The organism is Oceanibacterium hippocampi (genome assembly GCF_900172325.1).
In the GTDB taxonomy this organism is placed as follows: Bacteria; Pseudomonadota; Alphaproteobacteria; order Sneathiellales; family Sneathiellaceae; genus Oceanibacterium; species Oceanibacterium hippocampi.
In genome coordinates, this window is record NZ_FWFR01000005.1 from 1 (window position 1) to 57,532 (window position 57,532).

Annotated in this window: 46 protein-coding genes, 2 pseudogenes and 1 riboswitch; of the genes and pseudogenes, 20 read left to right on the forward strand and 28 right to left on the reverse strand. The window is 65.3% G+C overall.

Annotation, left to right across the window (positions count from 1 at the left end; translation table 11 throughout):
- Positions 1–308: 308 nt before the first annotated feature.
- Both OCH7691_RS20410 and OCH7691_RS20415 read right to left on the reverse strand, forming a co-directional pair.
- The gene (locus OCH7691_RS20410) at positions 309–1,931 is read right to left on the reverse strand and encodes a class I adenylate-forming enzyme family protein (protein ID WP_217808174.1); all 1,623 of its coding nucleotides are present in this window, start codon (positions 1,929–1,931) and stop codon (positions 309–311) included.
- A gap of 31 nt (positions 1,932–1,962) precedes the next feature.
- Positions 1,963–2,676 carry a GntR family transcriptional regulator gene (locus tag OCH7691_RS20415; RefSeq protein ID WP_085885470.1) on the reverse strand — a complete coding sequence of 238 codons (714 nt, stop codon included), beginning with the start codon at positions 2,674–2,676 and terminating at the stop codon, positions 1,963–1,965.
- Positions 2,677–2,839: 163 nt separating this feature from the next.
- On the opposite strand from OCH7691_RS20415, the gene OCH7691_RS20420 reads away from it, so the two are divergent.
- The 6 genes from OCH7691_RS20420 (at position 2,840) to OCH7691_RS20445 (ending at position 11,105) form a co-directional block, all read left to right on the forward strand.
- The gene (locus OCH7691_RS20420) at positions 2,840–3,838 is read left to right on the forward strand and encodes an ABC transporter permease (protein WP_085885471.1); all 999 of its coding nucleotides are present in this window, start codon (positions 2,840–2,842) and stop codon (positions 3,836–3,838) included.
- A gap of 106 nt (positions 3,839–3,944) precedes the next feature.
- Positions 3,945–4,928, forward strand: a complete 984-nt coding sequence (locus tag OCH7691_RS20425) for a sugar ABC transporter substrate-binding protein (protein WP_217808175.1) — start codon at positions 3,945–3,947, stop codon at positions 4,926–4,928.
- An 87-nt stretch (positions 4,929–5,015) separates the two neighbouring features.
- Positions 5,016–7,193 (forward strand): ABC transporter permease, encoded by a 2,178-nt coding sequence (locus OCH7691_RS20430; RefSeq protein WP_085885473.1) that lies wholly within the window; start codon positions 5,016–5,018, stop codon positions 7,191–7,193.
- Entirely contained in the window at positions 7,177–8,298 is a 1,122-nt protein-coding gene (locus OCH7691_RS20435; RefSeq protein ID WP_085885474.1) for an NHL repeat-containing protein, read from the forward strand. The genes OCH7691_RS20430 and OCH7691_RS20435 overlap by 17 nt, the downstream gene beginning before the upstream one ends.
- Positions 8,295–9,827 (forward strand): sugar ABC transporter ATP-binding protein, encoded by a 1,533-nt coding sequence (locus OCH7691_RS20440; RefSeq protein WP_085885475.1) that lies wholly within the window; start codon positions 8,295–8,297, stop codon positions 9,825–9,827. Before OCH7691_RS20435 ends, OCH7691_RS20440 begins: the two co-directional genes overlap by 4 nt.
- Positions 9,828–9,872: 45 nt before the next feature.
- Complete coding sequence (locus OCH7691_RS20445) at positions 9,873–11,105, forward strand: acyl-CoA dehydrogenase family protein (RefSeq protein ID WP_085885476.1); 1,233 nt, start codon at positions 9,873–9,875, stop codon at positions 11,103–11,105.
- Between the two features lie 163 nt (positions 11,106–11,268).
- Here OCH7691_RS20445 and OCH7691_RS20450 read toward each other — a convergent pair.
- From OCH7691_RS20450 to OCH7691_RS20490, 9 genes and pseudogenes are all read right to left on the reverse strand, one after another.
- Positions 11,269–11,505: pseudogene (locus OCH7691_RS20450) on the reverse strand (transposase); the annotation flags it as partial.
- Positions 11,506–11,858: 353 nt separating this feature from the next.
- Positions 11,859–13,520, reverse strand: a complete 1,662-nt coding sequence (locus tag OCH7691_RS20455; RefSeq protein ID WP_085885584.1) for a sulfatase-like hydrolase/transferase — start codon at positions 13,518–13,520, stop codon at positions 11,859–11,861.
- Between the two features lie 39 nt (positions 13,521–13,559).
- A complete protein-coding gene (locus OCH7691_RS20460) occupies positions 13,560–14,393 on the reverse strand; it encodes an alpha/beta fold hydrolase (protein WP_085885478.1) in 834 nt (277 codons plus the stop codon).
- Between the two features lie 15 nt (positions 14,394–14,408).
- Positions 14,409–15,164 carry an SDR family NAD(P)-dependent oxidoreductase gene (locus OCH7691_RS20465; RefSeq protein WP_085885479.1) on the reverse strand — a complete coding sequence of 252 codons (756 nt, stop codon included), beginning with the start codon at positions 15,162–15,164 and terminating at the stop codon, positions 14,409–14,411.
- Positions 15,157–16,389 (reverse strand): dienelactone hydrolase family protein, encoded by a 1,233-nt coding sequence (locus OCH7691_RS20470; protein WP_085885480.1) that lies wholly within the window; start codon positions 16,387–16,389, stop codon positions 15,157–15,159. The genes OCH7691_RS20465 and OCH7691_RS20470 overlap by 8 nt, the downstream gene beginning before the upstream one ends.
- 23 nt (positions 16,390–16,412) lie before the next feature.
- Positions 16,413–17,705 (reverse strand): TRAP transporter large permease, encoded by a 1,293-nt coding sequence (locus OCH7691_RS20475; RefSeq protein ID WP_085885481.1) that lies wholly within the window; start codon positions 17,703–17,705, stop codon positions 16,413–16,415.
- Positions 17,702–18,223: a TRAP transporter small permease gene (locus tag OCH7691_RS20480; protein ID WP_085885482.1), complete on the reverse strand. Its 522-nt coding sequence runs from the start codon at positions 18,221–18,223 to the stop codon at positions 17,702–17,704. Before OCH7691_RS20480 ends, OCH7691_RS20475 begins: the two co-directional genes overlap by 4 nt.
- Positions 18,224–18,227: 4 nt before the next feature.
- A complete protein-coding gene (dctP, locus tag OCH7691_RS20485; RefSeq protein ID WP_085885483.1) occupies positions 18,228–19,262 on the reverse strand; it encodes a TRAP transporter substrate-binding protein DctP in 1,035 nt (344 codons plus the stop codon).
- 100 nt (positions 19,263–19,362) lie between these two features.
- A complete protein-coding gene (locus OCH7691_RS20490) occupies positions 19,363–20,343 on the reverse strand; it encodes a LysR substrate-binding domain-containing protein (protein WP_139839827.1) in 981 nt (326 codons plus the stop codon).
- A gap of 72 nt (positions 20,344–20,415) precedes the next feature.
- On the opposite strand from OCH7691_RS20490, the gene OCH7691_RS20495 reads away from it, so the two are divergent.
- The 4 genes from OCH7691_RS20495 to OCH7691_RS20510 are packed head-to-tail and all read left to right on the forward strand — an operon-like array spanning position 20,416 to position 24,286.
- Positions 20,416–21,459 (forward strand): carbon-nitrogen hydrolase family protein, encoded by a 1,044-nt coding sequence (locus tag OCH7691_RS20495; protein ID WP_085885485.1) that lies wholly within the window; start codon positions 20,416–20,418, stop codon positions 21,457–21,459.
- Positions 21,460–21,473: 14 nt separating this feature from the next.
- Positions 21,474–22,616, forward strand: coding sequence for a cupin domain-containing protein (locus tag OCH7691_RS20500; protein WP_085885486.1), 1,143 nt, complete (start codon positions 21,474–21,476; stop codon positions 22,614–22,616).
- A complete protein-coding gene (locus tag OCH7691_RS20505) occupies positions 22,613–23,530 on the forward strand; it encodes a fumarylacetoacetate hydrolase family protein (protein ID WP_085885487.1) in 918 nt (305 codons plus the stop codon). The genes OCH7691_RS20500 and OCH7691_RS20505 overlap by 4 nt, the downstream gene beginning before the upstream one ends.
- Positions 23,531–23,533: 3 nt before the next feature.
- Entirely contained in the window at positions 23,534–24,286 is a 753-nt protein-coding gene (locus tag OCH7691_RS20510) for a maleate cis-trans isomerase family protein (protein WP_085885488.1), read from the forward strand.
- 252 nt (positions 24,287–24,538) lie between these two features.
- Here OCH7691_RS20510 and OCH7691_RS23835 read toward each other — a convergent pair.
- The 10 genes and pseudogenes from OCH7691_RS23835 to OCH7691_RS20560 form a co-directional block, all read right to left on the reverse strand.
- Positions 24,539–24,739, reverse strand: a pseudogene (locus OCH7691_RS23835) (hypothetical protein); the annotation flags it as partial.
- A gap of 597 nt (positions 24,740–25,336) precedes the next feature.
- Positions 25,337–26,107, reverse strand: coding sequence for an ion transporter (locus OCH7691_RS20520; RefSeq protein WP_085885489.1), 771 nt, complete (start codon positions 26,105–26,107; stop codon positions 25,337–25,339).
- Positions 26,108–26,116: 9 nt separating this feature from the next.
- A complete protein-coding gene (locus OCH7691_RS20525; RefSeq protein WP_085885490.1) occupies positions 26,117–26,329 on the reverse strand; it encodes a hypothetical protein in 213 nt (70 codons plus the stop codon).
- Positions 26,330–26,730: 401 nt separating this feature from the next.
- On the reverse strand, positions 26,731–29,175 hold the full coding sequence (gene secD, locus OCH7691_RS20530; protein ID WP_085885491.1) for a protein translocase subunit SecD: 2,445 nt from the start codon (positions 29,173–29,175) through the stop codon (positions 26,731–26,733).
- Positions 29,176–29,214: 39 nt separating this feature from the next.
- Positions 29,215–29,601, reverse strand: coding sequence for a hypothetical protein (locus OCH7691_RS20535; RefSeq protein WP_085885492.1), 387 nt, complete (start codon positions 29,599–29,601; stop codon positions 29,215–29,217).
- Positions 29,598–30,509, reverse strand: coding sequence for a calcium/sodium antiporter (locus tag OCH7691_RS20540; protein WP_085885493.1), 912 nt, complete (start codon positions 30,507–30,509; stop codon positions 29,598–29,600). Before OCH7691_RS20540 ends, OCH7691_RS20535 begins: the two co-directional genes overlap by 4 nt.
- A gap of 45 nt (positions 30,510–30,554) precedes the next feature.
- The gene (locus tag OCH7691_RS20545; RefSeq protein ID WP_085885494.1) at positions 30,555–30,863 is read right to left on the reverse strand and encodes a hypothetical protein; all 309 of its coding nucleotides are present in this window, start codon (positions 30,861–30,863) and stop codon (positions 30,555–30,557) included.
- Between the two features lie 274 nt (positions 30,864–31,137).
- Positions 31,138–32,640 carry a MocR-like pyridoxine biosynthesis transcription factor PdxR gene (pdxR, locus tag OCH7691_RS20550; protein ID WP_085885495.1) on the reverse strand — a complete coding sequence of 501 codons (1,503 nt, stop codon included), beginning with the start codon at positions 32,638–32,640 and terminating at the stop codon, positions 31,138–31,140.
- Positions 32,641–32,724: 84 nt separating this feature from the next.
- Entirely contained in the window at positions 32,725–33,744 is a 1,020-nt protein-coding gene (gene haoB, locus OCH7691_RS20555) for a hydroxylamine oxidation protein HaoB (RefSeq protein ID WP_085885496.1), read from the reverse strand.
- Positions 33,745–33,747: 3 nt separating this feature from the next.
- Complete coding sequence (locus OCH7691_RS20560; RefSeq protein ID WP_085885497.1) at positions 33,748–35,454, reverse strand: multiheme c-type cytochrome; 1,707 nt, start codon at positions 35,452–35,454, stop codon at positions 33,748–33,750.
- Positions 35,455–35,690: 236 nt separating this feature from the next.
- Between OCH7691_RS20560 and OCH7691_RS20565 the strand changes: the two genes are divergently transcribed.
- From OCH7691_RS20565 to OCH7691_RS20600, 8 genes are all read left to right on the forward strand, one after another.
- Entirely contained in the window at positions 35,691–38,354 is a 2,664-nt protein-coding gene (locus OCH7691_RS20565) for a winged helix-turn-helix domain-containing protein (protein WP_085885498.1), read from the forward strand.
- Positions 38,355–38,493: 139 nt separating this feature from the next.
- Positions 38,494–40,050 (forward strand): class I adenylate-forming enzyme family protein, encoded by a 1,557-nt coding sequence (locus tag OCH7691_RS20570; protein WP_085885499.1) that lies wholly within the window; start codon positions 38,494–38,496, stop codon positions 40,048–40,050.
- Positions 40,051–40,064: 14 nt separating this feature from the next.
- Positions 40,065–41,279 (forward strand): ABC transporter substrate-binding protein, encoded by a 1,215-nt coding sequence (locus OCH7691_RS20575; protein WP_085885500.1) that lies wholly within the window; start codon positions 40,065–40,067, stop codon positions 41,277–41,279.
- 61 nt (positions 41,280–41,340) lie between these two features.
- A complete protein-coding gene (locus OCH7691_RS20580; RefSeq protein ID WP_085885501.1) occupies positions 41,341–42,141 on the forward strand; it encodes an SDR family NAD(P)-dependent oxidoreductase in 801 nt (266 codons plus the stop codon).
- A gap of 82 nt (positions 42,142–42,223) precedes the next feature.
- Positions 42,224–42,982 (forward strand): ABC transporter ATP-binding protein, encoded by a 759-nt coding sequence (locus OCH7691_RS20585; RefSeq protein ID WP_085885502.1) that lies wholly within the window; start codon positions 42,224–42,226, stop codon positions 42,980–42,982.
- On the forward strand, positions 42,975–43,676 hold the full coding sequence (locus OCH7691_RS20590) for an ABC transporter ATP-binding protein (protein ID WP_085885503.1): 702 nt from the start codon (positions 42,975–42,977) through the stop codon (positions 43,674–43,676). Before OCH7691_RS20585 ends, OCH7691_RS20590 begins: the two co-directional genes overlap by 8 nt.
- A gap of 5 nt (positions 43,677–43,681) precedes the next feature.
- Positions 43,682–44,569 (forward strand): branched-chain amino acid ABC transporter permease, encoded by an 888-nt coding sequence (locus tag OCH7691_RS20595; protein WP_085885585.1) that lies wholly within the window; start codon positions 43,682–43,684, stop codon positions 44,567–44,569.
- Entirely contained in the window at positions 44,569–45,564 is a 996-nt protein-coding gene (locus OCH7691_RS20600; RefSeq protein WP_085885504.1) for a branched-chain amino acid ABC transporter permease, read from the forward strand. The genes OCH7691_RS20595 and OCH7691_RS20600 overlap by 1 nt, the downstream gene beginning before the upstream one ends.
- A gap of 25 nt (positions 45,565–45,589) precedes the next feature.
- Here OCH7691_RS20600 and OCH7691_RS20605 read toward each other — a convergent pair whose 3' ends face one another.
- Entirely contained in the window at positions 45,590–47,116 is a 1,527-nt protein-coding gene (locus OCH7691_RS20605) for a malonate--CoA ligase (RefSeq protein WP_085885505.1), read from the reverse strand.
- 3 nt (positions 47,117–47,119) lie between these two features.
- Positions 47,120–47,932 (reverse strand): enoyl-CoA hydratase, encoded by an 813-nt coding sequence (locus OCH7691_RS20610; RefSeq protein ID WP_085885506.1) that lies wholly within the window; start codon positions 47,930–47,932, stop codon positions 47,120–47,122.
- A gap of 380 nt (positions 47,933–48,312) precedes the next feature.
- Here OCH7691_RS20610 and OCH7691_RS20615 point away from each other — a divergent pair, with 380 nt between their 5' ends.
- Complete coding sequence (locus tag OCH7691_RS20615; RefSeq protein WP_085885507.1) at positions 48,313–49,491, forward strand: CaiB/BaiF CoA transferase family protein; 1,179 nt, start codon at positions 48,313–48,315, stop codon at positions 49,489–49,491.
- Positions 49,492–49,548: 57 nt separating this feature from the next.
- Positions 49,549–50,709 carry an acyl-CoA dehydrogenase family protein gene (locus OCH7691_RS20620; RefSeq protein WP_085885586.1) on the forward strand — a complete coding sequence of 387 codons (1,161 nt, stop codon included), beginning with the start codon at positions 49,549–49,551 and terminating at the stop codon, positions 50,707–50,709.
- Between the two features lie 10 nt (positions 50,710–50,719).
- Here the strand turns inward: OCH7691_RS20620 and OCH7691_RS20625 are convergent, their stop codons facing one another.
- From OCH7691_RS20625 to OCH7691_RS20645, 5 genes are all read right to left on the reverse strand, one after another.
- Positions 50,720–51,811, reverse strand: a complete 1,092-nt coding sequence (locus tag OCH7691_RS20625) for an energy transducer TonB (protein WP_085885508.1) — start codon at positions 51,809–51,811, stop codon at positions 50,720–50,722.
- Positions 51,812–53,770, reverse strand: coding sequence for a TonB-dependent receptor plug domain-containing protein (locus OCH7691_RS20630; protein ID WP_176245189.1), 1,959 nt, complete (start codon positions 53,768–53,770; stop codon positions 51,812–51,814).
- Positions 53,771–53,855: 85 nt separating this feature from the next.
- A riboswitch (cobalamin riboswitch) is annotated at positions 53,856–54,067 on the reverse strand.
- A gap of 44 nt (positions 54,068–54,111) precedes the next feature.
- Positions 54,112–54,924, reverse strand: coding sequence for an IclR family transcriptional regulator (locus OCH7691_RS20635; protein ID WP_085885510.1), 813 nt, complete (start codon positions 54,922–54,924; stop codon positions 54,112–54,114).
- 10 nt (positions 54,925–54,934) lie between these two features.
- The gene (locus OCH7691_RS20640) at positions 54,935–55,792 is read right to left on the reverse strand and encodes a hypothetical protein (protein ID WP_217808177.1); all 858 of its coding nucleotides are present in this window, start codon (positions 55,790–55,792) and stop codon (positions 54,935–54,937) included.
- Positions 55,785–57,500, reverse strand: a complete 1,716-nt coding sequence (locus OCH7691_RS20645) for a thiamine pyrophosphate-binding protein (RefSeq protein WP_139839831.1) — start codon at positions 57,498–57,500, stop codon at positions 55,785–55,787. The genes OCH7691_RS20640 and OCH7691_RS20645 overlap by 8 nt, the downstream gene beginning before the upstream one ends.
- Positions 57,501–57,532 lie beyond the last annotated feature (32 nt).

A 57,532-nucleotide genomic window follows, 5' to 3' on the forward strand; every position in this document is an offset into this window, starting at 1 on the left:
GCTGGTATAATCCCGCCAGGCGCCATTCCGCCCTCGGCTATCAGTCACCCATCAACTACGAAAGGAGCGCCCAAACGAGACTGGAATCCCCAAGCCCTTAACTGTCCACGAAACCGGGGGAACTCCAACTCCAACTCCAACTCCAGCCCTGCGCCAGCAGGGCGGCTTCGGGATGGTCCTGCTGGTGGCAGCGCAGTAGGTGGCGGCACCCTTATGTCCAGATGACACTGCCTTGTAGTTCTCGCCCTGAGCTCTCGATCCGTCATCGGGGTGACTTGCGCCACGGTGGGCGAGGCGTCACCATGTTGTCATGTCGTCAACGCGGCTCGCAGGAGAGCTTTCTGGATCTTGCCGTTGGCGTTCTTAGGCAAGGCCTCGCGGGTAATTGTCACTGATTCCGGCTGCTTGTAATCGGCCAACTGTTCGGCGCAGTATCGCTGAATATTTGCCACAGTGAGCGTCGATTGGTCGGTAATAACGACCACTGCATGGACCCGTTCACCGAGTACCGGGTCCGGGCGGCCGATAATGGCGCATTCGACGACGCCGTCCAGGCCATTCAGGACGTTTTCGACCTCGGCGCTGAAAATCTTGAAACCTCCGCGATTGATCATGTCCTTGCGGCGATCGTAGACGCGGACGAAGCCTTGGGCGTCGATCGACCCAATGTCGCCGGATCTCCAGTATCCGTCGACGAATTCCCTGTTGTTGGCGTCGGGGCGTCTCCAGTAGCCGGGCACCACCATCGGCCCGGCGATCCAGAGCTCGCCCGCGGTCCCGGGCGACACCTCCCGATTGTTCTCGTCCATCACCTTGACGTTGCCGCACGGCACAACCTGGCCCACGCTGTCGCGATGATCGCGCCATGTCTCGATGGGCATGATGGTCGTCGGCGACGTGGTTTCGGTCGCACCGTAGGCATTGGTGAGTTCCAGGTGCGGGAGCTTGCGTATCAGCGCCTCGATCGTCGCGACGGGCATCGGCGCGCCGCCGAAACAACCGATCCGCCAGGCTGAAAGATCGTAGCGATCGATTTCCGGGTTCATGGCGCAAAGGGTGTAGATGGTCGGCACCACGATCGTGTAGCTGATCCGCTCCTGGCTCATGAGTGCGAGGAAAGCAGGGGTCTTGTAGGCTGCTCGCATCAGTACGACGCAACCCCCGGCGGCCATTGTCGTAAGGGCAACACCGACCAGTCCGGTGACGTGGGAGAGCGGCACGGCGACAAGTGCGCGGTCCGTTTCTGACAACCCGAAACAGCGGGCAAAGGTGATGCTCGAATGGATGATCCCGAGATGGGTCAAGGTGGCCCCTTTGGGTTGCCCCGTGGTCCCGGAGGTATAGAGGATGACCGCGATATCTTCCTCGCCGAGTTGAGCAGGGGCGGGTGCCGTGTTGCCATTCATCAGGTCGTCAAAGGATAATGCACCCTCGACCATGCCGCCCGTGGCGTACAGGCCGATTACCGTCGGCACGGCCGAACGATCCGGCAGGGAGGTGGCAAGCTCTGCCTCGAATATGAGCAGTGTCGCGGCGCAGTCGTTGATCAGGAATTCGAGTTCCGCCGCTTGCTGGCGGGTCCCGATCGGCACCGTCAACGCGCCAAGGCGGCAGCAGGCAAGCAAGGTCGCCAGGAACTGCCAGCGATTGCCGAGAAAGAGGACGACCCGGTCGCCGGCGGTGACACCCGCGCCCGAGAGTCCGGCCGCGAGCCGCGCGACACGGTCCGCCAACTCGCGGTAGCTGATGGATTCGCCTTCAACGATCGCGGGCCTGTCCGGGTACCGCGCAACAAGGGAATCGAACATCGCGCCGATTGTCTCGGGACGATCGGAATAGCAGCGCATCTCGCGGCCGTTGTAATGCCGTTCACTGCGCAGGGTGCCGCCGAGACCACGGGCCGGCCAGTAGCGATCCTGCAACTTTGTCACGATTTCCTCCCGGACGATGAAACAGCGCGTCCTACACGCCCGTTTTCGGCAACTTGTCGAGAAGGGCGGAGCCGCCGATCAGGATGTCGTCGCCAATGGCTTTACGTGCCATTTCCGGGTCTCGTCGGCGAAGTGCGTCGAGCACCAGGACATGGCCGTGGGTCTGACCGTGGAATGGCTTGCTCCTGCCGTCATAGAGGTAGGAAAGGACCGGACCGAACTGGATCCAGAGATTTTGAACGATGCTGAAGAGAACAGGTGAGCGGGCGAGCCGGCAAAGACCGAAATGGAAATTCTCGTTCTCCTCCAGAGCCGCCGCAAAATCCTTGCTGCCCTCTGTCTTCAGATAACGCTCGTGGGTCGCTGCGAGCGCTGCAATGTCCGCCTCCGTCACCAGACTCGCTGCGCGGGCTGCTCCGTCACCTTCAAGCAGGATTCGGAGGTCACGGATCTCGATACTACGGGCGAAGTCGAGTTCCGGGACCATGACCGTTCCGCGCTCGTCGAGCGCGAGCGCGTTTTCGGAAACGAGCCGGAGCAGAGACTCACGCACCGGCGTCACGCTTATCCCCAGTTCGGCCGCCACTTGGCGTGCGACAAGCTTCTGGCCCGGCCGTAGCCGGCTTCGCATCAAGGACGCGCGGATTGCTGCATATGCTTGCTGGCTGATGCTCTCCTTGCTGATCCGATCCCCGAAGGGACGGGCCAATTTCTCCGTCGGCGTGGTGATTAGGCCATATGGCATAGAAACCTCGTTGACAGTGTCCGGCCGGTAGGCTTAGCTTGTTATAACAAATAACAAATAATTCACAACAGAGTTTCGGGAACCGGGTGATGCGACCGTCGACGGTAACCGAGAATAAGGCCGGGTGACCGATGGGGCATCGGCTGTGACGAAGGGAGTGTCCATGTCCGATACCGCGGTACCCAGTGCGCGTGCGGGTGGCTACAGGCCCAATCAGGCGGTTATCGTACTCGGGCTGACGGCGACACTCTTCGTTCTCCTCGGTGCCTCGCTCCCCGGTTTTCTCGCTCTCGGCAATCTCTTCACGCTGATCCGAGGTGTTTCGATCCTCGGTATTCTCGGCCTCGGGATGGCTGTCGTAGTGATCGGGCGCGGCATAGATCTCTCGCAGATCGCGACGCTCGCGGTATCCGCCGCGATCGCCGTGACGTTAGTCAATTCCGGCATGCCGGTAAGCGTCGGCCTCGCGATCGGCCTCGTCATCGCTGTGGTGATCGGAATCGCCAACGGCTTCCTGATATCGGTGATCGAGATCCCGGCGCTTTTCACCACTCTGGCTTCCACCCTCTTTATCCTCGGCGTTACCCGCGCGTTCGTCGTGCCGCACTACCAGGTCTTTCTCGAGCCGGGACATGAAACGTTCCTGACCTTGGGCGGCGCTCTCGACAACGGCCTGCCGATGCCGGTAGTCGCCTTCGTTTTGGCCGCCGTCGCGCTGCATCTCTTTCTCTCGCGAACGGTTCTCGGCCGATTCATCTATGCCCATGGCGATAATGCGCAGGCGGCGCGGCTGTCGGGGATCGCCACGCGGCCGCTCACGATGCTCGAATATGGGATCTGTTCCGCCTTTGGCTATCTGGGTGGAGCGATCATGGTTGCCTCGACGTCGCTGATCCACTTGCAGATCGCGGAATCGACCATGATCTTCGACGTCATACTGGTGGTGGTTCTGGGCGGGGTCAGCCTCGTCGGCGGCCGCGGAAATGTCCTCAGCGTGGTCGCCGGCACGTTGTTGATCGGCGTTCTGCTGAACGCCATGACCATCTTGAATCTCGATCTCCAGACCCAGGACATGATCAAGGGGACGGTGCTGCTCGTCGCCATCATGGCTGACAGTTATTTCCATCCTCGCGACGAAGAGACTGCGAAGCAGGGAGACTAGCGACTGCAAGAGACGGCGGCGTCCTCAGCGCCGTTCGACCAACCGAAATCCGAACGAATGGGAGGGAATAATGTCTTCGAGATCATTTCTATCGACCGGAACCCGGGTGGCGCTCGCCACGCTGGCGATAGGCGTCGCGGGCGCGGCGATTGCCAGCAGCGCCGATGCGGCCGATCCGCGCCAGCAGCTCTTCGAGAAGTTCGAATCCGCGGTCAAAGGGAAGAAAGTGGCCTGGGTGCCGGTTTGGCTCGGCGTCTTGGAGTCGGAATGGACGCGCGTCATGCAGCAGAATTTCGACAATTACGGCATCGAACTCACAGTTCGTGATCCGAACTTCAAGTCGGACGTACAGCTTCAGGCGGTTAGCACGCTGATCAACGAGAAGCCCGACATTCTGGTCGTCCAGAACCCGACCACGACCTTGCTCGCCCGGGAACTCAAGCGTGCGATGAGCCTCGGCATCAAGGTGATCCAGGTCAACATGTCATCGAACACCACGACCGATGCCTATGTCGGTGCGGACGTTCCGAAGATGGGACGACTGCTGGCGAAGGAGGCCCTTGATGCGTGCGGAGGCGGCAAGAGTTCCGGCAAGGTCGCTATTCTCCAGGGCGAGGCAACGGCGGCCTATTCGCTCGACATGACCAATGCGGCGACCGCGGTGCTCAAGACCGATCCCTCGATCGACATCGTCTCGTCGCAACCGGTCAACTGGGACGCCAACAAGGCGTCGGAAATCACCACCAACGTCCTGCAGCAACATCCGGATCTCTGCGCCATCATCAGTGTCTGGGGGCCGCAAACGGCAGGCGCCGCCCAAGCCGTGAAGAACGCCGGCAAGCTGGGCAAGATCAAGATCTTCGTGGCGAGTGACGGCCAGCCGGCCGACTGCGACATGGTCGAGCAGGGCCTCTACACGAAGAACCTCTCCTACACTGCCGATCTGCAGGGCGAGGCAATCGTCAATGCGGCGCTGGCGCTGTTGCAAGACGACCGTCCCGCGGGCTCAACCCAGTACGCGTTCTATACCACCAATTACTGGGTCAGCGGTCCCCAGGACCGCCAGTATTGCTTCGTCGTGCCGGAGTAATCGCGACCGTTTTCGCTATCCGATGACCGAACCGTCGCCCGATTCCCGCGATCGGGCGACGGCGCCACGTACAAACGGACTCGCCTGATGAAGCCTCTCCTGCGTCTCTGGTACCGTCATTCTCCGCAGCTGTTCATCAGCGAGCTGCTTGAGAAACGATGGATGGAACCCATCGTCCCGTTCATCCTGATGTGCGTCGTGTTCCTGATCTTCATCGTGAGCATCCCGGGATATACCTCGCTCATCCAGTTGCAGCAGTTGATGCGGAGTTTCCCCGAGCAGGCGTTCGTGGCGATGGCGATGGCGCTCTCGATCCTGTCCGGCGGCATCGACCTCTCGGTCGCGGCGGTCTTCGCGATGGCGAATTTCATCGCTCTCTATCTTCTCCAGGTTCTCGGACTGCCCTTTCCGGTCGCGGTCCTCGGCACGCTGCTGTGGGGCGCCTGCATCGGCGCGGTGAACGGTGGCCTGATCGCCTATGGCAAGACACGTCCGTTCCTGACCACGATTGTGGTGCTGATCATTGTCCGCGCCGCCTATAACAAGCTGACCGCCGCATTCGCTCTCGAACTCGCCAGCGGCTATGCCGACAGCCCGGTCTGGGACTTCGTCGGGGTCGGCCTGATCTGGGGCATCCCGGTCAACATGGCCTGCCTGGTTGTCATCGGCATCGTGGCCCATCTCTATCTCACCCGGATACGCTCCGGCGTGCACATCATGGCGGTCGGCTCGAGCCGCAAGGCAGCCCGCCACGCTGGTATCAATGTCAAGCGCTCGCTGTTCACCACCTATGTCCTGGCCGGGATGCTGGCGTCGTTCGCCGGGCTTCTTTATGCCGCGCGTTTGAACAGCGCCGGTACGGATACCGGGGTCGGGTGGGAGATCAATGCACTCGCCGCCGCCGTTGTCGGCGGGATCAGTCTGGACGGGGGCCGCGGCACGATCAGCCGGGCACTGATGGGCGCGGCGATCATCTTCTTGCTGATCAACGGACTGGTTCAACTCGGCACGCATGGCAGTCTGACAACCGCGACGATCGGCTTCATTCTGCTTGCCGCCGTCGGCTTCAACATCAAGTTCGTCAAGAACAAGGGCAAGATCCTCCAGAAGATCTACGTTAGCCCGAGCTACGTCGAGTTCACCCCGCCAGCTTCGATTGCGCGGGACAGTGGCAGCGTCTTTGCCGAGAACGATCGCTTGAAGGACGTCGAGGCGGTTGCGCTCGATCGCATCGAGGGACCCGAGGATGTCATCCTTGATCAGGACGATCATCTCTACACGGTCAATCGCAACGGCTCGATCATCCGCTTCCTGGCGCCGGACTACCAGGAGCGTGAGGAGTTCGCCCGGATCGGCGGACGGCCGCTCGGTCTCGCCCTCGATCGCGACAAGAATATCCTTGCCTGCGTCGCAGGGATGGGGGTCTACGGTGTCCGCCCGGACCGAACCGTTTTCAAGGTAGCGGAGCAGACGAACCGCACCTGGAACCGCCTCAAGGATGATTCCCGCCTCTGGCTGGCGGATGATCTCGATGTCGCGCCGGACGGCAAGATCTATTTCAGCGATGCGACGACACGCTACGATCTTTCCGACTGGGCACTCGACGGATTCGAGGGGCGCGGCAACGGCCGCCTTGTATGTCACGATCCGGCGACGGGAAAGTCCCGGACGATCCTGAAAAACCTGGCATTTCCGAACGGCGTCTGCATTTCGCACGACGGCATGGCGGTGCTATGGGCCAGCACCTGGTTGTGCCGGATCTATCGCTACTGGATCGCCGGCGAGCGGACGGGTGAACTCGAGATCCTCGTCGACAACCTGCCGGGCTATCCCGACAACATCAACCGCGCCTCGGATGGCAATTACTGGCTCGCCTTCGTTGGTCTGCGCGCGCCGGTCTACGATCTGGCGATGGCCGACCCGGCCTTCCGAAGCCGCATGGTGAAGCAGATTCCGCCGGACGAATGGCTTTGCCCGGGCCTCAATTATGGTTGCGTGATCAAGTTCGACGACGCCGGCTCCGTCTTGGAATCGCTCTGGGATCCGGGGGCGGAATCCCATCCGACGATCACGTCCATGCGGGAGCACAAGGGCTACCTCTATATCGGCGGGCTGGAAAATAACCGGATCGGCCGGTTGAAGTTGCCCGCTGCCGACAAGGAATGGACCGGCTGGGAGTCTTACTGGGGCAAGAAACGTCGAGACGGGCGGAAAGACCAGACCGCGGCGGCAGGCGAAGGAGGCACCCATGTCGCTCGCTCGTGACATCGTTGACCGCATTTTCTTTCCCAACCGCGATGTTCACGCGATCCCGGTTCTCGATGGCGGCTTCTCGCCCAACAAGCGGCTCGACGCGGCCCGGACACTCGTCCAGTTCGAGAAACCCGACGGGCTCGCCGCCGGACCGGACGGCCGGCTCTATGTATCGGCCGGTTCGACCGTCTTTGCCTGCTCCGGCGACGGCTTCGGCACGGTCGAGCGCTTCGCCGGGACGGACGGTCCGGCTGGCGCGCTCGCCTGGACACCGAACAACCGCCTGCTTGTTGCCGTCGAAGGCCGCGGGGTTCACGCGTTCGAGGTGGATGGCAAATCCACCGGCATCCTGGAGACGGTCGAGCGCAAGCCGCTTCGATGTGTGACCGGGCTCGCGGTCGCGGCCGACGGCATGGTCTATGCGACCGAGGGATCAGACCGGAACGTCACCGGCGACTGGCTGGTCGATCTGATGCAGAACCGCAAGGGCCGCGGACGGCTGGTCGTTTGTGACGAGGATCTGTCCGAAGGCCGGACGGTGCAGGGCGGCCTTTCCTGGCCGGCCGGCGTCGCTGTCGCCCATGACGAGGCGGAGATACTGGTGACCGAAGCGTGGAGTCACCGGCTTTCCGCGGTGTCGCGCCCGAACGGCGCGGTTCGCGTGCTGAAGCGGAATTTCGCGGGCTATCCTGGCCGGATTGTCCGTGGCAGTGCCGGCGATTACTGGGTCGCATTCTTCGCGCTCCGCACGCAACTGACCGAGTTCGTCCTCCGCGAGACGAGTTTTCGCGTGAAGATGATGGATCGTGTGCCGCCGGAACTGTGGATCGGGCCGTCGCTTGGCGACCATGTCGATTATCGGGAACCGACCCAGGTCGGCCGTATCAAAAAGCTCGGCATTCAGAAGCCGTGGGCACCGGCGCGGTCTTACGGCCTGATCGCCCGAATCGATGGCGACGGCGAGGCGCACGAGAGCCTGCACAGTCGGGTCTCGGGGCATCTGCACGGCATCACCGCCGCCGCGGAAATAGCCGGTCGACTCTACGTCTTGTCGCGCGGCCATGGTCAGCTTGCCGTCATTCCGCTTTCGGCGGTCGAGGAAGGAGGAGTGGCATGAGCGCGTCCGAGCAGGAGCCGATTTTCCGCGTCGTGAAGGGCAGCAAGGTTTATGGCGGCGTGCACGCCATCGACGGCGTTGACTTTGATTTGCGGCCCGGCGAGATCCACGCCCTGCTCGGCGAGAACGGGGCGGGCAAGTCGACGCTTTGCAAGGCCGCCGCCGGTGCGATCAAACTGACCTCGGGCGATTGTTTTCTGGGCGGCGAGAAGGTTTCCTTTGGCTCGCCCGGCGAGGCGCTCCGGGCCGGCGTTGTCATGGTCTATCAGGAGACCAGCCTCGTCCCTTCGATGACCGTCGCGCAAAATCTCGAACTGGGCATGGAAAAGCAGTTCACCAACTATCGCCGGATCAATATTGCGGCCCAGCAGTCGCAGCAGGCGCTGAACTTCAACGTCGATCCGCTGGCTCTGGTTGAAACGCTCGGGACCGCGAAGCGACAGATGGTCGAGATCGCCCGTGCGGTGCGTCATAACGCCCGGGTGATCATTTTCGACGAACCCACGGCGAGCCTGACGCCGGAGGAAATCCAGCATCTTTTCCACCTTCTCAGACGGCTGAGGTCGGAGGGTGTCGGGATCATCTTCATCTCGCACGCACTTGAGGAAGCCCTGAAGATCGCCGATCGGATCACCGTGTTGCGCGATGGCAAGCTTGTCTCGACGCAACCGGCGGTCGGGCTGGATCGGGCTCGGATCGTCCGGATGATGGTTGGCCGCGATGTCGCGGTGACGCATTATTCCGCGCAGCCGAACGACGATGCGCTGGCGTCCGGAGGCGTCCGGCCAGAACGCAGGCGCAAGGTGCTTGCGGTCGAGAATGTGACGATGGGCAATGTCGTGAAGAACATGTCGTTCTCGGTTTATGCCGGCGAGGTCGTCGGCATGGCCGGACTTGTCGGGGCTGGCCGGACCGAGGTTGCGCATGTCATCTGCGGAGCCCGGAAAAGAAATTTCCTGCGCGGCGGCATGGTCTATCTCAACGGCCGCCCGGTGCGTTACCGGGTCCCGCGCCAGGCCGTCCGCGACGGCATCGTCTACATCACTGAGGATCGGAAGCTCGACGGCTTCTTCGAGACCATGACCGCCGACGACAATATCTATCTCGGCTATCTTGCAGCGCCCAAGGGACGGCGCTTTCTCTATTCGCTTGCCGAACGAAAGGCGGTCGCCGAACGCTGGGTATCCAACCTGGGGATCTCGGCGCTGAAACGTAGCCTGAAGATCATCGAATACTCCGGCGGCAACCAGCAGAAGGTGGTGGTGGCCAAGTCACTCGCGCAGGAGCCGTCGGTTGTCATCTTCGACGAGCCGACCCGAGGCGTCGATGTCGGGGCGATCCCGCAGATCCATGCGGCGATCCGCGGCCTGGCGGCGGACGGCAAGGCGGTGATCGTCATCTCGTCCTATCTGCCCGAGGTTCTCGCTGTTTCGGACCGGATCCTGGTCGCCCGCGCCGGCCGGATCGTCGAGGAGATGCCGGCGGCGGACGCGACCGAAGAGAAGATCATGTATGCCGCAATTCACTGATCGCGGGGGGCGGCCCGAATCCGCAGGCAGGAGGCAGTCAAGGCGATGATTTACCAGATGTCGGGCAAGGTCAGTGTGTTGAAGTCCAGATTGGAGGACTTCATGGATCGTCATGTCTATCCCAACGAAGAGCGTTTCTATCGCGAGGCCGAGGAGCTTGGCCCGTGGAAAGTCTACCCGGTGATCGAGGAACTGAAACCCCTCGCGAAAGAGGCGGGTCTCTGGAATCTCTTTCTGCCCGAGAGCGAGCATGGCGCCGGCCTTTCCAACCTCGAGTATGCACCGCTTTGCGAGGTCATGGGGCGCTCGCACCTGGCGCCCGAGGTCTTCAACTGCTCGGCGCCGGATACCGGCAACATGGAGGTGCTCGCGCGCTACGGCACGGCGGAGCACGAGGAACGCTGGCTGAAGCCGTTGCTCGCCGGCGAAATCCGTTCCTGTTTCGCGATGACCGAGCCTGCGGTCGCGTCGTCGGACGCGACCAATATCGAAAGCAGGATCGTCAGGGATGGCGATGACTACGTCATCAATGGCCGCAAGTGGTACACCACCAACGCAACCGATCCGCGCTGCAAGGTTGCAATCTTCATGGGCAAGACCGATCCGGATAATCCGAATCGCCATCTCCAGCAGTCGATGATCCTCGTGCCGATGGATACACCCGGTGTGAAGGTGCTCCGCCCGTTGCCGGTCTTTGGCTTCTACGGTGTTCCGGATCGCGCCTCGGAGGTGATCTTCGAGAATGTGCGGGTGCCGGCTTCCAACATGCTGCTCGGCGAAGGGCGTGGCTTCGAGATCGCCCAGGGCCGCCTCGGTCCGGGACGCATCCATCACTGCATGCGACTGATCGGCCTCGCCGAACGGACGCTGGAGAAGATGTGCATCCGGGCTGCCAGTCGCGTTGCCTTCGGCAAAGCGGTATCAGAGCAAACCGTCACGCAGGAGCGGATCGCCGAATCCAGGATCATGATCGAACAGTCGCGCTTGCTCACCCTGAACGCAGCGCATCTGATGGACACGGTCGGGAACAAGCAGGCCAGGGCCGAGATCGCGATGATCAAGGTCGCCGTGCCGAACATGGCGTGCCGCGTCGTCGACTGGGCGATCCAGGTTCATGGCGGCGGCGGGACCAGCAACGATTTCGGTCTCACCGCAGCCTATGCGACGGCGCGTCTGCTCCGGATCGCGGACGGGCCGGACGAGGTCCACCGCAACCAGATCGCAAGGCTCGAACTTCGCAAATACTACAATCGGCCGCCGGCTTCGGCGGCCGAGTAACGAGCGGCGCGGGGCATGCATATTCGAGCAGTAGGAGAAGACAATTGACTGACGAACGGATCGGCGTTGTGGGCGCCGGGCTGATGGAGCGGGAGATGGCGTTCGTTTTCGCGCATGCCGGTCATGACATCGTCAAGAGTGACCAAACAGACGAACCGTTGGCGGCGGCGTTGCCGAGCATCGCCTCCGCCAACAGTGTCTTCGGCTCGGCCTTCTCATCTTCCAGCGCCCGAAGTTTACGGGCGTCGGGAACCTCCAGCCCGCCATACTTGGCCTTCCACTTGTAATGGGTGGTGCTGCTGATCCCGTGCTTGCGGCACACATCGGCAGTCGCCATCCTCGCCTCCTGCTCCTTCAGCACCGCGATGATCTGCTCTTCCTTAAACCGTGAACGCTTCATCCGTCCGTCTCCTCCTATCGACAGACTCTACCTTCAGATGGGGAAGTTTGCGGGGCTCACGTCAATCGTGACAGACTCTACTTTAGCCTGGAGGAGCTTGCGGGGCTCACGTCAGGGGTCGCTCCGCCAAAGGGGGCGTGCGGCCGCCGGTGGTGTAGAAGCTCATCCAGGCGGATCCGTCTGAGAAGTTCGATAAAAATGTTGTTGAGGAAGCGTCCGCGGCCATCCATAGAGAGGCTTATATTTCAGAAAGTGCTGCTGGCGCCTGTCGAGTTCGAATGACAGCCGGAGATGAGCGCCGAGGGCGTCTGGAGAACTCGGGGCTATTCACGTGAGTGAGAACAGGCGTCCGGTTACACGTTATTTCCCGGGCGCGCCGGAATCGTACTGAGATTCTCCTGGGGCACTTCTGAGCCGTCAAAGAGACCGAGAAGGATGCCGCGCCTGAGAAACTTTCCGCTCATTGCGTCGAGTTCCCTATCGGAGATCGCAGTGCGTTGTGACAGGCGTCGGGCCCAGGCATGCAAGTGCTCGTAGAGGCGAGCGCGCTCTGACTCGTAGGCCGGGTCTCGCCCCAGGTCGATCAATTCTTCCGGATCGCTCTGCAGATCGAAGAACATGGGAGGCATCCCCCCTTCGGCATGAACCAGCTTCCAACGGCCATCGAAGGCCATGAAGAGACGCGCGTCGCGGTGCGTGACGCCGACCCTCTCGGCAATCGGCGTCGTCGAATAATCCATCTCGCTGATCACTACGTTCCGCCAATTCTCCGAGGACTTCCCGTGCAATAGCCCATTCAGCGTACGGCCCTCGACGATATGGGAGGGGATTTCCCCGCCGGCGGCTTCGATGAAGGTAGCGGCAAGATCGATTGCCTCGACAAGCGCGTCGCAGGTCTGTCCGCGCGTGAAATCGGCTTCCGGTCGGGGGTCGTAAATGATCAAGGGAATCTTGACCGAACAGTCGTGGAAGAAATTCTTCTCACCTAGCCAGTGATCACCGAGGTAGTCACCGTGGTCTGACGTCACGACGATCATCGTGTCCTCCATGCGCCCGGCTCGTTCGAGTTCCGCGAACAGCCGGCCCATCTGGTCGTCAGCCTGCTTGATCAGCCCCATGTAGGAAGGGATCGCCTTCTCCCGCACTTCCTGCCTTGAGAACGATCGCGCAACCAGTGTCTGCATATAGGCATCGAAGACCGGGTGCGGGTCCCGTTTTTCATCGTCGCTACGCACCGGCGGCAACACCTGGCCGGGACCGTACATGGTGTTATAGGGGGCCGGAACCACATAGGGCCAGTGAGGCTTGATGTAGCTAAGGTGACAGAGCCAACGATGATCGTCCCGGCCCGGTTCGGTGAGAAAGTCGATTGCTCGGCTGGTGAGCCAGGGTGTTTCGCTGTCCTCTTCGGCGACATTGGCCGGTCGGTCGATGTATTTCATGAACCAGCCCGAGGTAATCTCGCCGTCTTCAAGGGTTACCGCATTGGCGTGTTCGGTCCAGCCGTTGCGGCTATTGTATCCCTTGGCCGCCAGATACTCGTTGTAGGGCGAGGGGCGCGGGTCATAGGCGCCGTCCGGGCCCTCGGTCCAGAGCCCGTCATCGCGCACCACTACGTCGAACCCGCACTCCGAGACCCTCGCGCCGATCAACGAATCCGGCGCGATTCCGAGGCGTTCCAGGCCCTTTGCATCCGCTTCCATATGGGTCTTCCCGACCAGGAAGGCGTCCATACCCACCTCGCGCAAGTGGTCGCCCAATGTCAGTTCACCCACCTTGAGCGGAAAGTTGTTGCGCTGCGCGCCGTGGCTCTGGACATAGCGCCCGGTGTAGAAGCTCATCCGCGACGATCCGCAGATCGGCGACTGCACGTAGGCATTGGTGAATCGCAGACCCTTCGACGCCAGCCGGTCAAGATGCGGAGTCTGCAGATGCGGATGCCCGGTGCAGCTGAGATAGTCCCAGCGAAGCTGATCGAACATTATGAAAAGGATATTGCGAACAGTACGGGGCATGGAATGATCCGAATTCAATTAAGTGCGGCGCGACAGATTTCAGCGAACCCGACCATGATCAAGGAATTCACGGGCAATGCTGTTGAAGGTCTCCGGTTGCTGCCAATGGACGAACCGCCCGCCGCCCTCGATCAGTCCGGCCTCCCGGAAGTTCCTCATGCCGGCAAGAACCTCGGGGTTGTCCTTGAACGGATCGTCCGCGCCGCAGATGCCGAGAACCGGAATGTCGAGCTTCTCGAAACGCGGTATCAGGTCGGGCACCGAAGACGCCACTTCAAGCATGCCGCTGCGATAGTGCGCGGCAGAATGGCTGGCCATCAGTTCTATTGCTGGTTCACGCATCGGGTCGCCCTCGGGGGGGATGACCATATACATGGTCTTGCCGCCCTCGCGGCGTAGCAACTCGACAAGCGCTTTCTTGCCGCCGGCTTCCAGGGTCGCTGCGGAACGGCGGCCGGCCACTTCCCAGCGCTCAAGGTAGGATAGCGCATCGTGTAACTCGCTCCAGGCGCCGATAAGCATGGATTCCACGCGTTCGGGATTCTGGTTTGCGAAGTTGGCGGCGATGGTCGTGCCGAAGGCCAGTGCCACGAAGCGCGGGCGCTGCATACCGAAATGGTCGAGCAATGCCCGCAAATCGCGGGTCTGGTTCTCCACCGAGTAACCGAAAGTCGAGTTGTCGCTGCCGTGATGACCACGTCGGTCATAGGCTAGGCAACGGTGATCCCTCATGAACTCGAGGATTTGCGGTTCCCAGTAGGCCTTGCCGTGAATCTCGCCGTGGATAAAGACGATATCCTTGTCACCCGCGCCTTCGAACCAGCAGGAAAAGTCATTTCCATTGGCCCGCGCGATCCTGTTCTCGAACGGCATGCATTGTTCCTCCAATTATTGAAACTGCGGGCGCGCGGGGCCGAGGCGCTCGACAAGCATCGTCTGAAACGCCGCCGGGTCGCGACGCAGCAATTCGACCGCTTCGGCCGCCGGTCCGGGGAAGAGCTCATTCTTTCCCTCCTCGATGGCGGCAATGATCATTGCGGCGAGTTCGTTCCTGTCGATTTTCGGCAAGTCGAGGTGACGGCTCATCTCGGTATCGACAACTTGCGGATAGACGCCGAGCACGCCTACTCCCATTGGTGCCAGTTCCGCGCGAGCCGCGATGGTGGCAATATGCGCCGCCGCCTTGCTGGCGGAATAACCGGCCATCGCCGGATTGCTGACCACGCCGACGAAACTGAGCAGATTGGTGATATGACCCCTGCCGTGGCGCGCCATGGCAGGGGCAAAGGCTAGCATCATCGCCAGTGTACCAAGGTAGTTGACCTCGATTTCAGCCTTGGCCTTCTGGAGCAGGTCATCGGTGAACAGCCGCGCGTTGGCGTTTATTCCCGCGTTGTTGATCAGAATGGTGACATGATCGGCCCACCGGTCGGCGGCAGTCGTCACTCCCCCGGGATCGGTAATGTCGAGCGCCAGCGGCATGACACGGGGATGAACGATTTCCGGTGCCGTGCGGTCTGCGGCGATCACTTTAGTGGCGCCGTTCTCCAGCAACACTTCGACAAGGGCACCGCCGATGCCACCGCTCGCGCCGGTGACCAACGCCGTGGCGCCCCGAACCTGTATCCCGGCAAAGTCAGCCATCTTCGCATTCCGTCCAATTCGGCATCAGTTCGTTGGAGGGCAGACTCGGATCAAGCAATTTTTTCGCGGCAGAAACACCACTGACCGGAAGCCCTCGTGGATCGAGTAGTCCGATCTGCACCAGGACGCTGGCCTGATCCCAGTAGATGTGTTCGTTGTAGAGTTTATTGCCCCGGAAGCGAATTACGCTGACGAAGGGAATCTCGACATACTTCCCGGTCGGGGGCACGCCGGGCAGCATCCAGTCCATTTCGCTGTCATGGGTGAAACAGAGGATGACCTCGTTCACCACCCGGTCGGCGCCAATCGTGCGGGAGACCGGGATGCCCTTGATATCGACCGGGTTCTTGGGGATGAAGTGATTGGCATAGAAGCGTCTCAGCCGCTTCTTGCCATAGCCGCCGGTCAGGGTCGGAATGTGGTTCACATACGGTTCGTCGACCATGGTCATCATGGTCTCATCAGCGTCGCGGGCCTCGAATTCGCAGGCACGATGCGCTTCCCACAAGGCATTGAGATCGTACCAGGGTCCAATCACCCTGCGCAGAACCGACAGGGAACGGCTGTAGGCCATGTCGGCGGCTGTCTTGAAATAGGTTTTGCGGCCCGGGTTGGCGAAAGCATGTCCGGCCTCGGGGTAGGAGTAGATCTCTATCTCGTGGTTGTCGGCGAAACATTTGCGCAAGGAAGTGACATCGTCGGGCCCCATGAAGGGGTCTTCGGTTCCCACATGGATGACGGTCGGAACCGGGATGTCGTCGCCGACTTGCAGCACGCGTTTAAGTCCAACCGGATAATAGGCCACAGCGCAGTCCACATGTCCGGCCGCCGCAGCGCCAATCGCAAGTCGGGCGCCCATGCAATGGCCCAGCGCGGCGACCCGACCCTTGCAGAAGTCCAGTTTCTTCAGGGTAGCGACCACGTCGGCGATATCGGCGATCGCCTGGGCGTCGTCGAGCCCCTGACCAAGAGCCATCGCGCGTTTCAGATCCCCGCCTTCATCTCGCAAGGCGAGCCTCGGTTCGCTGCGCCAGAATATGTCGGGGGCGGCGACCACATAGCCCTCTTCGGCGAGCGAGTCGGCTATCCCCTGTATGTCCTCGGTGACGCCGAAGATCTCCTGCAGAAGAACCAACCCAGGGCCGCTGCCCTTTGCCGGGCGCGCAAGATAAGCGCCGAAAGTTCCGCCGTGTGCAGATCGGATATCGATCCAGTTTCCGGACATGCACTTGTTCTCCAACGATCCATTCAGTTGAGCAGGCGAGGCAGCCACAACGCCATCACAGGGGCCACGATCACCAGGATCAGGCCGGCGATATTGGCGGCGACAAAGGGCGAAACGCCTGCGAAAATTCGCCATACCGAGACATGCGGCGCCAGGTTCTTGACGATGAATACGTTCATGCCAAGTGGCGGTGTGATCAGGCCCAATTCAACAACGATTACCACCACGACCCCGAACCAGAGCGGATCGTAACCTAGGCCGATAGCGATCGGAGTGAATACGGGCGCCGTGAGGATCATTGCTGCGAGACTGTCGAAGACACAGCCCAGCAGCAGGTAGACACCGCAGATCACCGCGATCACCGCTAGGGGAGGAATTGAAAGTGTTTCGATCAGGGTCACCAGTTCCGCGGTTAACCCGGAGATGGTCAGGAAGGTGTTGAAAACCAGCGCTGAGCCGACCACCAGCAGCAGAGATGCGGTGGTCAAAACCGCTTCGGTCAATGCCCCCCGCAGCGCACTCCAGGATGCCGCCTTGCGCAAAATCATGATTATCAGCGCCCCGGCCGCGCCGATGCCGGCGGCTTCGGTCGGCGTGAACACACCCAGGTACATGCCGCCGAGTACAATCAGGAAGAGAAGTCCGACAGTGGCGGTACGCCGCATCGTGGCCAGGCGCTCCCGCCAGTTCGCCCGGCGGGCGGGCTGACCAAGGGAGGGACGCCACAGCACGACCAGCCAGGCCGCGCACATGTAGAGGAAAGCCAGGAGCAGGCCGGGGATCAAGGCGGCCATGAAAAGCCCGGTGATATCGGTTTCGGTGAGGATGCCGAAGATCACAAGCGGCACCGAGGGCGGTATCAGGATGCCGAGCGTCCCGCCAGCCGCGACAGCCCCGCAAGCGAACCCGTCGTCGTAGTCATGGCGCTTCATCTGAGGCAGAGAAACACGCGACATCGTGGCGGCGGTCGCGATCGAACTGCCGCAAACTGCGGAGAACGCCGCGCTCGCTCCAATCGTGGCATGGGCCATTCCGCCGCGGATATGTCCTAGCCAGGCGCGCGCGCTGTCAAATAGGTCGTCGGCCAGTCCGGCGCGGTGGATAAACGCCCCCATCAGCACGAAGAGTGGAATGACCGAAAATCCGTAGGACGAGAATGCGTCGGTAATCTGTTGTCCGACGACCGATCCAGCGGCTTCGAAGCCGCGGACGCTCGCGAAGCCCACGACGCCAACCGAAAGCAGGCCGATAGCCAGCGGTACACCGGCGAAACACAATGCGAACAGAATCACGAAGCCGATGAGCGCGGTGATCACGATACGCTCTCCTCGTCGCTGGGCTCGAGTTTCCTTCCGTTCAGGGCATCCCACGCCTGGATCAGAACGATGATCGCGCTGGCCAGGGCCATGGCCGCCATAACCAAGATCATCGGCGCTTGGGGTAGTTCGAGGTAGCCAATCACGTCCTTGTACTCTATCGCTTCCATCGCCGCGCCCCAGAGCAGCCAGGCCAAGATCGTGAAGACCACGGCACTGAAGCACAGCACCAGGAAGCCACGCAGCCGCTCCAGCACGTGAGTGGCGGGTCCGGTCAGGAGCCCGAGAGTGATATGGCCGCCCCGATACGTGACGGCTGGCAATGCACAAGAGACCGCGACAGCCAGCGCAATGCGAATTATCTCGTTTGCGCCAGTCAGCGGCCGGCCGGCAAGAAACCGGCCCGTGACGTCTATGACGGTGAGCGTCATCATTACGAGCAATGCAAACCCCGCCACTGCGACCAAAACGGTCGCCAAGAACGCACTTTTCTGGCGCAATGACGGTGCAATGCTCATCGGCCTACTCCGCGGCCACGTCGGCCTGGGCTTGACGGTAGAATTTCAGGGCCGCCGCGCCATCTGCGACCCCCTTCGCCTCAACGCTCGCGATCCAATCGGTCGCAATGGGGGCGAAGGCGTGTGCGAGGTCCTTTCGCAGATCGTCCGGGAGGGTGACGAATTTCACGCCGTCGGCTTCAAGTTGTTTGATTATCGCCTGGTTGCGGGTATCCACCGTCTCCAGCATGCGGGCGAACTGCTCGCCCGAAACCGACATGATTGCTTTGCGGTTCTCTTCGGATAGGCGCCGCCATTTTTTTTCGTTCATGACGAGCGCAAATGTACCGGCGGTGCCCAGATCCCCCATATCGGTAGCTGTTTTGGTATAGGGGGCAAGATTGAAGCCGACCACGTCAATCGGCGTGACCGCTACAAAGGCATCAACCATGCCTTTACTGACCAGTTCGAAATAACGAAACGCTGGACCGGCGACGACACCCGAACTGACCGCCCCAAATGCCTGTGCGGCGATGCCGGGTGTAGTTGCGATCCGTGCGGATTTCATCTCTTCGAGCGAGGAAATTGCCTCCCCGTTGGTGCCGAACATCATTTGCGGCGGCAAGGCAAACAGCGACAGGAGACGGAGGCGGTCGAATTCATTCGCCTTCTCGAAGTACGCCTCATGCGTACGCCAAAGGGCTACTGACATGGCCTTCGTGTTGGTGGTCGGGCCGGGAACCGCCCCGATCAGGAGCGTTGTGAGTCGGTTTGGAACCACGCCGGCGAACTGCACGGTCACATCAGCAATTCCGTCCTGCACCATGTCCAGTTGCTTGGGGGGCGGGGCAAGGCTGGAAGCGGCAAAGCTGACGGTAACGTCACCGTGGGTAGCCTCGGCAACCTTGTCGGCCCAGGGTTTCAGAACATCCTTCACAAGCACGTGCTGCGGCGGAAAGAAGGTGCTGAACAGCAGTTCTGTTCCCGCGTTTGCGCTAACGGCAGTGAAACTCGTTGCAATGACGGCCGCGAGTGCCGTGCCAACTAGAGATCGTGTCATTTTCCGTTTCTCCCTGAAGGATGTGAACTGTACGGCGTTCCTCACCGGGAAAAATATGCGCCGACGTCGATATGAGAGAAAGGAACAAATAATTAGGTGACTATGTCATCTTTGATATATCTAAGGGGGCGGGTCCGGCCTGGTTTGTCGCTAGTTCACGCACCAGCGCCGCGAAACGCGATAGGGTGGGCGTTGGCTCGTCGTCTGAAAAGTACAATCCAACCGGGCCAAGCTTGCCGGTCATCGGCAGGGCCAGTTCGGTCAGCACGCCATTCTTCGTGTAGTACGGCGCAACATGGCGTGAGAATAACGTGATCATGTCGGTGTGGCGCAGCAGCGTCTCGTTGACCACGACAGAACGGGATTCAATTAAATCCTCCGGAAAGCGCACTCCGGCGTTGACAAATTCTGATTCAAAACGGGTCCGCATCGGGGTGCCTTGTGGCGTCACCAGCCATGGATATTCTCTCGCCGCCGCCCAGTTTGGCCGAGCTGCGAGACGCAGGGGGTGACTGGCCCGAACAACGGCAACGACTTGTTCCTCGTACAGTTCTTCTGATCGGATGCCCTGAAGCACAGCACCCTGTATCCGGCCAATCACGACATCCAATTCGCGCCTTAGAAGCGCGTCGAGCAGGGGGACCAACGTGTCCTCAGTGACGGCGATGCTGACCTTTGGGGCGGTGGCGCGGAATCTGAGGATTGCGGTCGGCAGCAACTCCGAGACCACGGCATGCAGCACCCCGATCCGCAAGCGCCCGGCACGGCCCTGGCGCATCGCCTCCATCCGGTCAGAGATGCTCTCCGCTTCTCCCAGCACCTTCTCCGCAAAACCCAGAAACTGCACGCCGAGCGTCGTCAGGCGCAATGTCTTGCCGCGAAGGAAAAGCGGCGCGCCGATGTCCTGCTCTAGCTCGCGCAACCATTTCGAAAGCGCGGGCTGCGTCATGTTCAGCATGTCCGCGGCGGCCGACTGGCTGCCGGAACTGACCAGGGTCGAGAAGATCTCAAGGTGTCGGATCTTTAGGCGTCGGGTCCAGGAGGCATAATTCATCATATTCTTTAGGTTATACCAACCCAACAAATAGTTCCTAGAAATAATAGCTGATTACCGGAATGCTGGGCTGGCGTAATCGAAAAGGACGGATGCGACATGACACCCGACACTTTCCTGGGCCAGTTCAAGGCAGCGGCTGTGCAGGCAGCCCCGGTTTATCTGGACGCAATGGCGACGGCAGAGAAGGCGTCTCGCCTGATCGCCGAGGCCGGCAGCGAGGGCGCTCGGCTGGTCGTGTTCCCGGAGGTCTTCGTGCCAGGCTATCCGTACTGGAACTGGATCACGGATCCGGTCAGCGGCAGTGTCTGGTTCGAGAGGCTGGTGAAGGCCTCTGTATTCGTACCTGGACCCGAGATCGAGTTAGTCTGCCGGGCGGCGGCGGCACATGACACGTATGTTGTGATCGGCGTGAATGAGCGTAGCTCGGTGTCGCTGGGCGCGCTTTACAACACGCTGGTCTTCATCGGGCCCGATGGCCGGATCCTCGGCAAGCATCGCAAGCTCGTGCCGACCTGGGCGGAAAAGCTGACATGGACCGGCGGCGACGGTTCATCACTGAAAGTCTATGACACGCAGATCGGCCCGCTCGGTGGGCTGGCTTGTGGCGAAAACACCAATACCTTGGCTCGCTTCGCGTTGCTGGCGCAGGGTGAGCTGGTCCACACCGCAAGCTATATTTCGCTTCCGGTGGCGCCGCCCGACTACGACATGGCCGAAGCGATCCGACTGCGGGCACAGTCACATAGCTTCGAGGGCAAGGTCTATACGGTGGTGTCCACGTCGACAGTTTCCGAAGAGATCATTGCTGCGATGGAAACGGTACGCCCTGATGCACGCGCCATGCTCGAGCGCAAGTCGAGTGCCTTCTCCGGCATCATTGGTCCGGATGGACGGGTTGTCGGCGAGGGGCTGGTGGATGAGGAGGGGATCGTCTACGCCGATATCGATCTCGGAAAATGTATCCAGCCCAAGCAGATGCATGACATCACAGGGCACTACAATCGTTTCGACGTGTTCCAGTTGAAACTCAACCGGAAGGCGCAGTTACCGATTTTCCTGGGCCGCAATCCGGACACCGATGGTGGCGTGGAAGCAGAGCCCGAGGCCGGGTCGTTCGAGCTCTCCGAACCGCAAGCGTGACAGGGGAGCGAACCATGAGCGACGTTGACAAGAGAGACGACCGCCTGGGCCGTGCCCGGGTGCGGGATACAGCCGAGTTGGAGGACTACTACGCGGATCTCGCGGGATTCGAGACCGGTGCACTATGGACCGTGGCCAATGACATCGAGCCTTGGGAGCCGACGCCGAAATCGACCCCGGTCCTCTGGCGTTTCGCCGATTTGCGGCCGCATGTCGTGCGTGCGATCGATCTGGTCCGTCCGGAGGATGCAGGGCGCCGGGTGGTCTATCTGCGCAATCCGAAGCGGCGCGAGGTCAGCGCCGCCTGTGGCTGGCTGTTCTCCGGCATCCAGGTGATGAAGGCCGGGGAACGCGCGGGAGCACACAAGCATGCCGCCTCAGCGCTCCGCTTTATCATGGAGGGCCAGGGAGCCTATACCATTGTCGATGGTCATAAGGTCACGCTTGGTGCACGCGACTTTGTGCTGACCCCGAACGGATCCTGGCACGAGCACGGCGTCGCCGGCAACGGGAGCACATGCATTTGGCAGGACGGGCTGGACATCCCTCTGACAAACGCTCTTGAAGCAAATTTCTACGCCGTGCACCGGGACGATTACCAGGTCACCACTCTGCCTGTAAATGACAGTCCGCTGAGTTATGGCGCCCCGGGTCTGCGACCGGCCCTGGACAGGTGGGACAAGCCCTATTCGCCGTTGCTCTGCTACCGCTGGGAGCCAACCTACGAGGCGCTGCAAAACTATTCGATGGTCACCGACGGCTCGCCTTACGACGGCGTGAAGATGGATTACGTCAACCCGACGACCGGTGGCGACCCAATGCTGACCATGGGCGCCTCGATGCAGTTGTTGCGACCGGCTGAGCATACCAAGGCACACCGCCACACGGGCAACGTAATATACCAGGTTGCCAAGGGCGAAGGCTATTCGGTCATCGGCGGCCAGCGCTTCGATTGGCGGGAGAAGGACATCTTCTGTGTGCCGCCTTGGACCTGGCATGAACATTGTAATCTGCAGGACGGCGATGACGCCTGCCTGTTCTCCTTCAACGACATGCCGGTGATGAAGAAGCTCGGCTTCTATGCCGAGCAGGCCCTGAACGAAAATGGTGGTCATCAGGTCGCTCCCCATCGCACCAGGAACGGATTCGACACATGAAACTGGTTACGTATCGTGCCTCGGCCGAGGCGGAAGGTCGTCTTGGTGTTATCCATGACGGGATGGTCATCGATGTCGAGCGGCTTGGACGAGCAGCGGGGTCAGCCTTCGCCTCGACAATGCTCGGATTGATCGACGAGGGGCCCGATGCGCTGGCTGCCCTCGATCGAGCACTCGAGGTGACGGAAAGCAAGCGTCCGGTGGGGATTGCCGTTCCACTCGAGAACGTGCGCTTGCTGGCGCCAATTCCGCGTCCGCGCAAGAACATCTTCGGTATCGGGCTGAACTACGTCGAACATGTAGCGGAAAGCGCCAAAGCGCTCGACACGTCCAAGAGCTTGCCGGAGAAACCGATTGTGTTCTCGAAACCGCCAACTTCGGTGATCGCGGATGGCGAGCCGATTCTGCACAATGCGGCGATGACGCGACAGCTCGATTGGGAGGTCGAACTGGCCGTGATCATAGGCAAACGCGCCACACGGATCTCGAAAGACAAGGCGATGAGCCACGTCTTCGGGTATTCGGTGATCAACGATGTCTCTGCACGGGACAACCGGCGCGCAGGACAGTGGATTTTTTCCAAGGGCCAGGACAGCTACTGCCCATTCGGCCCGGCCATCATTACCGCCGAGGAAATCGGAAACCCGCATGATCTCGTTCTCTGGCTGAAGAAGAACGGCGAGGAGAAGCAGCGCTCCAGTACGAAGCACATGCTTTTCGATATCCCGACGCTCATCGCGGATATCTCTTCTGGCATCACGCTCGAACCAGGCGACATCATTGCAACCGGCACCCCGGCAGGCGTCGGTGCGGGCCGCGACCCACAGGAATGGATGTGGCCGGGCGATGTCATCGAATGCGGGGTCGACGGGATCGGTGTGCTTCGCAATCCCGTCGTGAAGATCGGAGACTGATCGATGGTCTCCAGCTACAAGATCGGCCAGATCGTGCCTTCCTCCAACCTGACGATGGAGCGCGAGATCCCGGCCATGTTGCGCGCCCGCGAGGCGGTATTGCCGGAGCGATTTTCCTTCCACTCCAGTCGGATGCGGATGCGGAAAGTAACCGCGGCGGAACTGAAGACAATGGACCGTGACAGCGATCGCTGCGCGCTGGAGTTGTCAGACGCGGATGTCGACGTGTTGGGTTATGCCTGCCTGGTGGCGATCATGTCGATGGGCAAGGGCTATCACCGCGAAAGTCAGGAACGACTGCACAAGGTGACCGTAGACAACGGCCATCCTGCGCCTGTCGTCAGCTCCGCCGGCGCGCTGGTCGCTGGGCTGCATCTAATGGGGGCAAAGCGGATCTCTATCGTCACGCCCTACGTGCGGCCGCTGACTGATATGGTAGCAGAATACATTGAGGCGGAAGGGGTCGAGGTCAGCGATTCCATCGCGCTTGAAATCCCGGACAATCTGGAGGTGGCTGCACAGGATCCAATGAACCTGATGGACATATACAAGCAGGTGAACCTGAAAAACATCGATGCGCTGGTGTTGTCGGCCTGCGTTCAGATGCCTTCGCTTGCGGCGATCCAGATGGTCGAGGACGAATGCGGCATCCCGGTGCTCTCGGCCGCAGTCGCCACCACACATCAGATGCTCACCGCCCTTGGTCTCGAAGCACGAGTGCCAGGTTGCGGAAATTTGCTCTCGGGAAAATACTGACTTTCGGGTCGTGGGGGCAGCCAATTGACAGGCATGGCTGTGACTACCGCACCTCGAAATCAGCGTGATGATGTGGCGGTCTTGTCGGCCCTCGACTGTGCCGTTGAGTCAATCCGGAATGCCCATCCGTAGGGACAGGTCGACGACCTGAGAAATTTGGCCAATGATACGTCTGGCGGCCTCCTCCGTGACCCGATCAAGCCCCTCAAGGTGCAAAGTGACCAAGTAGAGGCCCCGGTCGGGGACCACTGCACCGAGTTCCCGGAAATCCCTGAACGCCGTGATCATTTCAGGTTCCTGGATCAGTTCGGCATCCGAGCGGTCCTTGACATCGCGCTTGTCGGTGAAGGGCTAGAAGTTCGAGTCGTATTTGATCCCGTAGGGCAGGTCGATGCAGATCGTCTGCACCTTCGAGATGGTGTTGCTGGCGGCTGCGCGGATTCCCTCGCCCAGCGAGAAACTTCCGCAACGGACGGCACCCGAACTGCTGCCGATGGGCAATAGCGCTCTTCAAATGCTGGATCAGCCACAACATTCCCTGAGACCACCGCTTAACTCCCTGTTCTTCCCCAGGAACTCCCTGATTACACAATCGGGTTTCCCTGTTCCATCCCGCAGGGAAATGCCTTCAAGTAATTGAAAATGCGCGTATATTCCGGACGGTTTGGCGCGATCTCCTCTCAAGCAGCGGCGAATTCCCTGTATTTTCCCTGTAAATGCACTGACGACGGGAGAGACGGGTTCGCAGACGACTGCAAGCACCGCCAGCGCCTACCGTGAGCGCCCTTTCCGTTCATCGCCGCGCACCGGAAACCCCGGAGAACCGCACCTTGCGGCAGCCGGTTTGCGGGCCGTCGCGGTCGCGCTTCGGATCTCTGAAGTCGCCAGTTCTTGCCGGCCTCCCGTCTCTTGCGCCGCATCCTGCCGGTCGCGCGAAAGGGCGGCTCCGACGGGCCCGGTTGGACGGATCTCGCCCGTCGAACGCCGCTTGACGGCGGACGAACCCCAGTGGAAGGGCAGTCACGCAAGGCCCGCCGGGCCAGTGTGCCGTCAACGTTTGCGCAGGTCGGTGCGCAGCTCGGCGATGGCGACGCGCAGTTCAGCGACTTCCTTGGCCAGATCGGCGCGTTCCTCGGCCGCCTTTTCGTCGGCCGCGCCATGCATGGCGTTAACGATGATGGCGATGAAGAGGTTCAGCACGATGAAGGAGGTAACCAGAATGAACGGGACGAAGAAGATCCAGGCGTAGGGGTGCTCGGTCATCACCGGACGCACGATCCCCATGGACCAGGATTCCAGCGTCATGATCTGGAAAAGCGAGTAGAGCGAGGCGCCGATCGAGCCGAACCAGTCGGGGAAACCGGCACCGAACAGCTTCGTCGCCATCACCGCCGAGACATAGAACACCAGGAATAGCAACACGATCACCGAGCCCATCGCCGGAATTGCCGACAACAGCCCCTGGATCACCTGGCGCAGGCGCGGCATCACCGACAACAGTCGAAGCACGCGCAAGACGCGCAGTGCGCGGAGCACCGAGACCGCTTCGCCTGCCGGCACCAGTGCGATGCCGACGACCGCGAAGTCGAACACGTTCCAGCCGCTGAGGAAGAAACGGTGGCGGTAGACGATCAGCTTGATCATCAGTTCGACGACGAAAATGGCCAGAGCGGCCCGGTCCAGCAGCCGTAACCAGTCGCCGAAGCCGGCCATGGCCGCGGGCCAGGTTTCCAGGCCCAGCACCAACGCATTGACCAGGATAACGACGATCAATCCGTTCTGTACGCGGTTCGATTCGATGAAGCGTCGGAGTTGCTGCATGGGCGCGGCCTAACCAGCGCTTGCCAATGAAGCTTGCGGACCCTGTCGCAGGGCCGCGCGGGACGCGGCGAAACCGAAGATGCCGGACAGAGAGAAGTCCCTCAGCACCCTGAGCCGCACGGCGTTGATCTTCACCTGGGCGGCAGCGGCCATCAGGGCGATACCGACCAAGGATTCCCGTCGCCGGAAATCGTCGATAGCTTCCCGCAGCCGCGCCGTCATCAGTCATCTCCCGGTCGGTTCATCCCAAAAGGCAATGCGGGAACTCCAATCCGGGATACCCGGTCAGTTGACCGAGAGCCCGGTCTCTCGGATCGACTCGGCCGGTTCTCTCGGAGGAATCTCCGGATCCGGCAATCACGCAACCGGAACCGGGGCCGCGCCGGCGGTCCTGGAACGGATGCCGGTTGGCGGAGCGTTGCCGGAGCGTATCGGAATGAGTTTCCTCGAGACTGGCGGAGTCGCCGCATCGCCTTCGGTCATATAAAGATCCCGTCTGCTTTTTCAACAGGTTAACGGCCGATGTGCGTTCCGGCGTCAAACCGGGCCAGGAGCCGGAAAGCACAAGGCGGATCAGCTCACTGGGTTCGTCGCGTCGGCCCCGTCAGCCCGGCACGCGACCGTCATGTCATGACCGGCACTCCCGCATTTCGGCGTTCGAGCCAGGCCAGCAGCGGACCGGCGACGAAGAGCGACGAGGTGGTCGCGATGATGACGCCGGCGATCATCGGCCGGGCGAAATCGGAGACCGCCGGGCCGCCCCAGATCGCCATGGGGATCAGCGCCGCGAGCGTCGTGCCGGAGGTGAAGACGCAGCGCGCCAGTACCTGGTTCAGGCTCCGGTCGATCAGGCTTCGCAGGTCGCCGGACGCGTCGGCCCGCATGGCCTCGCGGACCCGGTCATAGACCACGACCTTGTCGTTCACCGAATATCCGATCAGGGTGAGCAGCGCGACGACGGTGGTCAGGTTGAACTCCCAGCCCGTCAGCATGATCACGCCGAGCGTCTTGGTCACGTCGAGCGCCAGCACGACGATTGCCGAGGCCGCGAAGCGCCATTCGAAGCGCAGCCAGATGTAGGCGAGCATCGCGAGCACCGCCGCGGCGAGGGCCATCGCGCCGATCCAGGCAAGTTCGCCGCTGACCGTCGGGCCGACCAGGTCGATCCGGGCGAAGGCGGCATCGCTCACGACGGTCCGAACGGCGGCCTCGAGTGCCCCGACGGTCGCCTGCGTTGCCTCGCCCTGCAGGCGCAACAGGACCTCGGTCGGCGCCCCGAAGGTCTGCAGCGTGACGTCGCCGAAGTCGCCGAGGGCCGCGCGCAACCCGGCCAGGGGGATCGCCTTCGTCGCGGTGACCGCCATCTGCACGCCGCCGGTGAAATCGACGCCCCAGCGCGGCCCCGGCCACACGATGGCGGCAAGGGAGAGCGCGGTCAGGAGCGCCGACAGCGTCAGCGCGGCCCGCCCGTGGCGCAGGAACGACCGGCTTCCCGGCGCGGGGACCCGCCCGACGAGCGGCGGGATTTCCAGCCGTGCCAGGCGGCGCCGACGCACCCATCCCTCCATCACGATCCGCATCAGGGTGATCGCGGTGAACATCGAGACAAGGATGCCGATGCTCATGGTCACGGCGAAGCCCCGGATCGCCCCGGCGCCCAGCAGGAAGAGCAGCAACATCGCCAGAAGGGTGGTGACGTTGGCGTCGAGGATGGTCGACCAGGCCTTGTCGTAGCCCCGCGTCAGCGCCAGCGCGGCGCGGGCGCCGCCGGCGGTTTCCTCCCGGATCCGGCTGAAGATCAGGATATTGGCGTCGACGGCGATACCGAGGCAGAGAATGATGCCGGCGATCCCGGGCAGGGTCAGCGTCGCCCCGAGCAGGCCGAGTAAGGCCAGCGTCAGGGCCACGTTCAGGCCGAGAACGGCGGATGCGAGCAGCCCCCATGGCCCGTAGAGGCCGACCATGGTGGCGACCACCAGGGCGAGCCCGACCAGTCCCGTGACCAGCCCGGAGCGGATCGAATCCGCCCCCAGCGAGGCGCCGACGGTGCGTTCCTCGATCACCTCGAACGATGCCGGGAGTGCGCCCGAGTTCAGGATGACCGCCAGCGTCTGCGTTTCCCCGGTCGTGAAATCGCCGGTGATCTGACCCTTGCCGCCCATGATCGCCTGCCGGATCACGGGCGCGGTCAGCACTTGGCCGTCGAGGATGATGGCGAACTGCCGGCCGACATTGGCCGCCGTGATCTCGCCGAAGGTCCGGGCCCCGGCGGCATCGAGGCTGAAGGTCACGGCCGGCTGGCCGGTCTGCTGGTCGAACCCGGCCGCCGCGCTCTTCAGGTGGTCGCCACGCAGCGCCACCCTGTCCGCGACCGCCAGCCTTCCGCCGCCGCGCAGGGGCAGCAGGCTGTAACCCGGCCGCGCCGTCGTTGCGCCTTCGTCGACGAGATGGAAGCTCATCTGCGCCGTCGAGCCGAGCAACTGGCGCAGGTGGCCCGGGTCGTCCACGCCGGGCAGCTGCACGAGGATGCGGTCCTCGCCGACCCGGCTGACCCGCGGTTCGGACACGCCGATCTCGTCGATCCGGTGGCGGATGACTTCAAGGCTTTTCGTCGCCGCGTCGGAGGCCATGCGGTCGAGCGCTGCGCTGCCCAGTCCGATGCGGATCTGCCCGCCGCTTCGATCGACGGTGAGGCGCGGCGGTTCGCCCGGCCGGCGGTATGCCGCTGCCAGGCTTTCCAGCGCGGCGGCCGTTCCGGGCGTGTCGGGAAGGATGAAATCCGAGCCGTCCCTCTGCAGGGTGCGCGGATCCGCACCACCGGCGCGCAGCAGGTCGCGCAGGCTGTCCGACAACTCGCGGGTCGCGGTCCGGGCGAGGTCCGCGCGGTCGACGGCGAGCAGAAGATGCGCGCCGCCCTGCAGGTCGAGGCCGAGCGAAACACTATTGGCCGAGAGGAAGGCCGGCAGCGACGCGCGCGTCCTGTCGGTGAGGAAATTCGGGAGCGCCATCAGGATCCCGAGGATCAGGATGATGGCATAGGTCGCGAGGACCCAGATCGGTCTGCGCATGGCAATTTCCTTGCTAGGAAAGTCGTACTCGAGTTCGCGTCAGGACGCGTTCGAGGGCGGCCCCCTTGCAGGCGGACAGTCGACCGGGCGACACGGCCGGAGGCTGGACCGGAACGGCCCGACGGTCTCGGCGATGCGTGGATCGGGTTCCCGATCCGGTGCGGGATCGGACGGGTCGGCGTCGGGGGCATCCGCCTGTGTCGCGGCCAGCCGCTGGACCGATGGCATGATGGCGGTCGTCTGCCATTGCGCCGCGACGGCCCCGTCATCGGACCGGGGCGCCGTCTGACCCGGCGCGGGATTATTCCCGGCCGACGACAGGCCTGGGGCCTGGCCCAGCACCAGGCCCAGTACCAGGCCCAGCGCCAGACCCAGCATCAGGCAGCGTGTCGCGAACAGGCGCGTGCCGGCGGATATCCCCGTCATCGCGCCGCCCAGACGTATGCCGCGTAGGCGACCAGCAGCGCCGCCCCGGCAACACGCCCGATGGACGGCCGCGTGAGCAGGATCGCGGTCAACAGGCCCGACGTCGCGATCATCACCGGCAGGTCGAACACAAGGAAACGGCCGGCCACCGGGATCGGCGTGATCACCGCGGTCAGGCCGAGGATTCCCAGCACGTTGAAGATGTTCGATCCGACGATGTTGCCGATGGCGATCTCCGATTGCCGCCGGAACGCGGCGACGAGGGAGGTGGCGAGTTCCGGCAGGGAGGTGCCGACGGCAACGACCGTGAGGCCGATGAAGGCCTCCGAGATGCCATGAAGGCGCGCGAGGCTCACGGCGCCGTCGACCAGCAGGCGGGCGCCGATCATCAGGGCGGCAAGGCCGACCGAGACCCAGAGCAGTGCCTGCCAGATCGGCATGCGCCGGACGCCGTCGTCGGCGCCGTCCGCCGCCGCCGTCAGGAAGGCCCAGACCAGGCTGATCGCCAGGCCGCCGAGCAGCAGGGTGCCGGACAGGCGGCCCATTTCGCCGAGCCAGAAGAGCGGGACGAGGGCCAGCGCGGCAGCCATCATGACAGCGGTATCGCGGACCAGCGTGCCGCCGACGACGCGGATCGGCCAGATCAGCGCGGACAGCCCGATGATCAGCAGGATATTGCCGATGTTCGAGCCGACGATGTTGCCGATCGCGATGTCCGGCACGCCCTGCAGCGCCGCGTCCACCGAGACCAGCAGTTCGGGGGTCGAGGTGCCGAAGCCGACGACCGTCAGGCCGATCAGCAGCGGCGGTATCGCGAAGATCCGCGCAATGCCGACAGCGCCCCGCACGAGAGCCTCCCCACCGAAGAAAAGGCCGAGCAGTCCACCCGTCAGAAGAAGGTAATCCACGCCACTCGCCTCGGCTATCCGTTCACGATCGAACCGGTGAAGACTTCAGGAACTGCGCCGTCGCCGCCGCCATCTGGTCCACCTGCGGCGCAGCCTGATGATCGCGGCCGACACGGCGGGCCGGAGTACCGGCAGGTCGATGGCCAGCAGCAGAAGGCCGAGCGGGACCATCCACAGGCCGAGGATCGGCAGGAACGACAGCAGGCCGCCGATGACAAGAAGCACCGCGAGCGGGAAACGCAGCAGGAAGCCGGATCTGCCGCGTAGTGCGCCGATCGCCGCCGCGAGACCCGGCGCCAGGCGGGACAGGGCGCGGAACTGGCGGTCAAGCCGCCGCAGTTGCCGATCGGCCATGCTAGCACCCGGCGGGGATCCGTGCCGCCGCCCCTGCGCGCGGCTCGCTCGACTGTCGGGAAACTTCCAGATCTGCAGGCATCAAGGGACGTCCGGTGAGGGCGAGCGCGCGCGCCGCCGGCGGGAGCCGAAGGGCAAGCGATCGCACTCGACGCGATCCGTCCTCACGACACGATGTCGTCAGAGGCTCCGGATCGCCCCCGGAAGTTGTGCATGCGGCAAGGGGCTTGCAAGACCGGTGCGGGAATAGTTCTGCGCGATGGCCGGACGTGGCCTAACCGAAGGCGCGGTTCCTGTCGCATTCCGCGACCGCGTCGGCGAGGCGGCGCATGGCGCTCGCGATGCTCTTCTCGGAGAGCGCGGCGTAACCGAACAGCAGCGTGTCGCGGACCCGCGGGTTGTCGGCGGTGATGAAGGCCCCGCCGGAGCCCGGCACATAGATGCCGACGCCGCGGGCGGCCGACCGCCGTTCGATCTCGCGGGCGTCGCCGAAGCCGGCCGGCAGGCGAAGCGATAGATGCATGCCGCCGCGCATGCCCCGGATCTCCGCGCCGGGAAAGATCCCGGTCAGCGCCTCGACCAGCAGGTCCCGGCGGCGCTTGTAGATCGCCCGGATCCGGCGCAGGTGGCGCAGGAAGCCGCCCGACGTCATGAACTCCGCCATCGCCGCCTGTTCCAGCCATGCGTTGCCGTTGCTGGTCAGCGACTTCCATTCCCGGAGCGCGCCGGACAGCGTCGGCGGCGCGACGATGAAGCCCAGGCGGAGGCCGGCGGCGAGCGATTTCGAGAAGGTCCCGAGGTAAAGCACGCGGCCGCGGCCATCGAGGCCGCGCAGGGCGGTCAGCGGCGCCCCCTCGTAGCGAAAGTCGCCGTCGTAGTCGTCCTCGATTACGTAGCTGTCGGTCCGCTCGGCCCAGTCCAGCAGGTTCAGGCGCCGTTCCGGCGACAGCGTGACGCCGAGCGGATACTGATGCGATGGCGTGACATACAGGATGTTCCGCCGACCCGCCGGCAGGCGCGAGACGTCGATGCCGTCATGGTCGACCGGGACGGGATGGGGCGTGAATCCGCAACTTTCGAACAGGAAGCGCGAGCCCTGGTAGCAGGGATCCTCGTGCACGAAGGTTCTCGAGAAACCGGCCAGTGCGCGCGCGACCAGGTCGAGGCCGTCCTGCGAACCGTTGACGATGACGATGTCGTCGGCCCGGGCCGAGACACCGCGCGCCGGGCCGATATGTTCGGCAATGCCCTGCCGCAATTCACGCAGGCCCTGCGGGTCCTGGTACTCGGCCAGCCGGGCGCCGCCGTAGCGTACCTTGGCATCGAGGATCCGCCGCCACTCGTTGGCGGGGAAGGTCGCGGCGTCGACCCGGCCGATCCAGAAATCGTGCTCAAGCCGGCCGCGGTTCGGGCTGATCACGGTCTGCGCCCTGATCCCGCCCGTGACGGGATGAAGGCCGTCATTGTTGTCATTGGCGAGGGCGTCGCCGTCATCGGCGGCGGCGGTCGCGATTGCCATCGCCGTTTCGGGCAGGGTGGCGCTGACGAAGGTGCCGACATTGGGCCGGCTCTCGATATAGCCCTCGCTCCGCAGCTGCTCGTAGGCGAGCACGACGGTGTTGCGCGACACGCCGAGCTGTTCGCTCAGCGCGCGCGAGGCCGGTACCGGATCCCCGCTGCGCAGCTTGTTGTCGAGGATCAGCCGCCTGATCTGCTCGAACAACTGGCGTTGCAGCGTGCGCGGATCACTCGAACTGATCGCCAGCACGACCTGCATCTCGAGCCCCTCCCTCAAGGCGGATACTAGCCGAGTATCGCCGGCGGAATGGTACCACAGGGCCGGGAAGATCTGGGTCCGGACCTATCCGATGGTGCCGGTGGCAAGCCGGTAGACCCAGTATCCGCCTTCCTGGAAAACCAGCGAGGCGTCGGGCACCTGGCCGAGGCGGGCCGAACTGAAGGGCAGCAACTGGCCGAGCAGGGTGGCGTTGCCGATCGTGTCGGCGAAATAGTAGGCCCTGAGCGCGTTGGCGTCGCGCCGGATCACCGCATAGGCGGCATAGCCTTCGTCGCGAACCCAGGTCTTCACCAGCTTGCTCGCGTCGTGGACATTGCCGGAGCCGGGGAAATCGCGGAGGCCGACGGAAAAGCGTTCCGGCGCGGCGACGCCGAGATCGAAGGCGTCGCGAACATGGAGGACGAGGTAGCTGTCCCGGCCCTCGGCCAGGTCGCGGAGACGGGCGACGCCATCCGTCGCAGCGGCGCCGAGCGCCTCGACGAACGCGCTGAACAGCGCATCCGCCTGGCGGTCCGGTCCGGGGCGCCAGCGATCCTCTATCCCGAGGATCGCCGGCCGGGCGCCGGTCCACGGGTCGGGCAGCCGCACGGTCGCGCGGTCGTCGGCGCCGGCGAGCGGGAAACGCGCCGGCAGCATCGCGGCCAGCCTGCCCGACAGCGCCGGCATGGCGTAGACGAGACTGTCCGCCGGCAGGTGCGTCCGGAGCGCCTCGACCAGCCGACGCTCCTCATCGACGGAAATGTCGGATCGCAGCACCGGCTCGCCGATCTCGCTGGTCCAGCCGACGATCAGGTCCGGCCCGCCGTCCCGGCTCAGGACCTCGCCCCTGGCGACGACCTTGCCGCCGAAGGCGGTCTTCACGCTGACCGTCATCGGCGTCGCCCCGGGGACCGCCCCGGCGAGCGCCTGCGCGTCACCGGACGGCTGGGCCGCTTCGGCCATCTCGTAGACGTAGGGCGGCGGCGGATCCTCCGCCTGCAGGGCATAGACGGTGAGAATCCCGCCGGCGATCAGCATCGCCACACCGATCCCGGTCGCGAGACCGGGCGCGGTGCGGGATTCCGGGATGCCGGCGAGATCCATTGCTCAGTCCCGCCGGCGGCGGCGGATCGCCGGCAGCAGCAGGAGCGCGAGGCCGAATCCCGCCAGCGCGACGCCGGCGCCGCCCGCGGCGGCCCGTTTCACGGGTGTGTCGAGATCGAGCAGCCCGCGCTTGTCGCCACCGGACTCCAGCATCTCGACGCGCTGCAGCAATGCCGCCTTCTCGCGCAGCTGCGTGTCGGCATCCTTGATCCGCGCCAGGCTGCGGATCAGGCGCGACCAGCCCTCCGAGTAGGTGAAGCCGCCCGGATGCACGTGGGCCAGGCCCTTGAAGTGCTTCATGACATGCTGTTCCCACATCTCGGCGAACTCGTAGTCGATGGCGGTCGGGAAGTTCCCGGACGAGAAGAACAGGCCGGCAAAGGCGCCCGGGCTGTCGGCATCGGGCTTCGGCGGCGCCGGGCGGTTGGTCGTCTGGCCAACCAGCAGCTTGTCCTCGTAGAGCCGGTTCATCACGCCGCGGGCTTCCTTGACGAGCTCGATGCCCTGCTTCGTGCCCTCGTCCATCATGTCGAGGTAGGCGCGGGCGAAGGACGGCGAATGGCAGTTGGAACAGGTCGTGACCCACGATTCCTTGCGGTCCTGGAACCATTCGTGGCCCAGGTTCTCGGCGATTTCCGGCTTCGGTTCGAAGCCCCAGCGCACCTTGCGGACCAGGTTGTGACCGTATTCGCCCTCATATTCCATGTGACAGGTCTGGCAGGTCGGGCCGGTCTGCCCGCCCGCGCCGAAGGCCGTCGAAAGCGGCTGCTGCCAATCCCAGTCATGGCCCTGCGTGGCATAGACAACGCCGTGCTTGGACATGCTGAAGGCTTCGAACTCGTTGTGATCGACGCCGTTGTGACAGGTCGAGCAGGTCTCCGGCTTGCGCGCCTCGGCGGCCGAGAACTCGTGGCGGGTATGGCAGGAATTGCAGGTGTTCTGCATGGTGTGGCAGAGCGAGCAGCCATCGGCGACCTCGCGCTGTTCCATGCCGGCCCAGATCGCGGTCTCGACGTTGGCCTGCCATGACAGGGCATGCGACGGCCGGCCGGCCGGCCATTGCTCCTGCGGCCAGGTGAGCGTGTCGCGCTCGGACTCGCGCTCGGCGAACTGCTGCACGTGGCACTGCCCGCAATCGGCCGCGTCGGGCATCTTGAGGTCGGCCTTGTGATTGCCCTTCAGCGCACCGACCCTCATGTGGCAGTCGATGCAGCCGACGTCATCGAGGTTCTGACCCTCGGGCAGCACGCCCATCGAATGCAGGTTCGCCTCGACCTGGTCGATGAGCTCCTTCTTGTAGGCGCGTGAATCCCCGGCCGGCAGGCCGCGGATCTCGTCCAGGTCGCCGTGCACGCTCTTCTGCCACGAATGGACCCAGCCGGGCGTCACGGTCGAATGGCATTCGACGCATTCCTCGCGGGTCGCCTCGAAATCCATGTCGGGCGCCACATAGAGCGTCTTCGGATCGAGATAGCGGGTGAACGGCGTCGGCTGCCAGAGCTCGCCGAACGCGCCCTTTCCGTGCCCCTTGCCGGGATCGTAGTAGCGCTTGATCAGCGCGCCGTAGAGATCCTTCGGTGGGGCGTCCCGGGTCAGACCGAGTGCCTCGTAGGTCTCGTCCGGGATGTCGGCGCCCGCCGGCGGCGAAGCGGCGAGCAGGAGCGGCAGGAAGAACATTCCGAAAAACAGGTGCAAGCAGTGGCGTAGCATGACGGCAGTCCGATCCGGCTGTTCGAACGAGCCTCAAGCATCGCAGGCCTCTTGTATAAGCGTAGGTCCATGTAATGGGAAAATCATGGAGCCGGATGTCGGTGACGACCGGTGCCGGTATCGCCGCACGCGCCGCTCAACCATTTGTGTCCTCCGAGGCATCGCACCGTGACTTTGACGGGTGGCCGGAACGGGATAAGACTGGTCGATAATCGACAGGGGTCCCGGTGACGCGAATGCCGACAAGAGAAGACGATCTTCGGGTCGTTCCGCCGACCAAGTGCTGGCCGCCGGCCTGCCATATGCGACTGGTCGCCCGCGACCGGCTGTCCTCGGTGGCCGGGCGGCTCGACCGCCTGCGCCTGGTCTGCGTGACCGCCCCGGCCGGCAGCGGCAAGAGCACGCTGATGACCCAGTGGCACGGGATGCTGGCCGAGGGGGAGGCCGCCTGGCTGTCGCTGGAACGCGCCGACCGGGAACCGGCCAACTTCGCGGCCGCGCTCGCGGCGGCCCTGAAGGGCAGGGTTCCGTCGCTGGGCGCCGCCTTGCAGGCGATCCTGTCCTCGCCCGAGCCCGTGTTGCTCCGCCGTACCGTCGATCATGTCCTGGTCGAACTGGCGATGCACGACCGGCGTTTCGTGCTGATGCTGGACGATGCCCATCACCTGATCGGCAGCGGGGCGGAAGAGGCGCTGGCCCGGCTGATCGCCCAGGCGCCGCCGTCGCTCACCGTCGTCGTCGGTTCGCGCGACCGGCTTTCGCTGCCGATTTCGCGGCTGCTGCTGAGCGGCAGCGCGCTTGAGATCGGCTGGGACGAGCTTCGCTTCACGGCCGGGGAGGCGGGAATCCTGCTCAACGAGGCGGCCGGTGACGGTCTCGGCGCCGATATCGTGGACGTCGTGACGCGCCGCACCGAGGGGTGGGCGACCGGGCTCCAGCTCGCCGCGATGACACTCCGCCAGCGGCCCGACGGCGCCGACCTGCGCTCGCTGTCCGGCCGCAGCGTCGATGTCGCGAATTACCTGCTCGAGGACGTGTTCAGCGCGCTGGCCCCGTCCGACCGTGATTTCCTGATGAATACCTCGGTTCTCGACCGCTTCAGCGCCGGGCTGGCCGAGGCGGTGTCCGGCCGGGACGACGCGCGGGCGATCATCGAGCGGCTGGAGCACGGCAACCTGTTCCTGTTGCGGCTCGACGACCGGCGGGAGTGGTTCCGCTACCATCACCTGTTCCAGGAGTTCCTGCAGAGCCGGCTCGACGTCGCCCATCCGGGCCGGCGGGATGACCTCTATCGCCGTGCCGCGCACTGGTGCGAGGCCGCCGACCTGCTGCGGGAGGCGATGACCTATGCCCGGCGGGGCCGGCACATGGAGCACCTGGCCGACCTGCTGGAGCGGGCGGGTCGGCAGATGTTCCGCCATGGCGACTTCAAGTCGCTGCGCGACTGGCTTGCCGTCCTGCCGCCGGGAACCCTGCAAAACCGGCGCGAGCTGTGCGTTCTCGCCGGCTGGGCCCATGCCTATCTGGGCGAGATCGCGGCGGCGCGGACCTGCGCGGCGATGGCGGCGAGTAGCCTTGCGCCCGAGGACCGCGCGACGCGGGCGGAACTGGCGGTCATGCGCACGACATTCGGCGTGATCCAGGCGGACGAGCCGGAGTCGCACGACCTGCCGTCGAATGTCGTCGACCATCTGCCGTCCGACAAGCCGGCGCTGCTCGGCTTCGGCCATGTCGCCGTCGGTTACACGCTTCGCGCGGAAGGCCGGCTCGACGATGCGCTGGCGGCGTTCGAGCGCGGCATCGCCATCACCGAGCGCCCGGAAACCGCCCTGGTCAACCTGCTGGCCCGCTTCAATATCGGCGCGCTGCTGGTGTTCATGGGACGTCCGGCCTCGGCCGAGGAGCGGCTGCGCCAATCGCTCGAGGTGGCCCGGGCACGCGGCTGGGACGAGAGCATCGGGGCCGGCTTTCTCAACGTGCAGCTCGGCATCGCGCTCCGCGAGCAGAACCGGCTGCGCGACAGCATCGCCGCGCTCGGCCGGGGCATCGAACTGCTCGAGGCGGGCGAGGGCTATGGCTATCTCGGCGTCGGGCTGGCCGAGCGCGCCCGCAGCCATCGCGCCGCCGGCAACGGCAACGCCGCCGCCCAGGATCGCGACGCGGCGCGCCGCCTTGCCGACGAACGCGGGATCACGCGGGTCCGTTTCCGGGTCGATCTGCTGGACGCGCGGACCGCGCTCGGCGGCGGACGGCTGGACGAGGCGCTGGCCTGCCTGGAACAGTTGCGGAGCGGGCTGGTCCCGCCGTCGGACGACGGCGGCGTGCTCAACGAGAAATACGAGATCTTCCTCGTGCAATGGTGCCGGCTGCTGCATGGCCAGCTGCGCATGGCGGAAGTGGTCCGGGTCGCCGGACTCGGCGTCGGCAGTGCGCTGGCCGCCGGCCGGCACCGGAACGCGGTCGCCTTCCTGGTCCTCCAGGCGGCGGCCTGGAAGGGGCTTGGCGTTCCCGGCAAGGTTCGCGACAAGCTCGTGCGTGCGCTCGAGCTGGTTCGCGGCGAGGGCTGCGTGCGGCCGTTCCTTGCCGCCGGCACGACGCTGCTCGACGATCTCGCGGAGCTGGCCGGTGATCGCGCGCTGGCCGCTTCGGTGGTGCCGGTTCTCGCCGCCCTCGGCCGCCATTCGGAGGCGACAGACATCCCGATCCCGGTATTGCGATACCGCGAGACGCAGATCATCGGGCTGCTCACCCACGGCCTGCGCAACCGGGAGATCGGCGAGCGCCTGCGGATCTCCGAGGAAACCGTGAAATGGTATCTCAAGCAGCTCTACGAGAAGCTCGAGGTGCGCTCCCGGACCGAGGCCGTGCAGAAGGCTCGGGAGTACAACCTGCTCGCCTGAATCCCGCAGGATTGTTTCACACCCCACCATTCACCACCCGTTCGGGGGGTGAAGGTCCGAGGTCGCCAAACTAGTCTCCCGGAAAACGACAACCGGCCCGGGAGATGGCCGGAATCCTTCCTCAGGAGCGAAACGCACCATGAATCTGGCCGCGCTGCTGCAGCGTGCGGGCCGGGCGGATTTCAACCGTCCGGCCCTCGTCCTCGGCACTGACGTTACCGCGACCTACGGCGCGCTGGCACGCGACGCGGCGGTGCTCGGCCGGGCGCTGCGCGAGACCCTCGGCCTCGGCGCCGGTGACCGTGTCGCGATCGTCATGCGGAACGTGCCGGACTATGTGACGGTGCTGTTCGGCGCCTGGTGGGGCGGCCTGAGCGTGGTGCCGGCAAACGCCAAGCTGCATCCGAAGGAAATCGACTACATCCTGCGGGACAGCGGCGCCCGGGTCTGCTTCGTGACCCCGGATCTCGCGCCGTCCGTCGAGGGGACGAGCGCGGTCGCGGACGGCCAGGTGCGCGTGATCGAGGCCGGTTCGGCGGACTGGCGCGTGCTGCTCGAGACCGAACCGCTCGACGAACCGCTCACCGTCGAGGCCGATGCGATGGCCTGGCTGTTCTACACCTCCGGGACGACGGGCCGCCCGAAGGGAGCGATGCTCAGCCATCGCAACCTGTTCAGCATGACGGCCTGCTACTTCGCCGATGTCGACGCGATCGGGGCGGGCGACTGCATCGTTCATGCCGCCCCGATGAGCCACGGTTCGGGTCTCTACATCCTGCCCCACGTTGCCCAGGCGGCGGCCCAGGTCATTCCGGAAAGCGGCGGCTTCGACCCGGCCGAGATCTTCGCCCTGATGCGGGCGCACCGGGGCCTTTCGATGTTCGCGGCGCCGACCATGGTGCACCGGCTGAACGTCACGGCCGAGCAGGCCGACCCGGACACCGGCAACCTGAAGAGCATCATCTACGGCGGCGGGCCGATGTATCTCGCCGACTGCAAGCGCGCCTTCGCGCTGTTCGGGCCGAAGCTGATCCAGATCTATGGTCAGGGCGAGAGCCCGATGACCATCACCGCGCTGTCTCGGGCCCGCCACGCCGAGGCGATCGCGCGCGGCGACGACGCGCTGCTGGGCTCGGTCGGCGTGGCGCAGATGCTGGCCGACGTGCGGGTGACCGATGAAGGCGGAACGCCGCTGCCTGCCGGGGAGACCGGCGAGGTGGTCGTGCGCGGCCCGCAGGTGATGCCGGGCTACTGGCGCCAGCCGGACGCCACCGCCGCCACCATCCGCGACGGCTGGCTCCATACCGGCGACATGGGCGCAATGGCGGCTGACGGCTGTCTAACCCTCAAGGATCGCTCGAAGGACGTCATCATTTCCGGCGGCACCAACATCTATCCGCGCGAGGTGGAGGAGGCGCTGCTGCTTCATCCCGCGGTCCGGGAAGTCTCGGTGATCGGCCGGCCGGTCGCCGACTGGGGCGAGGAGGTCGTCGCCTTCGTCGTCCCGCGCCCCGGCGCGACGGTCGGCGCGGCCGACCTGGACGGCCATGTCCGCGACCACATCGCCCGCTTCAAGCGCCCCAGGCACTACCGCTTCTTGGAGGCCCTGCCGAAGAACCACTACGGCAAGGTCGCCAAGATCACCCTGCGCGAATGGCTCGACAAGGAAACAGAGCCCGCGCCTCCGCCAACCTGAAGGGAGACCAAGAGATGAAAGCGTTACTGACCGGTGCCTGTTGCGCACTGGCATTTGCCGGACTGGGCGGCGTTGCCCAGGCGGCGGGCATTTCCGGCGATGTCGTGAAGATCGGCGTCCTGAACGACCAGTCCGGCGTCTATTCTGACGCGACCGGCCCGGGCTCCACGCTGGCCGCGCAGATGGCGGTCGAGGAATTCGGCGGCAAGGTGCTGGGCGCGCCGATCGAGATCGTCGTCGCCGACCACCAGAACAAGGCCGACATCGCCGCCGGCATCGCCAACCGCTGGATCGACGACGAGGGCGTCGACGCCATCACCGACCTGCCGAACTCGTCGGCCATGCTGGCGGTGCAGGAAATCATGCGCAACAAGAAGCGCATCCTGCTGGAAAGCGGCGGCGGGTCGAGCGACTTCACCGGCACCCATTGCTCGCCCTACGGCTTCCACTGGACCTATGACACCTACAGCCTCGCCAAGGTGACCGGCAGCGCCATCACCAAGGAAGGCAGCAAGAAGTGGTTCAACGTGGTCGTCGACTATGCCTTCGGCGAGGCGCTGAACCGCGACCTGACGAAGGCCGTGGTCGAGTCCGGCGGCGAGGTCATCGGCGAGGTCAAGCACCCGATCAGCAATGCCGACTTCTCGTCCTACCTGCTGCAGGCGCAGGGTTCCGGCGCCGACGTGATCGGCCTGCTGAATGCCGGCGGCGACACCACCACGGCGGTCAAGCAGGCGGCCGAGTTCGGCATCACCCAGGCGGGCCAGAAGCTTGCCGGCCTGCTCGTGTTCGTGAACACGATCAAGGCGCTTGGCCTCGATACCGCGCAGGGCCTGCAGTTCACCGCCGCCTTCTACTGGGACCTGAATGACGAGACCCGGGCCTGGTCGCAGAAATTCTACGACCGCCACGGCGCCATGCCGTCCTTCATCCAGGCCGGCGTCTACTCGGCCGTCCTGCACTATCTGAAGGCCATCGAGGCGGCCGGCACCGACGATGCCGACGCCGTCGCCGACATGATGCGGAAGACCCCGGTGAACGACATGTTCGCCAAGAACGGCAAGATCCGCGCCGACGGCCGCATGGTCCACGAGATGTATCTGATGGAGGTGAAGAAGCCGTCGGAAGCCTCCGACAACGAGTGGGACCTGATGAAGCTGGTTCGCGCCGTGCCGGGCGAGGAAGCCTTCCGCCCGCTCAACGAAGGCGGTTGCCCGCTGGTCAAGTAAGTGCGTGGCCGGGGCGGGGCCAAGGCTCTCCCCGGCCGTCTCTCTTTCGGGAATTCATGTCATGAGCAAGGATTTCGACGGCCGTTCGGTGATCGTCCTCGGCGCGGGTTCGGTCGGTCCGGGCTGGGGCAACGGCAAGGCCTGCGCCGTCCGCTTCGCCCGCGAGGGCGCCCGGGTGCTCTGCGTCGACATCAACGCCGCGGCGGCCGAGGAAACCGCCGCCATCATCGCCCGTGAAGGCGGCAAGGCGCTCGCCCACAAGGCCGACGTCACCCGTTCGGACGACATCGAGGCGCTGGTCGCCCGCTGCGTCGAGACCTGGGGCGGCGTCGATGTCCTGCATCACAATGTCGGCATCGCCCGGGTCGGCGGCTGCGTCGACCTGCCGGAAGACGACTGGCGCCACATCATGGACGTCAACCTGACCAGTGCCTTCCTGGCCTGCAAGCATGTCCTGCCGGTGATGGAACGGCAGGGCAAGGGGGCCATCGTCGCCACGGGTTCGGTTGCCGGCATCCGCTATACCGGCGTGCCCTACGTCACCTATTACGCCAGCAAGGCGGCGCTCCAGCATCTGATGACCTCTGTGGCGCTGGAGTATGCCGCGAAGGGCATTCGCGCGAACACCGTGCTGCCCGGACTGATGCATACGCCGATGATCTTCCAGGGGCTGCCCGACGCCTACGCCGACGGCGACGCCGACCGGATGATCGCGGTGCGCGAACAGCAATGCCCGACCGGCGCAATGGGCGACGCCTGGGACGTCGCCGAGGCGGTCCTCTACCTGGCCTCGGACCGCGCCAAGTACGTCACCGGCACGACGCTCGCCGTCGACGGCGGCATCTCGATGAAGTTCACCTGACGAGAACCTGACGATCCGTGCCCCGGCGGGCCGAGGCCCGCCCGGCATTCCTTGAATCCAGATCGCCCCGGGAGGATAACCGATGGCCGAAGTCGCCATCCGCACCGAGAACCTGAGTGTCAGCTTCGCCGGCTTTCGCGCCGTCGACGGCGTCGATCTGTCCGTCGAGGCGGGAACGATTCATGCGCTCATAGGCCCCAACGGCGCGGGCAAGACGACCTGTTTCAACCTGATCACCAAGTTCATCCGCCCCTCCTCGGGACGGATCTGGCTGGGCGAACAGGACATCACCGCGCTCGAACCCGATGCCGTGGCCCGTCTCGGCATGGTCCGGTCGTTCCAGATTTCCGCGGTCTTTCCCGGCCTCAGCGTGCTCGAGAACGTTCGTGTCGCGCTGCAGCCGACGCTCGGCGTGACCTTCCAGTTCTGGCGCTCGAACCGCATTCTCAGGCGTCTCGACGACCAGGCGATGGCGCTGCTCGACCGGGTCGGCATGGCCGCCGTCGCCGGCGAGCGGGCGGCGGACCTTTCCTACGGCCGCAAGCGGGTGCTGGAAATCGCGACGACACTGGCGCTCGATCCCTCGGTCCTGCTGCTCGACGAGCCGATGGCCGGAATGGGGGCGGAGGATGTCGCCATGGTCGCCAACCTGATCCGCGAGGTCGGGCGCAACCGGACGATCCTGATGGTCGAGCACAATCTCTCGGTCGTCGCCGACCTGTCGGACCGCATCACCGTGCTGCAGCGCGGCCAGATCCTGGCCGAGGGCAGCTATGCCGAGGTCTCCTCGGACCGGCGGGTCATCGAGGCCTACATGGGCGAGGAGGTGACCGATGCCTGACCTGCTGACGATCCGCGATCTCCATGCCTGGTACGGCGAAAGCCATGTCCTGCACGGTGTGACGCTGTCCGTACCGGAAGGGCAGGTGGTCACGCTTCTCGGCCGCAACGGCGCCGGCAAGACCTCGACCCTGCGCGCCATCATGGGCGCCGGCATCACCCGCAAGGGCAGCGTGCAACTCGGCGACAGCGAACTGTCGAGCCTCGCCCCGCACCGCATCCCGCGCCTCGGCGTCGCCTGGTGCCCCGAGGAGCGCGGCATCTTCGCCAGCCTGTCGGTGGCGGAGAACCTCGCCCTGCCGCCGGTCCTGCTGGCGGGTGGCATGTCGACCGAGGAGGTGCTGGACCTGTTCCCCCGGCTCCGCGAGAAGGCCGGCGGGCAGGGCACCAAGCTGTCCGGCGGCGAACAGCAGATGCTCGCCATCGGGCGCATCCTGCGGACAGGCGCGCGCCTGCTGCTGCTCGACGAACCGACCGAGGGCCTGGCCCCGGTCATCGTCCAGCAGATCGGCCAGATCATCTCGGTCCTGCGGGAGCGCGGCTTCACCATCCTGCTGGTCGAGCAGAACTTCAAGTTCGCCAGCCGCCTGGCCGACCGCCACTACGTGGTCGAGCACGGCCAGGTCGTCGACTGTGTCGAGCGCGCCGACCTTGCCGCCGGCCGGGGCCGCCTCGAAACCTATCTGGGAGTGTGACCGCCATGACGGAAATCTTCGGCGTGCCCATGCCGGTACTGCTCGGCCAGATCCTGATCGGGCTGATCAACGGGTCGTTCTACGCGGTGCTCAGTCTCGGGCTGGCACTGATCTTCGGCCTCCTGAACATCATCAACTTCGCCCATGGCGCGCTCTACATGCTCGGCGCCTTCGTCGCCTACTGGCTGCTCAACCTGCTCGGCATCCCCTACTGGGGGGCACTGCTCCTTGCACCGCTCGCGGTCGGCGTTTTCGGGGTTCTGCTGGAGCGTGTACTGCTCAAGCCGATCGCCGGGCTCGACCATCTCTACGGCCTGCTGCTGACCTTCGGGCTGGCGCTGATCCTCGAGGGCGTGCTGCGCGACGGCTACGGCAGCACCGGCATGCCCTACGCCATCCCGGACGGGCTGAAGGGCGGCTTCAACCTCGGCTTCATGTTCATGCCGACCTACCGCGCCTGGGTGATCGTCGCCTCGCTCGCGGTCTGCCTCGGGACCTGGCTGCTGGTCGAGAAGACACCGCTCGGCGCGCGGCTCAGGGCGGCGACCGAGAACCCGACGCTGGTTCGCGCCTTCGGCATCAACGTACCGCTGATGATCACGCTCACCTTCGGCTTCGGCGCCGCGCTGGCCGCCTTCGCCGGTGTCCTGGCGGCGCCGATCTACGCGGTCAACCCGACGATGGGCGCCAACCTGATCATCGTCGTCTTCGCCGTCGTGGTGATCGGCGGCATGGGCTCGATCCTCGGCGCCATCACCACCGGTTTCATGCTCGGCCTCATCGAGGGGCTCACCAAGGTCTATTACCCGGAAGGCTCGGCCATGGTCGTCTTCGTCATCATGGCGATCGTTCTCCTGGTCAAGCCGGCCGGCCTGTTCGGAAAGGCTTCGTGATGTCCACGCGCTCCGTCATCGTTTTCCTGCTCGTGGTCGCTCTGCTGGCCGCCGCGCCCTTCGTCGTCTATCCGGTGTTCCTGATGAAGGCGCTCCTGTTCGCGCTCTTCGCCTCGGCCTTCAACCTGCTGCTCGGCTATGTCGGCCTGCTGTCCTTCGGCCATGCCGCATTCTTCGGATTCGCCGCCTATGTCTCGGCCCACGTGGTCAAGGTCTGGGAATGGGGACCGGAAGGCGGCATCGTCGCCGGCACCGCGGTCGCCGCGGCGCTCGGCCTGGTCTTCGGCTGGCTGGCGATCCGCCGGCAGGGCATCTATTTCGCGATGGTCACCCTGGCGCTCGCCCAGATGGTTTATTTCGTCAGCCTGCAGGCGAGCTTCACCCATGGCGAGGACGGCATCCAGGCGGTGCCCCGGCGGCCGCTGTTCGGGATCGTCGACATCTCGGACAATCTCAGCCTCTATTTCTTCGTCGCGGTGGTCGCGGTCGCCGGCATGCTGCTCGTCCGGCGGGCCATCCACAGCCCCTTCGGCGAGGTCCTGCGGGCGATCCGCGAGAACGAGCAGCGGGCCCGCTCGCTCGGCTTCCGGGTCGACCGCTACAAGCTGCTCGCTTTCGTGCTGTCGGCCGCGCTCGCCGGCGTCGCCGGGTCGACCAAGATCCTGGTCTTCCAGCTCGCATCCCTGAGCGACGTCGAATGGATGATGTCGGGCGAGGTCGTGCTGATGGCGCTGATCGGCGGCATGGGCACGGTTTGGGGACCGGCGCTCGGCGCCGTGGTCATCGTCGCCATGCAGAACTACCTGGCCCAGTTCGGCGCCATGGTGACGATCCTGCAGGGCATCATCTTCGTTGCCGTGGTGCTCCTGTTCCGGCGCGGGATCGTCGGCGAGGCGCTGGCTTTCTGGGAGAAGCGCCGCAAGGCCGGAGCGGCGGACGACACGGCGTCCGCGACGCTGCCGGAGCGCCAGGGAAAGGCGGCCCCGGGGGAATGAGACGCGCCCGGGCAGGCGGCCGGCGTCAGGCGCCGGCCGTCCCGGCGAACAGGTCGCGATAGGTCTCGCGCAGGATGTTCTTCTGCACCTTGCCCATGGTGTTCCGGGGCAGTTCGTCGACCACGATCAGCCGCTTCGGCTGCTTGTAGCGGGCCAGCTGTCGGCCGAGCGCCTCGGCGATCCGCGCGACATCGGGCGTGGCGCCGGACTCGGGTACGAGAACGCCGACGACGCCTTCGCCGAAATCCGGATGCGGTACGCCGATCACCGCGCTCTCGCGTACTGCTTCCTGCTCGTCGAGGACCAGTTCGACCTCCTTCGGGTAGACGTTGAAGCCGCCCGAGATGATCAGGTCCTTGCCGCGCCCGACGATCTGGATGTAGCCGTCGGCGTCGCGCAGGCCGAGATCGCCGGTGATGAAGAAGCCGTCCTCGCGGAACTCCTCGGCGGTCTTATCCGGCATCTGCCAGTAGCCCTTGAAGACGTTCGGGCCGCGGACCTCGATCCGGCCGATCTCGCCGGCGGCGAGCTCCGCGCCGTTCTCCTGGTCGGCGATGCGGATCTCGATTCCGGGCAGCGGGAACCCGACCGTCCCGGCACGACGCTCGGCGTCATAGGGGTTGGAGCTGTTCATGCCGGTCTCGGTCATACCGTAGCGCTCGAGGATCCGGTGCCCGGTGCGCTGTTCGAAGCGCTGGTGCGTTTCGGCGAGCAGCGGTGCGCTGCCAGAGACGAAGAGCCGCATGTGGCCGGCCGTCTCCCGGGTGAAGCGCGGCTCGTCGAGCAGGCGGGTATAGTAGGTCGGTACACCCATCATGGTGGTCGCGCCGGGCAGGGCGTCGAGCACGGCGCCGATCTCGAACCTGGGCAGGAAGATCATCGCCGCGCCGGCCAGCAGGCTGGTGTTGATCGCCACGAACAGGCCGTGCGCGTGGAAGATCGGCAGCGCATGCAGCAGCGTGTCGGCGGCGGTGATCCGCCACAGCCCGGTCAGCGCCCGGGCGTTCGACAGCAGGTTGTCGTGGGTCAGCATCGCCCCTTTCGAGCGCCCGGTCGTGCCCGAGGTATAGAGCAGCACCGCGAGGTCGTCGGGACCCCGCGATACCGCCTCGAAGTCTTCCGGCTGTTCGGCGGCGAGCCCAGGCAGGCTGCCGCCGCCATTGCCGTCGAGGGTGAGCAGGTTGGCCCCGTTCGCGGCCGCGACGGCACTAAGTTCGGCCTCGGCGGCGGGATCGCAGACCACGAGCCCAGGCGTCGCGTCGCCCACGAAATAGCCGATCTCGTGTGTCGTGTAGGCGGTGTTGAGCGGCAGGAAGACGATTCCGCTCGCCATGCAGGCGCCGTAGAGCGAGAGCGCCTCGGGCGACTTCTCGACCTGCATCGCCAGACGGTCGCCGGCCTGCAGGCCGGCGGCACGGAGCGCGTTGGCGTAGCGCCCGACCGAAGCAAGGAAGGCGCGATAGCTGGTCCGCGAGCCGTCCGGCAGATGCAGGAAGACCGCCTCGCTGTCCAGATGGGGACGGAGCAGTGCGTCGAAGAGCACGTTCGCCATCGCTCAGCGTCCCCGGAAGACCGCGGGACGCTTCTCGGCGAAGGCCCGGCGGCCCTCGGCGTAATCCTCGCTGGCAAAGCAGGCGGCGACCATCGCCTCGAGCGCGGCATGGTCACGCTCCGCCGCCGGTCGGGCGCAGGCGCGGATCGCGGCCTTGGCGGCGGCAATCGTCATCGGCGCGTTGCCGGCGATCCGGCCGCTCAGCTCGTCGACCGCGGCGTCGAGTTCCGCGGCCGGCACGACGCGGCTGACCAGTCCCATGCGGAGCGCCTCCTCGGCGCTCATCAGGCGGCCCGAGAACAGCACCTCGGCGGCGACCGACGGGCCGGCGATATCGTAAAGCTTCTTGATCCCGGCGAAGCCGTAGCCGAGCCCGAGCTTGGCCGCGGTGATGCCGAAGCGGCTTTCCGGCGTGCAGATGCGGATGTCGCAGGCGAGCGCGAGCCCCATGCCGCCGCCGACGCAATAGCCGTGAATGCGCGCGATGGTCGGCTTCGGCAGCCGGTAGAGCGCCCGGTCGGCACCCTCGGAGACCTCGTTGTAATGCCGGACCTTCTCCGGCGAGGCGCGCACCGCCTCGAACTCGGAAATATCGGCGCCCGAGACGAAGGCGCGATCGCCGGCGCCGCGCAGGATCACGACCCGCACCCCGTCGTCCTTCGCGAAACTGTCCATGGCCTGCCCGAGTTCCGTCCACATCGCCAGGCTCATCGCGTTCATCTTGCCCGGGTTGTCGAACGTGATCCGGCCATACGGCCCGTCCCGGGTCACATGCACCTGTCCGGAACCGGTTGCGTCTTGGCGATTGCTGCTCATGCTGGGACTCTCTCGATCGTCATGGACCGTCGCTGGCCGGCCGGCGACGACAAGGGCAGGGGACGGCGTTCCGGTTGCTCCGGCAAGACATGCGGGAGCCCGGAAACGCGCGATCCTGTCGGCTTTACCGGCCGCGGCACATCGTGGCCGGCAGGGCATTCTGGATACAAAAGTTTGAAACCGCTGTCCATCCGGCCGTCTGGGGCGACCGGGCGGCCGGCGATCACGCCGCGACTATCCTCCCGGCGCGTGGGGCGATATCTTTCCCCCTCCGACGGCTCCATGCAGGACTTGCTTCACGACGTGTTCCCCGACCTGACGACCTTGCCGCCCGACCCTCGGCGTGCCGCTTCCCGCTCCCTCCCGTCCGGGGCTTGCGCATGAGCGGGGCGCTCGACCATCTCCGGGTGCTCGACCTGACGCGGGTCCGGGCCGGGCCGACCTGCTGCCGGGTGCTCGCCGATTTCGGCGCCGACGTGATCAAGATCGATGCCCCGGAGGGCCTCGACCCGAATGCCGGCGTGATCGGCCACCGGCACGGCTACGACATGCTGAATCTGCATCGCAACAAGCGCTCGCTGACGCTCAACCTGAAGGCACCGGAGGGGCGCGCGCTGTTTCTCGAGATGGCCCGCAACGCCGACATCGTGGTCGAGAATTTCCGCCCCGACGTGAAGACGCGGCTCGGGCTCGACTACGAGGCGCTTTCGGCGGTCAATCCGCGCATCATCCTGGCCTCGATCTCGGGCTTCGGACAGGACGGTCCCTACAGCGACCGGGCCGGCTTCGACCAGATCGCGCAGGGCATGGGCGGGCTGATGGCGGTCACCGGGCGGCCGGGCGAGGGGCCGATGCGGGCAGGCGCGGCGGTCGCCGATTCCTCGGCCGGGATCTACGCCGCGACCGGGATCCTGATCGCCCTGGCGGAACGGGAGAAATCGGGCCGCGGCCAGTGGCTGCACACCTCGCTGCTGCAGGCGCAGATCGCGATGATGGATTTCCAGGCGGCGCGCTACCTGGTCGACGGCGAGGTTCCGGGCCAGGCCGGCAACGACCATCCCTTCGCGACGCCGATGGGCGTGGTCGCGACCAGCGACGGCCACCTCAACCTCGGCGTCGGTGGCGACGGCCAGTGGCGGGCGCTCTGCCGGGCGATCGATCAGCCCGACTGGGGCAGCCATCCGGACTACGCGACCGGGCCTGAACGATTCGCGCATCGGGCGGAAATCTGGGGCCTGCTCAGGCCGATCTTCGCAGGCCGCACGTCGGCGGACTGGATGACGATCCTGAACGAGCATGACGTGCCGGCCGGTCCGATCTACCGCATGGATGAGGTCTTCGCCGATCCACAGGTCCGCCATCTCGGCATCGCCCAGAGCGTGCCGCACCCGGTGCGGGGTGATACCAGGCTGGTCGGCCAGCCGGTCACGCTGACGCGGACGCCGGCGGAAATGCGCCGGGCGGCGCCTGACGTCGGCCAGGAGACCGACGAGATTCTCAAGGAACACGGCCTCGACGAGGCGCGGATCGCCGATCTGCGTGCCCGGGCCATCATCTAGAACACCATCTGGAGGCGGACGACCGACGTGACCGATACCGATCCCAGCAACTTGGCCATGCCGCTCGGTCCGCAATGGCCCGACATCCGCGACGGCGTCGAACGGCTCTGCGCCGACTTCCCGAACGAATACTGGCGCAAGCTCGACCACGAGGACGCCTACCCGACGGAATTCGTGCAGACGCTCACCCGCTCGGGATTCCTCGGCGCCCTGATTCCCGAGGAATATGGCGGCTCCGGACTGCCGATCACGGCTGCCGGCGCGGTCCTTGAGACGATCCACGCGCAGGGCTGCAACGCCGCCGCCTGCCATGCCCAGATGTACACCATGGGCACCGTGCTGCGGCACGGCTCGGCCGAGCAGAAGGCGCGTTACCTGCCGAAGATCGCGAGCGGTGAATTGCGCCTGCAGGCGTTCGGCGTGACCGAGCCGACGACCGGCAGCGACACCACCCAGCTCAAGACCCGGGCGGAACCGTTGCCCGGCGGCGGCTATCGCGTCAACGGCCAGAAGGTCTGGACCAGCCGGGCCTTCGAATCCGACCTGATGCTGCTGCTCGCCCGGACCACGCCGGCCGCCGAGGTCCGCAAGCGCTCGGACGGCATGTCGGTCTTCCTGATCGACATGCGCGAGGCCCTGGGCCACGGCCTCGAGCTGCGCAAGATCGACGCGATGATCAATCACAACACCTGCGAGGTCTTCATCGACAACCTCGAGATCCCGGCCGACAGCCTGATCGGCGAGGAGGGCAAGGGCTTCCGCTACATCGTCGACAGCATGAACGCGGAACGCATCCTGATCGCGTACGAATGCATCGGTGACGGCAAGTATTTCACCCGGAAGTCGGTCGAATATGCCAACGAACGGGTCGTCTTCGGTCGCCCCATCGGCGTCAACCAGGGCGTCCAGTTTCCGGTCGCCAGGGCGCATGCCGACCTGATGGCGGCCGAACTGATGGTCAACAAGGCGGCGGCGATGTACGACGCCGGGCTGAAGGCGGGGGCCGAGGCCAACATGGCGAAGATGCTGGCCGCCGACGCCTCCTGGCAGGCGGCCGAGGCCTGCATGCAGGTTCACGGCGGCTTTGCCTTTGCCCGCGAGTACGGGATCGAGCGGAAATGGCGCGAAACCCGGCTCTACCAGACCGCGCCGATCTCCAAGAACATGATCCTCGCCTATGTCGGCCAGCATGTCCTGGGCCTGCCGCGGAGTTACTGAGCGGACCGCTCTAGCGGTCGGTCAGCCGGAAGACGACGGGGACCTCCAGGCGGGCCTCGACCGGCCGGCCGGCCCGGCTCGCCGGCGTATAACGCCATGTCCGGACGGCCTCGACGGCCGCCTTGTCGAGCAGCGGGAAACCGCTCGTCGCGGCGATCTCGATGCCGCTGACATCGCCTGACGCGGAGACCCGGAGACGCAGTAGGACGCGCCCTTCCTGGCCGTTCCGCCGGGCGATGAAGGGATAGCGCGGCCGCGCATTGCCGGCCCGCCCGCCGAGCAGGGTGGGCGGCGCGCCCGCGCCATCGGCACCCGCCGCCTGCTCGCCCTTCCCGCCGGCCCGGGCCGGCGCGGCAATTGCCGTCGGCGCCAGGGCGACCGCCGCCGACGCGGATTGCTGAGCGTTGCCGATAGCGTCCGTCCGTGCCGTCACTGTTTCGGTGTCCGGTACGGTGGTCGCGACCGCCGTCCCAGGCGGGCGCGGCGCGGTAGCAACCGGCTTCTCGTCAGGCAGTGGAACCGCGGGAGGCGGCATCCCCGCGACCGTTTCAGCCGGCGCCGGTAGCGGCGCCGGCAGCGGCGATGGTGCGGCGGGCTGTTCAGGCGCGATCGCCGACGCCGGGACGGGGGCCGGGGTCGGCGCGGGATCGAGCGATTCGACGGGAGGTGGCATGGCCGAGGCGACGGCTGTCGGCGGCAATGCCGGTTCGGCGTCGGCGAGGGTAACAGTCCCAGTCGCCGCCGGAACTGTTGCCTCGGCCGCTGCAGGCGGTGCCGCCACGGCCGCGGCCGCTTCCTCCGGTGCCGGTTTCCCGATCGCCGGCCCGGCCGGGCTGGGCCCGACGGAACGGCGATCGAGGGCGGCCGCACTGACCAGTTCGACGGCAATGGCCGGCCGGGGCGGGGTTTCCGGTGTGGCTTGCGTCAGCAGGATCGCCGCCAGCGCGGCCCCGTGTACGCCGGCCGAGATCGCGAATGCCGCCATGCCGTCGCGGCTGAAGCGGCGGAAACGGGCGGAAACCGTGCCGATACCGCTCTTCCGGCCGCGACGGGGGCGGAGTTGGGCGCGGGAGACGGTCGCGATGTCTGCCGCGAGCAACATTCAGAACCCGGCGGTGAACCGGACACCGACAAAGCCGCCGATCCCCGGATTGCTGAAGCCCAGCACCTCCTGGTAGTCCTCGTCGAGCAGGTTCTCGACCCGGGCGTAAAGCTCGACATGTTCCTGAAGGCGATAGGAGGCGGCGACATTGACGAGCACATAGTCGTCGAGCGTCACCCGGTCGCGGTTGATGAAGAAGTTGGAGAACTGGAAATCCTGCTGCTCGCCGTTGTAGCGGACGCCGAGGTTGACGTTGGCGCGGCCGTCGGCGAAGGCGTAGTTCAGATCGCCGCTGGCGATATGCCGGGCAAGGCGGATGAGGCGATCGCCGTTGGCGTCCTGGCCGTCGGTGTAGGTGTAGCTCGCGCCAAGCGTCAGCCCTTCGAGAAGCGTCGCGCGGGCCGCCACCTCGATGCCCCGGATCCGCGAGGTTCCGCTGATATTGATCGCGGTGTTGCCGGCCCCCTGGATCAGGTCGGTGATGCGGTTGTCGAAATAGGTCACGTCGATGGTCGCGCGCCCGTCGAGGATTTCCTGCTCGACGCCGATGTCCCAGCCCTTGCTCTTCTCCTGGCTGAGGCCGGGATTGGGCACGAAGGTCGGGCCGAAACCGAACAGTTCGAACAGCGTCGGGTTCTTGACGCCGGTGCCGTAGCTGCCGTGAAGCCGGGTCGCGGTCTCCTCGTGCAGGTAGGCCGCCGTCACCCGGTAGGTGGTGGCGTCGTCGAAGATCTCGTTGTCGTCGTAACGCATGCTGCCCGACAGGAAGACGCGTTCCCACAGGCCGACGCGATATTCGCCGACATAGCCGTTGCTGGTGAGATCGAGATCGGAACCGCCGAAGGGGCTCTTCGTGACCTGGGACTCGTGCTCCCGCTCGGCCAGCAGGGTCACGGTGTGGCGGGCACCGGCGACGGACGGGGTCTCGAAGAAGACGTTGGTCTGGTAGTCGAACTTCTTCTTCTCGCCCTCGGATTCGAAGGTCACGGCACCGGCGGCAAGGCTGTCGGCGCTGTCCTCGTTGTAGTCGGCGCCGAGAATATGCTCCCAGGCGCCGTCGAACAGGGTGTATTTCGCCTGCGCCCTGCCGGTCCACTGTCGCGTCCGGGTCTCGCTGTCGTCATCGACAGTGCGGATGATCCCGGCGACCGCCGGCTGATCGTCGGTCTCCACCGTCGAGTTCACGTGGCGGACGAAGAGTTCCAGGTCGAGATTGGGAAGCGGCGTCGCGCCGAGACGCATGTCGTAGGTCTGGTTTCGATAGCCGTCGGTTTCGGAATTGCCTTCCGATTCGGGCGCGACCGAGACACCGTCCGTCGTCAGGCCGGTACCGCCGAGCGAGTAATGGTAGCGATCGCCACCACCCCGGATCCCGGCGGAAATCTGGCCGGTCCGCCGCGCGCCCGCCTCGAGGTCGAGATAGGCGGTCGTCTGGCCGCGGCCCTTGCGAGTGATGATGTTGATGACGCCGCCGATGGCGTCACTGCCATAGAGCGCGCTCTGCGGTCCGCGCAGAACCTCGATCCGTTCGATGTCGCTGGCGAGGAAGTTGCCGAAATCGAACTCCGACGCGCCGCTCGGATCGTTGAGTTCCACGCCGTTGATCCGGACCAGCGTGTGGTTCGATTCGGCGCCGCGGATGCGGATCTGGGTGAAGTTGCCGGCGCCGCCGGAGCGACTGACGGCAATGCCCGGCACGTCGCGGAGCACGTCGGAGACCAGCCTGACCTGCTTGCGGGCGATCTCGTCGGCGGTGATGACGGTGACCGCGCTGCCGCTTTCCGACGCGGGCAGGGGCACGCGGCTGGCCGAGACGACGACCTCGGGACCCTGCTCGACCGACGTCTCGGCAGTGGCCGGCACGGCCATTCCGCCGAGCGTGGCGAGGACGAGAAAAACCCGGCCCGGCACGATCGAGGCCGAGGTCGATTCAAGGATTCGAATATTGCGGATAGACATCTGAGCCCACACCCTTTCGCGATTGCACAACATTGCGCATCGCCGCAAACGGTGTTCGTTCCGCTGCCTCACCCCGGGCAACGGTCGGGCGATACTGGCGGCGGCAGGTCTCCTGGCTCACGGGTCAAAACACATGCCCGGCCTTCCCAGTTTCCCAGTGGCCATTTATCAGGCGTGTGCTCTCCGCTTACAGTTGCGGGGGCAGCCAGGGCTTCGTCCGGATCCGGATGACCGTTCCGTGCGTTCCCTGTTCCCTATTGCTTCCCCCGAAGGGGAACCGTCACTAAGCGCATGCTGCACTGTCGCCGTGCGCCGGTCAATGCCGCGCGTGCCGGGGGGTGCTAGACGGTCGCTTTTTCGGGCCGGGTGCGGGTCGTCATGTCGCTCAGCCGCGCCTGCAGCTTTTCCGCCTCGGCCTTGAGGAGCGAGACCATCCAGCGGACCCGGTCGGGCTCCATGCGCTCGCGGATGGCGGCGATGCTGATCGAGGCGACGACCCGGTCGCGCGGATCGAAGACCGGGATCCCGACCGCGCACATCGCGGTCACGATCCGGCCGTCGTTGAAGCTGTAGCCCCGGTTTCGCGTCTCGTCGACGAGGGCGCGGAGCTCGTCCGGGCCGAAGCGCTTGTAGTCCGCAAGGCGCGGCGCCACGCCGGCAATGGCTTCGGCGATCTCGTCCTGCGGCAGGAAGGAGAGCAGGGCGAGGCTGCCGGCGCCGACGCCAAGCGGCCGTCGGTCGCCGGTATCGAGGGTCAAGGTCTTGATCGGATAATCGCCGATCTGGCGGTCGAGGCAGAGCGCGTCGAGGCCTTCGCGAACCGAGATGAAGACGGTATCGCCGGTCTCGCGGGCGAGATGCAGAAGCGACGGACGGGCCACGTCGACGATGTCGTAGCGGGTCGCCAGGTAGCCGAGCCGGACGATCTCGTAGCCGATGTGATAGCGCCGTGTATCCGGCGACTGGTAGGCGAAGCCGGCCTCGGCGAGCGCGGTCAGCAGCCGATGGGTGGTGGTCTTGCCGAACCCGGTCGCGCGCGCCACGTCCGACAACCGCCAGCCGTCCATCGCCTCGCCGGCCAGCAGCTTGATGATCGCCGCCGCGCGCGTGACCGATTTCACCGTGCTGTCGCCTTCCACCGATCGACCCTTCATTCGCTGCCGGTCACGGCCGGTCCGGCGTGTCGGCCCAGGCCAGCAATATGTCGCGCGCCGGCGTCAGGGGCCGCGCGCCGAGCCGTTCCGCGATCCTGTTGACCACCGAGATCTCGCCATCCTCGAAACTGGAGCGCGCCTCGCCGATGCGGGCGCTCGCCGCCGATACGGTGAAGGCGGCGATGCCGCGCCGGTCGAGCACCTCGAGCCGCGCGATCCCGGCCTGATCGACGCCGACGCCGGCATCGTTGAAGACCGCGGCATAGGCGTCGACCTTCAGCGCCTTTTCCGGCCGGCCGCCGACCAGGCCGCCGTGCGATCCGGTTACGACGATATGGCCGGCGTCTCCCGGTTCGACCAGGGCCGCCGAATCGACCAGCCAGATGCGCCGGCCGCCGCCATCGCGGGCCAGCGAGCGGGCTTCGCCGAGCGCCGGCGGCATGACCGAGCGCAATGGCGCCGCGCGGAGCAGTTCCGCCGCCGCCATGGTCGGCATGTTGATCTCGACGCCGTGGCGCTGGGCGACCGCGTTGGCGGCGCTGATCCGTCCGCGCGCGACCATGTCGGCGGTATCGCCGATCCGGCAGCTCGTCGAGGCAACCGCGGCGGCAGCGATCCCGAGCCCGTCCAGATAGGGCAGGGCGCCGATTCCGGCCTCGTCCCGGCCGATCCCGGCGTCGCACAGTATGACCGCGCGAACGCCTGAACGGGCCGCGAGGTAGCCGGGATAGCGACCGCTATGCGAACCGCAGATGACGACGGCTCCGGGGGCGTCGTCCGGCAGCACGGTGATCGTGTCGGCAAAAACGATGTCTCCGGATCCGGCCAGGGCCGGCTCGTGCTCCGCGGTTCGGCCGGCGTCAGGCAACGCGGTCTCCCTTCCGGACCTGCACGGTCCTGTTGTCGACGCCGGGCAGCATGTGCGCCGGATCGCGGGTGACGACCACGTCGATGACCGTCGGGCCCTCGCGGCCGCTCATGCCCTGCTTCAGCGCCGCGGCGATGTCGGCCGGGTCCTCGACCCGGATCCCGGTGCAGCCGAGCGCCTCGGCGACCCTGGCGTAGTTGATTTCCTGCAGGTCGCTCGACTGGTAGTTGCCCTCGCCATACATCAGGTGCTGCAGCGCCTTGACGTAACCGGAGGCGGCGTTGTTGACGATGATCAGGGTGAGCGGCAGCTTCAGCCGCCGCGCCGTCTCCAGTTCGCCCATGGTCATGTTGAAGCCGCCGTCGCCGGTCAGCGAGACCACCGGCCGCCCCGGCGCGGCGAGCGCGGCCCCCATCGCGCCCGGCAGGCCGTAGCCGATCGAGGCGAAACCCCGGTCCGGAACGAAGCCCCGGCCGGCCCGCTTGGTGTCGTATAGCAGGCCGCTCCAGTGCGCCGCGAAGCCGCCGTCGGCGACGAGGATGCCGTCGGCCGGCATGGCCCGGCTGATCTCGGCGAGCAGGCGCGCCATGTTGACCGGCCGCTCGTCCGAGGTGAGGCGTCCCTCGACCGATTTCCGCCAGGCCGCCATGCGGCCGGCGACTTCGTCGGCATAGCCCTGCTGGCGCGCGCGGATGGCGCCGCTCTCGGCCTCGAGCGCGACCTGCAGGTCCTGCAGGCCCTCGCGGGCGTCACCCCAGAGGCGGAGGTTCGGTGTGAAGGTTCGGTCGAACTCTTCCGCCACATTGTCGAGATGGATCACCGTCTTGTCGGCGGCCGGCACCGTGTAGCGCTTGGTCGCGATCTCGCCGAGCTTGCAGCCGACCACGAGGATGCAGTCGGATTCATCGATCAGCTTGTTGGCGATCCGGTCGTAGCGTCCGAACAGGCCGGCGTTCAGCGGATCGGTGCAGGCGATCGCGCCCTTGCCGGTCATGGTATGGGCGACCGGCAGGTTGATCGCGTGGGCGAATGCCTCCGCCGCCGCGGTCGCGTCGCTGATATGGATACCGCCGCCGCACAGCATGATCGGGCGCCGTGCGCCGCCGAGCAGCCGGGCGGCCCGCGCCAGGTCGTCGCGCGCCGGGCGGCAGCGCAACGCCGGGGTATCCGCGAGACCCGGTTCGACCGCGAAGTCGCTTTCCTCGAACGGATGGGTGCCGTGGCAGATATCCTCGGGCACCGCGACCACGACCGGGCCGGGACGGCCGGAGGTGGCGACCCGGAAGGCGCGCCGCACCAGTTCCGGAATCCGCTCGATCATCTCGATGCGGATCAGTTCCTTGCAGGCCGGCGCGAGGATTTCCGTCTGCCGGGTCTCCTGGGTCATGTTCTTCCAGGAATGCGCGCGATGGGTATCACCGACGAAGACGACCAGCGGCGAGCCGGCATTGAGCGCCTCGACCAGCCCGGTCACCAGGTTGGTCGCGCCCGGGCCAAGCGTCGCGTCGCAGACCGCGACCCGGCCGGAAACCTTGGCATAGGCGTCGGCGATGAAGACCGCGCAGCGTTCGTCGTTGATCAGGTTGTGATCGAGGCCGAGCCGCCGGGCGGCGTCGTAGAAGGGCAGCAGCTGGAACCCGCCCATGCCGAACATCGGGCCGACCTCGCAGCCCTTGAGGATCCGGGCGATCGCCTCGCCGCCCGTCATTTCATTCAAACTCACTCACTATCTCCTGGAAT

Bases quoted from the DNA above. Each gene is read 5' to 3' on its own strand.
- OCH7691_RS20415 (WP_085885470.1), bottom strand. From the start codon at position 2,676: ATGCCATATGGCCTAATCACCACGCCGACGGAGAAATTGGCCCGTCCC.
- OCH7691_RS20420 (WP_085885471.1), top strand. From the start codon at position 2,840: ATGTCCGATACCGCGGTACCCAGTGCGCGTGCGGGTGGCTACAGGCCC.
- OCH7691_RS20430 (WP_085885473.1), top strand. From the start codon at position 5,016: ATGAAGCCTCTCCTGCGTCTCTGGTACCGTCATTCTCCGCAGCTGTTC.
- OCH7691_RS20435 (WP_085885474.1), top strand. From the start codon at position 7,177: ATGTCGCTCGCTCGTGACATCGTTGACCGCATTTTCTTTCCCAACCGC.
- OCH7691_RS20440 (WP_085885475.1), top strand. From the start codon at position 8,295: ATGAGCGCGTCCGAGCAGGAGCCGATTTTCCGCGTCGTGAAGGGCAGC.
- OCH7691_RS20445 (WP_085885476.1), top strand. From the start codon at position 9,873: ATGATTTACCAGATGTCGGGCAAGGTCAGTGTGTTGAAGTCCAGATTG.
- OCH7691_RS20455 (WP_085885584.1), bottom strand. From the start codon at position 13,520: ATGCCCCGTACTGTTCGCAATATCCTTTTCATAATGTTCGATCAGCTT.
- OCH7691_RS20460 (WP_085885478.1), bottom strand. From the start codon at position 14,393: ATGCCGTTCGAGAACAGGATCGCGCGGGCCAATGGAAATGACTTTTCC.
- OCH7691_RS20465 (WP_085885479.1), bottom strand. From the start codon at position 15,164: ATGGCTGACTTTGCCGGGATACAGGTTCGGGGCGCCACGGCGTTGGTC.
- OCH7691_RS20470 (WP_085885480.1), bottom strand. From the start codon at position 16,389: ATGTCCGGAAACTGGATCGATATCCGATCTGCACACGGCGGAACTTTC.
- OCH7691_RS20480 (WP_085885482.1), bottom strand. From the start codon at position 18,223: ATGAGCATTGCACCGTCATTGCGCCAGAAAAGTGCGTTCTTGGCGACC.
- dctP (WP_085885483.1), bottom strand. From the start codon at position 19,262: ATGACACGATCTCTAGTTGGCACGGCACTCGCGGCCGTCATTGCAACG.
- OCH7691_RS20495 (WP_085885485.1), top strand. From the start codon at position 20,416: ATGACACCCGACACTTTCCTGGGCCAGTTCAAGGCAGCGGCTGTGCAG.
- OCH7691_RS20500 (WP_085885486.1), top strand. From the start codon at position 21,474: ATGAGCGACGTTGACAAGAGAGACGACCGCCTGGGCCGTGCCCGGGTG.
- OCH7691_RS20505 (WP_085885487.1), top strand. From the start codon at position 22,613: ATGAAACTGGTTACGTATCGTGCCTCGGCCGAGGCGGAAGGTCGTCTT.
- OCH7691_RS20510 (WP_085885488.1), top strand. From the start codon at position 23,534: ATGGTCTCCAGCTACAAGATCGGCCAGATCGTGCCTTCCTCCAACCTG.
- OCH7691_RS20520 (WP_085885489.1), bottom strand. From the start codon at position 26,107: ATGCAGCAACTCCGACGCTTCATCGAATCGAACCGCGTACAGAACGGA.
- OCH7691_RS20525 (WP_085885490.1), bottom strand. From the start codon at position 26,329: ATGACGGCGCGGCTGCGGGAAGCTATCGACGATTTCCGGCGACGGGAA.
- secD (WP_085885491.1), bottom strand. From the start codon at position 29,175: ATGCGCAGACCGATCTGGGTCCTCGCGACCTATGCCATCATCCTGATC.
- OCH7691_RS20535 (WP_085885492.1), bottom strand. From the start codon at position 29,601: ATGACGGGGATATCCGCCGGCACGCGCCTGTTCGCGACACGCTGCCTG.
- OCH7691_RS20545 (WP_085885494.1), bottom strand. From the start codon at position 30,863: ATGGCCGATCGGCAACTGCGGCGGCTTGACCGCCAGTTCCGCGCCCTG.
- pdxR (WP_085885495.1), bottom strand. From the start codon at position 32,640: ATGCAGGTCGTGCTGGCGATCAGTTCGAGTGATCCGCGCACGCTGCAA.
- haoB (WP_085885496.1), bottom strand. From the start codon at position 33,744: ATGGATCTCGCCGGCATCCCGGAATCCCGCACCGCGCCCGGTCTCGCG.
- OCH7691_RS20560 (WP_085885497.1), bottom strand. From the start codon at position 35,454: ATGCTACGCCACTGCTTGCACCTGTTTTTCGGAATGTTCTTCCTGCCG.
- OCH7691_RS20565 (WP_085885498.1), top strand. From the start codon at position 35,691: ATGCCGACAAGAGAAGACGATCTTCGGGTCGTTCCGCCGACCAAGTGC.
- OCH7691_RS20570 (WP_085885499.1), top strand. From the start codon at position 38,494: ATGAATCTGGCCGCGCTGCTGCAGCGTGCGGGCCGGGCGGATTTCAAC.
- OCH7691_RS20575 (WP_085885500.1), top strand. From the start codon at position 40,065: ATGAAAGCGTTACTGACCGGTGCCTGTTGCGCACTGGCATTTGCCGGA.
- OCH7691_RS20580 (WP_085885501.1), top strand. From the start codon at position 41,341: ATGAGCAAGGATTTCGACGGCCGTTCGGTGATCGTCCTCGGCGCGGGT.
- OCH7691_RS20585 (WP_085885502.1), top strand. From the start codon at position 42,224: ATGGCCGAAGTCGCCATCCGCACCGAGAACCTGAGTGTCAGCTTCGCC.
- OCH7691_RS20590 (WP_085885503.1), top strand. From the start codon at position 42,975: ATGCCTGACCTGCTGACGATCCGCGATCTCCATGCCTGGTACGGCGAA.
- OCH7691_RS20595 (WP_085885585.1), top strand. From the start codon at position 43,682: ATGACGGAAATCTTCGGCGTGCCCATGCCGGTACTGCTCGGCCAGATC.
- OCH7691_RS20600 (WP_085885504.1), top strand. From the start codon at position 44,569: ATGTCCACGCGCTCCGTCATCGTTTTCCTGCTCGTGGTCGCTCTGCTG.
- OCH7691_RS20605 (WP_085885505.1), bottom strand. From the start codon at position 47,116: ATGGCGAACGTGCTCTTCGACGCACTGCTCCGTCCCCATCTGGACAGC.
- OCH7691_RS20610 (WP_085885506.1), bottom strand. From the start codon at position 47,932: ATGAGCAGCAATCGCCAAGACGCAACCGGTTCCGGACAGGTGCATGTG.
- OCH7691_RS20615 (WP_085885507.1), top strand. From the start codon at position 48,313: ATGAGCGGGGCGCTCGACCATCTCCGGGTGCTCGACCTGACGCGGGTC.
- OCH7691_RS20620 (WP_085885586.1), top strand. From the start codon at position 49,549: ATGCCGCTCGGTCCGCAATGGCCCGACATCCGCGACGGCGTCGAACGG.
- OCH7691_RS20625 (WP_085885508.1), bottom strand. From the start codon at position 51,811: ATGTTGCTCGCGGCAGACATCGCGACCGTCTCCCGCGCCCAACTCCGC.
- OCH7691_RS20630 (WP_176245189.1), bottom strand. From the start codon at position 53,770: ATGTCTATCCGCAATATTCGAATCCTTGAATCGACCTCGGCCTCGATC.
- OCH7691_RS20635 (WP_085885510.1), bottom strand. From the start codon at position 54,924: ATGAAGGGTCGATCGGTGGAAGGCGACAGCACGGTGAAATCGGTCACG.
- OCH7691_RS20645 (WP_139839831.1), bottom strand. From the start codon at position 57,500: ATGACGGGCGGCGAGGCGATCGCCCGGATCCTCAAGGGCTGCGAGGTC.